The 55,125-nt window shown below is 63.6% G+C and carries 59 protein-coding genes (2 of these 59 cut by a window edge); 20 read left to right on the top strand and 39 right to left on the bottom strand.

The window, feature by feature from the left end; translation table 11 throughout:
* From AC1DYJ_RS18825 to AC1DYJ_RS18815, 3 genes are all read right to left on the bottom strand, one after another.
* Positions 1-1,178 carry the 5' portion of an ABCB family ABC transporter ATP-binding protein/permease gene (locus AC1DYJ_RS18825; RefSeq protein WP_477288182.1) on the bottom strand. Its footprint begins 703 nt before the window's first position, so the window shows 1,178 of its 1,881 coding nt (coding positions 1-1,178); it begins with the start codon at positions 1,176-1,178; its stop codon lies off the left edge, out of view.
* 27 nt (positions 1,179-1,205) lie between these two features.
* Positions 1,206-1,541 (bottom strand): ArsR/SmtB family transcription factor, encoded by a 336-nt coding sequence (locus tag AC1DYJ_RS18820; RefSeq protein ID WP_477288184.1) that lies wholly within the window; start codon positions 1,539-1,541, stop codon positions 1,206-1,208.
* 337 nt (positions 1,542-1,878) lie between these two features.
* Positions 1,879-3,495 carry a LysM peptidoglycan-binding domain-containing protein gene (locus AC1DYJ_RS18815; RefSeq protein WP_477426187.1) on the bottom strand — a complete coding sequence of 539 codons (1,617 nt, stop codon included), beginning with the start codon at positions 3,493-3,495 and terminating at the stop codon, positions 1,879-1,881.
* A 125-nt stretch (positions 3,496-3,620) separates the two neighbouring features.
* Between AC1DYJ_RS18815 and AC1DYJ_RS18810 the strand changes: the two genes are divergently transcribed.
* On the top strand, positions 3,621-4,232 hold the full coding sequence (locus AC1DYJ_RS18810) for an LOG family protein (protein ID WP_477264678.1): 612 nt from the start codon (positions 3,621-3,623) through the stop codon (positions 4,230-4,232).
* A 111-nt stretch (positions 4,233-4,343) separates the two neighbouring features.
* On the opposite strand, the gene AC1DYJ_RS18805 is transcribed toward AC1DYJ_RS18810, so the two are convergent.
* Positions 4,344-5,228: a LysR substrate-binding domain-containing protein gene (locus AC1DYJ_RS18805; RefSeq protein ID WP_477285911.1), complete on the bottom strand. Its 885-nt coding sequence runs from the start codon at positions 5,226-5,228 to the stop codon at positions 4,344-4,346.
* Between the two features lie 110 nt (positions 5,229-5,338).
* Here AC1DYJ_RS18805 and AC1DYJ_RS18800 point away from each other — a divergent pair, with 110 nt between their 5' ends.
* The 5 genes from AC1DYJ_RS18800 to AC1DYJ_RS18780 all read left to right on the top strand — a co-directional run bounded on the left by AC1DYJ_RS18800 (position 5,339) and on the right by AC1DYJ_RS18780 (position 11,306).
* Positions 5,339-5,629 carry a muconolactone Delta-isomerase family protein gene (locus AC1DYJ_RS18800; RefSeq protein WP_477285909.1) on the top strand — a complete coding sequence of 97 codons (291 nt, stop codon included), beginning with the start codon at positions 5,339-5,341 and terminating at the stop codon, positions 5,627-5,629.
* 241 nt (positions 5,630-5,870) lie between these two features.
* Positions 5,871-7,547: a c-type cytochrome gene (locus tag AC1DYJ_RS18795; RefSeq protein WP_477285907.1), complete on the top strand. Its 1,677-nt coding sequence runs from the start codon at positions 5,871-5,873 to the stop codon at positions 7,545-7,547.
* 40 nt (positions 7,548-7,587) lie between these two features.
* Entirely contained in the window at positions 7,588-8,694 is a 1,107-nt protein-coding gene (locus AC1DYJ_RS18790) for a GNAT family N-acetyltransferase (RefSeq protein WP_477426185.1), read from the top strand.
* Between the two features lie 86 nt (positions 8,695-8,780).
* Positions 8,781-10,148, top strand: coding sequence for a sulfotransferase family protein (locus tag AC1DYJ_RS18785; protein ID WP_477285903.1), 1,368 nt, complete (start codon positions 8,781-8,783; stop codon positions 10,146-10,148).
* 159 nt (positions 10,149-10,307) lie between these two features.
* A complete protein-coding gene (locus AC1DYJ_RS18780; RefSeq protein ID WP_477285901.1) occupies positions 10,308-11,306 on the top strand; it encodes a transporter in 999 nt (332 codons plus the stop codon).
* A 9-nt stretch (positions 11,307-11,315) separates the two neighbouring features.
* Here AC1DYJ_RS18780 and AC1DYJ_RS18775 read toward each other — a convergent pair whose 3' ends face one another.
* The 10 genes from AC1DYJ_RS18775 to cysS form a co-directional block, all read right to left on the bottom strand.
* Positions 11,316-12,011: a glutathione S-transferase family protein gene (locus tag AC1DYJ_RS18775; protein WP_477285899.1), complete on the bottom strand. Its 696-nt coding sequence runs from the start codon at positions 12,009-12,011 to the stop codon at positions 11,316-11,318.
* A 10-nt stretch (positions 12,012-12,021) separates the two neighbouring features.
* Positions 12,022-12,951 carry an EamA family transporter RarD gene (rarD, locus tag AC1DYJ_RS18770; RefSeq protein ID WP_477285897.1) on the bottom strand — a complete coding sequence of 310 codons (930 nt, stop codon included), beginning with the start codon at positions 12,949-12,951 and terminating at the stop codon, positions 12,022-12,024.
* Between the two features lie 106 nt (positions 12,952-13,057).
* Positions 13,058-13,582, bottom strand: a complete 525-nt coding sequence (locus AC1DYJ_RS18765) for a hypothetical protein (protein ID WP_477285895.1) — start codon at positions 13,580-13,582, stop codon at positions 13,058-13,060.
* A 5-nt stretch (positions 13,583-13,587) separates the two neighbouring features.
* Complete coding sequence (gene cimA / locus AC1DYJ_RS18760; protein ID WP_477426183.1) at positions 13,588-15,204, bottom strand: citramalate synthase; 1,617 nt, start codon at positions 15,202-15,204, stop codon at positions 13,588-13,590.
* 187 nt (positions 15,205-15,391) lie between these two features.
* Positions 15,392-16,351, bottom strand: coding sequence for a prolyl aminopeptidase (gene pip / locus AC1DYJ_RS18755; RefSeq protein ID WP_477285891.1), 960 nt, complete (start codon positions 16,349-16,351; stop codon positions 15,392-15,394).
* Between the two features lie 8 nt (positions 16,352-16,359).
* Complete coding sequence (locus AC1DYJ_RS18750; protein ID WP_477285889.1) at positions 16,360-16,836, bottom strand: GFA family protein; 477 nt, start codon at positions 16,834-16,836, stop codon at positions 16,360-16,362.
* A complete protein-coding gene (locus AC1DYJ_RS18745) occupies positions 16,833-17,324 on the bottom strand; it encodes a GFA family protein (RefSeq protein WP_477285887.1) in 492 nt (163 codons plus the stop codon). Before AC1DYJ_RS18745 ends, AC1DYJ_RS18750 begins: the two co-directional genes overlap by 4 nt.
* Before the next feature lie 22 nt (positions 17,325-17,346).
* Positions 17,347-17,733, bottom strand: coding sequence for a VOC family protein (locus AC1DYJ_RS18740; RefSeq protein WP_477285885.1), 387 nt, complete (start codon positions 17,731-17,733; stop codon positions 17,347-17,349).
* The gene (locus AC1DYJ_RS18735; RefSeq protein ID WP_477285883.1) at positions 17,730-18,134 is read right to left on the bottom strand and encodes an endonuclease domain-containing protein; all 405 of its coding nucleotides are present in this window, start codon (positions 18,132-18,134) and stop codon (positions 17,730-17,732) included. The genes AC1DYJ_RS18740 and AC1DYJ_RS18735 overlap by 4 nt, the downstream gene beginning before the upstream one ends.
* Before the next feature lie 178 nt (positions 18,135-18,312).
* Entirely contained in the window at positions 18,313-19,746 is a 1,434-nt protein-coding gene (gene cysS / locus AC1DYJ_RS18730) for a cysteine--tRNA ligase (protein WP_477285881.1), read from the bottom strand.
* Positions 19,747-20,137: 391 nt separating this feature from the next.
* On the opposite strand from cysS, the gene AC1DYJ_RS18725 reads away from it, so the two are divergent.
* Complete coding sequence (locus AC1DYJ_RS18725) at positions 20,138-20,293, top strand: hypothetical protein (RefSeq protein WP_112560752.1); 156 nt, start codon at positions 20,138-20,140, stop codon at positions 20,291-20,293.
* Between the two features lie 139 nt (positions 20,294-20,432).
* Here the strand turns inward: AC1DYJ_RS18725 and AC1DYJ_RS18720 are convergent, their stop codons facing one another.
* Entirely contained in the window at positions 20,433-21,197 is a 765-nt protein-coding gene (locus AC1DYJ_RS18720) for an SOS response-associated peptidase (RefSeq protein ID WP_477285879.1), read from the bottom strand.
* Between the two features lie 127 nt (positions 21,198-21,324).
* Between AC1DYJ_RS18720 and AC1DYJ_RS18715 the strand changes: the two genes are divergently transcribed.
* From AC1DYJ_RS18715 to AC1DYJ_RS18700, 4 genes are all read left to right on the top strand, one after another.
* Positions 21,325-21,750, top strand: a complete 426-nt coding sequence (locus AC1DYJ_RS18715) for an NUDIX hydrolase (protein WP_477285877.1) — start codon at positions 21,325-21,327, stop codon at positions 21,748-21,750.
* Positions 21,751-21,799: 49 nt separating this feature from the next.
* A complete protein-coding gene (locus tag AC1DYJ_RS18710; protein ID WP_477285875.1) occupies positions 21,800-22,171 on the top strand; it encodes a TIGR02301 family protein in 372 nt (123 codons plus the stop codon).
* A 332-nt stretch (positions 22,172-22,503) separates the two neighbouring features.
* Positions 22,504-22,761, top strand: coding sequence for a hypothetical protein (locus AC1DYJ_RS18705; RefSeq protein WP_023673564.1), 258 nt, complete (start codon positions 22,504-22,506; stop codon positions 22,759-22,761).
* A gap of 179 nt (positions 22,762-22,940) precedes the next feature.
* Positions 22,941-23,744: a hypothetical protein gene (locus AC1DYJ_RS18700; protein WP_477285873.1), complete on the top strand. Its 804-nt coding sequence runs from the start codon at positions 22,941-22,943 to the stop codon at positions 23,742-23,744.
* 23 nt (positions 23,745-23,767) lie between these two features.
* On the opposite strand, the gene AC1DYJ_RS18695 is transcribed toward AC1DYJ_RS18700, so the two are convergent.
* The 3 genes from AC1DYJ_RS18695 to AC1DYJ_RS18685 form a co-directional block, all read right to left on the bottom strand.
* Complete coding sequence (locus tag AC1DYJ_RS18695; RefSeq protein WP_477285871.1) at positions 23,768-24,472, bottom strand: nucleotidyl transferase AbiEii/AbiGii toxin family protein; 705 nt, start codon at positions 24,470-24,472, stop codon at positions 23,768-23,770.
* Positions 24,473-24,543: 71 nt separating this feature from the next.
* Positions 24,544-24,771, bottom strand: coding sequence for a hypothetical protein (locus AC1DYJ_RS18690; protein ID WP_477285869.1), 228 nt, complete (start codon positions 24,769-24,771; stop codon positions 24,544-24,546).
* Positions 24,772-24,824: 53 nt separating this feature from the next.
* Entirely contained in the window at positions 24,825-26,156 is a 1,332-nt protein-coding gene (locus tag AC1DYJ_RS18685) for a dihydroorotase (protein ID WP_477285867.1), read from the bottom strand.
* A gap of 83 nt (positions 26,157-26,239) precedes the next feature.
* Here AC1DYJ_RS18685 and ygfZ point away from each other — a divergent pair, with 83 nt between their 5' ends.
* From ygfZ to AC1DYJ_RS18670, 3 genes are all read left to right on the top strand, one after another.
* Positions 26,240-27,103, top strand: coding sequence for a CAF17-like 4Fe-4S cluster assembly/insertion protein YgfZ (gene ygfZ, locus AC1DYJ_RS18680; protein ID WP_477285865.1), 864 nt, complete (start codon positions 26,240-26,242; stop codon positions 27,101-27,103).
* A complete protein-coding gene (locus tag AC1DYJ_RS18675) occupies positions 27,103-27,741 on the top strand; it encodes an HD domain-containing protein (protein WP_477285863.1) in 639 nt (212 codons plus the stop codon). The genes ygfZ and AC1DYJ_RS18675 overlap by 1 nt, the downstream gene beginning before the upstream one ends.
* A 66-nt stretch (positions 27,742-27,807) precedes the next feature.
* Positions 27,808-29,946 carry a putative bifunctional diguanylate cyclase/phosphodiesterase gene (locus AC1DYJ_RS18670; protein WP_477285861.1) on the top strand — a complete coding sequence of 713 codons (2,139 nt, stop codon included), beginning with the start codon at positions 27,808-27,810 and terminating at the stop codon, positions 29,944-29,946.
* On the opposite strand, the gene AC1DYJ_RS18665 is transcribed toward AC1DYJ_RS18670, so the two are convergent.
* Positions 29,915-30,763: an AraC family transcriptional regulator gene (locus AC1DYJ_RS18665; protein WP_477285859.1), complete on the bottom strand. Its 849-nt coding sequence runs from the start codon at positions 30,761-30,763 to the stop codon at positions 29,915-29,917. The genes AC1DYJ_RS18670 and AC1DYJ_RS18665 overlap by 32 nt on opposite strands.
* Before the next feature lie 91 nt (positions 30,764-30,854).
* Between AC1DYJ_RS18665 and AC1DYJ_RS18660 the strand changes: the two genes are divergently transcribed.
* Entirely contained in the window at positions 30,855-32,045 is a 1,191-nt protein-coding gene (locus tag AC1DYJ_RS18660) for an amidohydrolase (protein WP_477285857.1), read from the top strand.
* Positions 32,046-32,054: 9 nt separating this feature from the next.
* Here AC1DYJ_RS18660 and AC1DYJ_RS18655 read toward each other — a convergent pair whose 3' ends face one another.
* Positions 32,055-32,975 (bottom strand): fatty acid desaturase family protein, encoded by a 921-nt coding sequence (locus tag AC1DYJ_RS18655; protein ID WP_477285855.1) that lies wholly within the window; start codon positions 32,973-32,975, stop codon positions 32,055-32,057.
* A gap of 85 nt (positions 32,976-33,060) precedes the next feature.
* Between AC1DYJ_RS18655 and AC1DYJ_RS18650 the strand changes: the two genes are divergently transcribed.
* Complete coding sequence (locus AC1DYJ_RS18650; RefSeq protein WP_477285853.1) at positions 33,061-33,960, top strand: LysR substrate-binding domain-containing protein; 900 nt, start codon at positions 33,061-33,063, stop codon at positions 33,958-33,960.
* Between the two features lie 9 nt (positions 33,961-33,969).
* On the opposite strand, the gene AC1DYJ_RS18645 is transcribed toward AC1DYJ_RS18650, so the two are convergent.
* The 6 genes from AC1DYJ_RS18645 to AC1DYJ_RS18620 form a co-directional block, all read right to left on the bottom strand.
* Complete coding sequence (locus AC1DYJ_RS18645; protein WP_477285851.1) at positions 33,970-34,242, bottom strand: DUF3303 domain-containing protein; 273 nt, start codon at positions 34,240-34,242, stop codon at positions 33,970-33,972.
* A gap of 19 nt (positions 34,243-34,261) precedes the next feature.
* Positions 34,262-35,725 carry a RimK family protein gene (locus AC1DYJ_RS18640; RefSeq protein ID WP_477285849.1) on the bottom strand — a complete coding sequence of 488 codons (1,464 nt, stop codon included), beginning with the start codon at positions 35,723-35,725 and terminating at the stop codon, positions 34,262-34,264.
* A gap of 5 nt (positions 35,726-35,730) precedes the next feature.
* Entirely contained in the window at positions 35,731-36,828 is a 1,098-nt protein-coding gene (locus tag AC1DYJ_RS18635; protein ID WP_477285847.1) for a peptidase C39 family protein, read from the bottom strand.
* 207 nt (positions 36,829-37,035) lie between these two features.
* On the bottom strand, positions 37,036-37,827 hold the full coding sequence (locus tag AC1DYJ_RS18630) for an anti-sigma factor family protein (protein ID WP_477285845.1): 792 nt from the start codon (positions 37,825-37,827) through the stop codon (positions 37,036-37,038).
* Positions 37,824-38,342 carry an RNA polymerase sigma factor gene (locus AC1DYJ_RS18625; RefSeq protein WP_112560736.1) on the bottom strand — a complete coding sequence of 173 codons (519 nt, stop codon included), beginning with the start codon at positions 38,340-38,342 and terminating at the stop codon, positions 37,824-37,826. The genes AC1DYJ_RS18630 and AC1DYJ_RS18625 overlap by 4 nt, the downstream gene beginning before the upstream one ends.
* Before the next feature lie 155 nt (positions 38,343-38,497).
* Positions 38,498-41,269: a DUF2339 domain-containing protein gene (locus AC1DYJ_RS18620; RefSeq protein ID WP_477285843.1), complete on the bottom strand. Its 2,772-nt coding sequence runs from the start codon at positions 41,267-41,269 to the stop codon at positions 38,498-38,500.
* Positions 41,270-41,514: 245 nt separating this feature from the next.
* Here AC1DYJ_RS18620 and AC1DYJ_RS18615 point away from each other — a divergent pair, with 245 nt between their 5' ends.
* Positions 41,515-41,979 (top strand): NUDIX hydrolase, encoded by a 465-nt coding sequence (locus tag AC1DYJ_RS18615; protein ID WP_477285841.1) that lies wholly within the window; start codon positions 41,515-41,517, stop codon positions 41,977-41,979.
* A gap of 32 nt (positions 41,980-42,011) precedes the next feature.
* Here the strand turns inward: AC1DYJ_RS18615 and AC1DYJ_RS18610 are convergent, their stop codons facing one another.
* Together AC1DYJ_RS18610 and recO are read right to left on the bottom strand one after the other, a co-directional pair.
* Positions 42,012-42,530, bottom strand: coding sequence for a PaaI family thioesterase (locus tag AC1DYJ_RS18610; protein WP_025583659.1), 519 nt, complete (start codon positions 42,528-42,530; stop codon positions 42,012-42,014).
* Between the two features lie 7 nt (positions 42,531-42,537).
* Entirely contained in the window at positions 42,538-43,311 is a 774-nt protein-coding gene (gene recO, locus AC1DYJ_RS18605; RefSeq protein WP_025583658.1) for a DNA repair protein RecO, read from the bottom strand.
* Positions 43,312-43,576: 265 nt separating this feature from the next.
* Between recO and AC1DYJ_RS18600 the strand changes: the two genes are divergently transcribed.
* Positions 43,577-44,380, top strand: coding sequence for a CPBP family glutamic-type intramembrane protease (locus AC1DYJ_RS18600; RefSeq protein ID WP_025583657.1), 804 nt, complete (start codon positions 43,577-43,579; stop codon positions 44,378-44,380).
* 3 nt (positions 44,381-44,383) lie between these two features.
* Here AC1DYJ_RS18600 and AC1DYJ_RS18595 read toward each other — a convergent pair whose 3' ends face one another.
* From AC1DYJ_RS18595 to rpoZ, 10 genes are all read right to left on the bottom strand, one after another.
* Entirely contained in the window at positions 44,384-45,277 is an 894-nt protein-coding gene (locus AC1DYJ_RS18595) for a phosphotransferase (protein WP_025583656.1), read from the bottom strand.
* A 45-nt stretch (positions 45,278-45,322) separates the two neighbouring features.
* A complete protein-coding gene (era, locus tag AC1DYJ_RS18590) occupies positions 45,323-46,255 on the bottom strand; it encodes a GTPase Era (RefSeq protein WP_025583655.1) in 933 nt (310 codons plus the stop codon).
* Positions 46,252-46,968 (bottom strand): ribonuclease III, encoded by a 717-nt coding sequence (gene rnc, locus AC1DYJ_RS18585; RefSeq protein WP_025583654.1) that lies wholly within the window; start codon positions 46,966-46,968, stop codon positions 46,252-46,254. The genes era and rnc overlap by 4 nt, the downstream gene beginning before the upstream one ends.
* The gene (lepB, locus tag AC1DYJ_RS18580; protein ID WP_025583653.1) at positions 46,968-47,717 is read right to left on the bottom strand and encodes a signal peptidase I; all 750 of its coding nucleotides are present in this window, start codon (positions 47,715-47,717) and stop codon (positions 46,968-46,970) included. The genes rnc and lepB overlap by 1 nt, the downstream gene beginning before the upstream one ends.
* 96 nt (positions 47,718-47,813) lie before the next feature.
* Complete coding sequence (acpS, locus tag AC1DYJ_RS18575) at positions 47,814-48,227, bottom strand: holo-ACP synthase (RefSeq protein WP_025583651.1); 414 nt, start codon at positions 48,225-48,227, stop codon at positions 47,814-47,816.
* The gene (locus AC1DYJ_RS18570; RefSeq protein WP_025583649.1) at positions 48,224-48,808 is read right to left on the bottom strand and encodes a DUF2062 domain-containing protein; all 585 of its coding nucleotides are present in this window, start codon (positions 48,806-48,808) and stop codon (positions 48,224-48,226) included. The genes acpS and AC1DYJ_RS18570 overlap by 4 nt, the downstream gene beginning before the upstream one ends.
* A 252-nt stretch (positions 48,809-49,060) precedes the next feature.
* Entirely contained in the window at positions 49,061-49,441 is a 381-nt protein-coding gene (locus AC1DYJ_RS18565; RefSeq protein WP_025583648.1) for a VOC family protein, read from the bottom strand.
* Between the two features lie 13 nt (positions 49,442-49,454).
* Positions 49,455-50,033, bottom strand: coding sequence for an orotate phosphoribosyltransferase (pyrE, locus tag AC1DYJ_RS18560; protein WP_025583646.1), 579 nt, complete (start codon positions 50,031-50,033; stop codon positions 49,455-49,457).
* A gap of 24 nt (positions 50,034-50,057) precedes the next feature.
* Positions 50,058-52,289, bottom strand: coding sequence for a RelA/SpoT family protein (locus AC1DYJ_RS18555; protein ID WP_454577028.1), 2,232 nt, complete (start codon positions 52,287-52,289; stop codon positions 50,058-50,060).
* A gap of 128 nt (positions 52,290-52,417) precedes the next feature.
* Positions 52,418-52,819, bottom strand: a complete 402-nt coding sequence (gene rpoZ, locus AC1DYJ_RS18550) for a DNA-directed RNA polymerase subunit omega (RefSeq protein WP_025583642.1) — start codon at positions 52,817-52,819, stop codon at positions 52,418-52,420.
* A 330-nt stretch (positions 52,820-53,149) separates the two neighbouring features.
* Between rpoZ and AC1DYJ_RS18545 the strand changes: the two genes are divergently transcribed.
* Both AC1DYJ_RS18545 and AC1DYJ_RS18540 read left to right on the top strand, forming a co-directional pair.
* Positions 53,150-53,731 (top strand): LabA-like NYN domain-containing protein, encoded by a 582-nt coding sequence (locus tag AC1DYJ_RS18545; RefSeq protein WP_454577027.1) that lies wholly within the window; start codon positions 53,150-53,152, stop codon positions 53,729-53,731.
* A gap of 12 nt (positions 53,732-53,743) precedes the next feature.
* Positions 53,744-54,394, top strand: a complete 651-nt coding sequence (locus AC1DYJ_RS18540) for a uracil-DNA glycosylase family protein (protein ID WP_025583639.1) — start codon at positions 53,744-53,746, stop codon at positions 54,392-54,394.
* A gap of 70 nt (positions 54,395-54,464) precedes the next feature.
* On the opposite strand, the gene AC1DYJ_RS18535 is transcribed toward AC1DYJ_RS18540, so the two are convergent.
* Positions 54,465-55,125, bottom strand: partial view of a zinc-binding alcohol dehydrogenase family protein gene (locus AC1DYJ_RS18535; RefSeq protein ID WP_477285833.1) — the 3' portion only. It continues 353 nt past the right edge of the window; the window shows 661 of its 1,014 coding nt (coding positions 354-1,014); the start codon falls outside the window, past its right edge — the gene reads right to left on this strand; its stop codon occupies positions 54,465-54,467.

The raw sequence follows: 55,125 nt of genomic DNA, 5'->3' as shown, positions 1-55,125 counted from the left end.
CCGACAATGGCCACCGTCTTGCCGGCTGGCACCTCGAAGGACACGCCCTTCAGGATCTTGCGGTTGGGGTCATAGGCAAAATGCACATCGCGGAACTCGACCTTGCCGGCCGAGACCGCAAGCGGCCTGGCATCGGGCTTATCGGTGATTTCCTGCGGCACATCGAGCAGGTCGAACATCTGCTCGATATCGGTCAGGCCCTGGCGGATTTCGCGGTAGATGAAACCGATGAAATTGAGCGGCACCGACAGCTGCACCAGCATGGCGTTGATGAAGACGAAATCGCCGACGCTCTGGGTGCCGGCCTGCACCTCCAGCGCCGACATGCACATGACGATGACGGTGCCGAGGCCGAAGATGATGCCCTGACCGAAGTTCAGCCAGCCGAGCGAAGTCCAGATCCGGGTCGCGGCCATCTCATAGCGCGCCATCGAACGGTCGAAGCGCTCGGCCTCCATACCCTCGTTGTTGAAGTATTTGACGGTCTCGAAATTGAGCAGCGAATCGATCGCCTTGGTGTTGGCGTCGGTGTCGCTGTCGTTCATGTCGCGGCGGATCGAGATGCGCCAGTCGCTGGCGCGGACCGTGAACCAGACGTAGAGCCAGACCGTGGCCGCCACCACGACCACATATTTCCAGCCATAGGTGTAGGCGAAGATGCCGGTGGTCAGCGCGAATTCGAGGATGGTCGGCGCCGTGTTGAGCATAATGAAGCGCACGATCGTCTCGATCCCCTTGGTGCCGCGCTCGATGATGCGCGACAGGCCGCCGGTGCGGCGCTCGAGATGAAAGCGCAGCGACAGCTGGTGCATGTGGACAAAGGTGCGGAACGCGAGCTGGCGCACCGCATACTGGCCGACGCGGGCAAACAGCGCGTCACGCAGCTGGTTGAAGCCTAGCTGCACCAGCCGCACGACATTGTAGGCGACGACCAGCATGACCGGCGCCAGCAGGAAGGACGGCAATGGCGGCGGCGATTTGGCGTCGCCGGCCAACGCGTCGGTCGCCCATTTGAAGAAATACGGACCGGCGACCAGCGTCAGCTTGGCGACGACCAGGAGCAGCGTCGCCCAGGTGACACGGGCTCTGAGATCAGCGCGATCGGCCGGCCACATATACGGCCACAGATTGCGCAGAGTGCTGAAGGTCGAGATGTCGGAAACGGTTTTTTCTGCCACTTTTCTTGCCTTTTGGGTGAGAGCGGATCAGCGGCCGGAGCAGCAGGAATTGACGAGCGCGGTCAGCGATGCGGAAACGTCTGCGAGCGCTGTGCGGTCGACCTCATAGCGCGAGCGCTGGCGGTCGGGCTGGAAGCGGACCAGGCCGGCCTCGACCAGGATCTTCAGATGCTGGGAAACGGTCGACTGCGCCAGATCGAGATGGTCGACGACCTCGCGGCAGCAGCAGGACTTGCTGGCCGACAAATGTTTCAGGATCTCGATGCGCGCCGGGTGTGAGAGCGCCGCAAAGCGAGCGGCCACCGCGCGGCTGGCGGGCGGTGCGCAGTTTGCGTGGTCTGGTTCGGTGAGGGAGTCGGTCATCGTTCATCGGCGATAGACGATGAACGAGCGTGGGGCAAGCTAACCCGATGGGTAGAAGGGTAATCTCCCCCCTCGTGGGGGAGATGGCCGGCAGGCCAGAGGGGGGCGCGAAGGATCGCGGCCTTTCTGATCGGCAATGCCTTAGCAACCGACAAGCGGCGTGTATCTGAGAAATTACTGACAGGTCGGCGAGACAGCGCCCCCCTCTGCCCTGCCGGGCTGGCCCTCCGCTATCGCTTCGGGCGTTCATCGTTCGGAAAGCCAAGCAATTGGCTTTCCGTTCGCTGCGCGAACCACTCTTCAACCCCCACAAGGGGGAGATCAGCTCGTCCCGAACTTACTGCGCCTTCACCGGCGCCGTTGTCGCTTGCTCGCCCATGGCCTTGAGGTCGGCGGCTTCGCCTTCCTTGGACTTTTCCGGGACCTTGAACACCTGTCCCGGCCAGATGCGGTCGGGATCGCTGATCTGGTCCTGGTTGGCGAGATAAATGGTCGAGTAGCGCACGCCATGACCATAGACCCGCCGTGAAATCCGCCACAGCGTGTCGTTGCGGCGGATGATGACGGCGCCGTCGGCATGTTCGAGTTTCGGCGCCACTGTCTCGGGCACGTCGGGTGTTGCCGCCACGACGACTGCCGGAGCCTCGGTAGCGGGCGCTGCCGGGGTCGCCGGTGCGGGCGCAGCCGGTGCCTCGGCTACAGCGGGTGCGCTGGTAGCCGGAGCCGCAGGAGCCGGTGCAGGCTCGGCCGGGGCAGCCGCGACCGTGGCCGGCGCTGCGGGAGCGGCGGGTGTTTCGGCAGCAGCCGGCTCAGCCGGCTTTGCTTCGGCCGGCTTGGTCTCTGCGGGCGCCACGGCTGCGACCGCTTCGCCCGGCTCGCGCTCGAACGGCACGGCGGCACGCGCCACCACCTTCACGCCGTCGGCATCGAGACCGTCGACATGGATGGTGTAGCTGCCGACCGGGATGTCGCGCGTCGCCTCGACCAGGAAATGGCCGTCCGGCGATGTCACTGCGTCGCCGAGCAGGATATCGTTGGCGTAGGCGCGCACCTTGCGGCCGGCGTCGGCGAGACCGGCAACGAAGATCTTGTTGCCGTCGATTTCGACCGCCTCGACGACGATCTTGGGTTCGGCCACTGCCGCAGCCGGCGGCGTTGCTGCCGCGGCCGGTGCCGCCGGAGCTGCTGCGGCATCCACGGCGGCCGGCGCAGGTTCGGCCGGGGCGGCAGGTGCGGTCGCGGCAGGCGCCTCGGCGGCCGGAGCCGCGGCCTGATCACCGGTGGCCGGCGCTGCAGGCTTAGTCTCGGGCGCCGGAACGGTCAGCAGCTCAGCCGGCTTGCCCGGCTCCTCGACCATCGCCAGCACCTGGCCGGCGGCGTCCTTGGGAACCGAAACGACGGCGGTCTGCACCGAAGGCGTAACGACATCGCCAGTCGTCGAGCGCAGCGCAATCGTATAGTCGCCGGGCTTCAGCGGATCGTCGAGAACGATGACAAAGGCGCCATCCGGGCCGGCGACCGTCGAGCCGAGCACTGTCGAGCCGTTGAGGATTTCGACCTTAGAATTGGGCGCGGCATTGCCGGCAACGACGATCGAGCCGTTGCTTTCGACGCGCACGATATCGAAGCTCGGCGCAACCGGGCCGGCCGCAGCCGGCGCTGGAGTTGCCGGGGCGGGCGCGGCAGGTGCTGCCGGAGCGGCTGCTTCTGTGGCTGGAGCCGTGGCGTCGGCAGGCGCCGGTGCCGGCACAGCCTTGGCATCGGTGGGGGCGGCAGGCGCCGGCGGCAGCCTTCCCTCGGTCCCTGAATCGGCTGGCGGTGTCAGCGACGCAATCTCCGCCGGCGGCGTGGGATTGAGATACGGGTCGAGTGCGCCCGATACATAAGCGGTTCCGATGACCGCGACGGTCCCACCCGCCGCGAACAGAAACGCCTTCAATGGATTAACAGCCATATTTCCCCTGCCCCTTAGCCACCTAACGCCGGTCTAGCGTGTTTTGCCGGAACCGACAAGAAAAAGCCCGGGCTGGTCAGCCTCTGGGGCTTGACCCCGCATTCAGACCCAATCACCAATCACGCATGAACACGATTCGATCCGTCTGCGTCTACTGCGGCTCGTCTCCGGGCCGCGATGAAATCTACGCCAAGGCCGGACACCTGCTTGGCCGCTCGCTCGCCAAATCCGGCCTGCGGCTGGTCTATGGCGGCGGCACCAAAGGCATTATGGGCGCCGTCGCCGAAGGCGCGCTCAAGGCCGGCGGCAAGGTAACGGGCATCATTCCGCGCTTCCTCATCAACAAGGAGGCAACCGAAACCGCGCTTGACCGGCTCGACGAGTTGCTGATCACCGACAACATGCACGAGCGCAAGCACAAGATGTTCGAAAAATCCGACGCCTTTGTGGCGCTGCCGGGCGGCATCGGCACGGTCGAAGAGATCGTCGAGGTCATGACCTGGGGCCAGCTCGGCCATCACCGCAAGCCGATCGTCTTCGCCAACGTCAAAGGGTTCTGGAATCCGATGCTGGCGCTGATCGACCATATGTCGAGCGAAGGCTTCATTCACACCGCGCAGCGGGTCAAACCACTGGTGGTCGAAGACCCCGAAGCCATCGTCGCCGCCATCATGGTGGCGGGCTCGTCGGTCGATGCGCCGACGGAAGGCGTGCAGTCGGTGATTGATAAGATGTGAGGGCAGTAAGGGAGTAGAGCAGTATGGCAGTAGGGGAAAGACGGTACCTACTGCCCTACTGCCCTACTGCCCTACTGCCCTACTGCCCTACTGCCCTACTGCCCTACTGCCCTACTGCCCTACTGCCTCCCGCAACTCCGCAATCACCGCCCGCTTGTCCTGCCGCCGCCAGGCGAGATGAATCGAGACCGTGCGCTCGAACCAGGGCAGATCGCGGAACACGATCCCTGATGGTGCTGCGCTTTGCAGACTTGCCTGCACCGTTGCCAGGCCGAGCCCGGCGCTGACCAAGCCGAGCGAGGTCAGGGGATCGGCCGTCTCGTAGGCGATGTCGGGCATGAAACCGGCCTCGATGCAGGCGGCGAGGAACTGGCCGCGGTTGGAGTCGGCGGGCTGGCGCACCACGGTGATCCAGGTGCGGCCGTCGAGATGATGCGGGCGGATGTCGGCAACGGCGGTAAGCGCATCGCCCTCGGGTATCGCCAAAACCAGCGGCTCGCGCCGGACCAGCGTCGAGGCAATTTCAGGATAGTTGGCCGGCGGCGGCGAATAGACCAAGCCGAGATCGAGCGTACGTTGGCGCAGCCCCTCGAGCTGGGCGGCCGAGCGGAGGCTCATCAGGCTAAGATGCAGCCGCGGCCGGTCGCTGCGGAATTGCCGCAGCATCCGGCCGACCAGCCCGGCATGCACCGCGCCCTCGACGTAGCCTATGGCAAGGCGGCCGGCGGTGCCGGCTGCAAGGTCACGGCCGAGCGCCTCCAGCCGACTGGCGCCCGCGAGAAGCGCCTGCGCCTCGGCAAGGAAGGCCAGCCCCTCGGCATTGAGATGGACTCGCTGCTTTGCCCGTTCGAACAGGGTGACGCCAAGCTGCGCCTCGAGTTGCATGATCTGCCGGCTCAGCGGCGACTGCGAGATATGCAGGAGTTCGGCGGCACGGCCGACAGTGCCGGCTTCGGCCACGGCAACGAAATAGCGGAGCTGGCGCAGGTCGAACATTTCGCCTCCGGGCTTACAGTCCTGTCAGGTCTCAACTTTAGCCTAATCAGTCTTGGACTGTCTGACCAGCGGCAGCGATAGTTCTGATATCGCAACCACAGGAGACAGAAATGCAGTTCTTTGCCCTTCTCACCCGCAATACCGAGAAGTTCAGCGATGCCGATTTCGCGCCGCTTTTGCCCGGCGAGGCCGAACAGCGCCGCACGCTCTATGCCGAGGGCGCCGTACGCCAGGTGTGGAACCGCAGCGATATTCCGGGGAGCGGCATGATGTTCGAAGCCGGCAGCGACGCCGACGTGCGCGGCCACCTCGCCACTTTGCCGCTGGTCAAGGCCGGCATGATGGATATCACCGCGGTCGTGCCGCTCGCGCCCTATCCCGGCTTTGGGCCGAAGCGCTGATCCAACGGCGCAGCTGGCGGCGATCCGTGCCGCCGGCTGGGCCGTGATGGCCCGACGCCAAATGGATCGCAAGAATCAGACATCGGTATCCATCCTCCGACCTGATCGACGCTGCATTGTTGTGCGTTCTTCGGCGGCTATTAACCGAGCTGCTCCAGCGCCTGTTAAGGAATGACGGGCAATAATGCTTCCGGGATATTGTACGCGTCTGGCGTGCGATGCGACTTTGAGCGGTTGGTCTTTGCGACGCACTCGTTTCCTGCTGATTGCTGCAGTACTGCTTGCCGTTGCGGCTGGAGCCGTCGTGGTGGCGCTGCCTGCGCTCACCTCGTTTGCCGCGACATCCGACCGCTATGAAGCGCTTATCCCGTCGCTGAAGAGCGAGACGGACCGCGGCGTTGCGTATTTCGCTTTTGGGGATTTCTCGGCGCTGACGTCGGACACGCTGAAAGTGTCGGCGTCGCCCTGGAAACTGGCGACAGCGGCGCTGGCGCTCAGCTCCGTCGACGGCAAGCTCGATCGCCTCGCCGAGGTCGACCTCGCGGCGCTCTATCGTCAGTTCGGCTTCCACACCCCCAAGACCATCGGCAACTGGGCGGCGCTTTTGCCGCCGCCGAGCTTCGAGACACCGCTTGGGCAGAATGTCGGGTTCGGTGGGCGGTCGCTGCCTCCAATCGGCGCGACGATCGGCAATGTCGGCTGCGCGGCCTGCCACTCCAGCGTGATGTACGATGCATCAGGCAATCCCGACACTGGCCGGGTCTGGCTTGGCGCCCCCAACAGCTCGATCAATCTGGAAGCCTATACGCAGGCGCTCTTTACGGCGTTCAGCGCCTTCGGAAACCAGCCGGACCTGCTGATGGAGGCTGTGCAACGTCTCTATCCCGAGACGCAATGGCGCGAGCGGGTGACGCTGCGCTATTTCATCATCCCGCAGCTCGCCAAAACCCTTGCCGAACGCCAGGCTTCGATCGGCCGGCTGCTGCCGTTTCGCGCTTCGGTGGCCGGCGCCACCAACGGGCTGGATTCGCTCAGAAGCCGGCTCGGCCTGATTCCCGAAGGCAAGCTCGTGCCGGAGAGCGTGTTCAATTCGGTGCCCGATCTCGGCTCGCGGCTATGGCGCAGCAAATTCCTCAATTGCGGCAACTACGCCATCCCCGGCGTCGACCACACAAGGACAATCCACGCCGAGGACATCACGCCCGAACATCGTCGGGAACTGGCAGCAATCATTTCCTATTTCACCGTGCCCAGCATGGGCGTCACCCCCGAAGTTGCGGAGACCTCGATCGGCCACGCTTTCGACATTACCGGCTGGATGAGCCAGTACACACCGCAGCCATTTCCCGGCCGCATCGACAGATCGCTGCTGCCGCGCGGCCAGGCGATCTATGCGCAGCATTGCGCCTCCTGCCACGGCGCCTACGGCCAGGACATTGAGCGCCCACATCTGATCAGCTTTCCGAACTGGGAAGGCGAGATCGGCACCGATCCGCAACGGCACAAACTCTTGGGCAAGGAGGTCGCCGATGCGGTGAACGGGTCGCTCTATGGCCGCTACATCGACGCGCGCACCGTTGACACCTACACCGCGCCGCCGCTGACCGGGCTGTGGTCCAGCGCGCCCTATTTCCACAATGGCAGCGTGCCGACGCTCTGGCACCTGATGCACCCGGGCCAGCGGCCCAAGCGCTTCAGCGTCGGCGGCCACCGGCTCGATCTCGACAAGGTCGGCATCGCCGGCGTCGACGACGGCACAGGCGGCTGGTCTCAGCCTGCAGGATACACGCCCTGGTCCATTCCGGCCGAGATCGACACGACTGCCTTTGGCCTCGGCAATGGCGGCCATGAGGCGGAATTCGCGCCGCTTGGAGAAGACGACAAGTCAGCGCTGCTCGAATATTTGAAGCTGCTGTGAGGCGCGCGATGCGAGCACACCGGCCAGGGAGAGAGATGCCATGCCGGTGACACTCAAGGAGCGTGATTTCGAATCCTTCTTCGCAGCTCCGTTCGAGGCCTATGGCGAGACCTCGCTCTATGTCTCGCCGATGAAGGGCGACCTGAAGCGTTTCCTGTCGGCGACGGAAAATCCGCTGTTCAGCTCGGACGAMGAAATCACCTATTTCACCGCGTTTCGCGACGGACGCCCGATCGGCCGGATCACCGCGCATGTGCATGGCGCCTCCAACACCCAGTATGGCTGGAACCGAGCCTATTTCGGCTATTTCGACTGCGCCGACGACGCGGAGGCAGCATCGCTTCTGCTCAAGGCGGCCGAGGATTGGGGGCGGCGGCGTGGCCACGCCGAGATCACGGGCAATTTCAACCTGACGGCCATGCAGCAGATCGGCGTCCAGACCAGCGCGTTCGACAAGGCGCCCTACACCGACCTGATCTACAGCCCGCCGCACATCGCGCGGCTGCTGGAGGAAAACGGCTATCGCCCGGACTTTCCGATGACGACATTCGAGCTCGATCTCAAGACGGCCGCACCGCCCGAGATCGGCCCCAAACAGCAGGCGATCCTCGACAACCCCGACTTTGCCTTTGCGCCGTTGACGCGGGCCTTGGTGCCGCAGCGCATGGAGGACGCACGCCTTATCCTGAATGCCTCCTTCGCCCAGAACCCGATGTTCGTGCCGGTAAGCCACGAGGAGTTCCATTTCCAGGCGCGGGACATGAAGTGGGTGATGGACCCGCGCATTTCGGCTGTGCTCAACCATCGCGGCGAGCCGGCCGCCTGCATCATCTGCATCCCGGACCTCAACCCGTTCCTGCGCAAGACGCGGTCGAGGATCGGGCTGACGACGCCCTGGCATTTCCTGATGCATAAATTCACCTGCAAACGCGCCGTGCTGATCTTTTCCGGCGTCAGGCCCGATCTGCAGGGCCAGGGCGTCAACCCGGTGGTGCTGCGCCGCGTCGTGCTGGCGCTCAAGGCCGCCGGCTATGAGACGCTGGGCAACACCTGGATAGGCGACAGCAACAAGGCCAGCCTCGCCCAGAAGCAGAAGTCCAATGCCAGGCCACTGCATCGCCTGCATCTGTTCCGCAAGGACCTATAAAGCCGGAGCGGCAGACTTTCGATCTGTCCAACTTTTCTTGAACTCCTGCTTGCGCGCAATGTAAGCCCGCGAGCGACGATTTCCATTTGCAGCCCGCTTCGCAGTTGGCTATCGGAGACTATTGGCAGGGGACGGATTTTTTGGAGAGCGGGACGAAGGACGAGAGCGCGTCGCAGCCGAGGAAGGCGATCCTGGTCCTCGGAATGCACCGCAGCGGAACCTCGGCGCTCAGCGGCCTCATCGCCGCGCACGGAGCAGCGCCCCCGAAACATCTGCTGCCCGGGAGCCTCCACAATCCCAAGGGACATTGGGAAAGCACCCCACTCACCCTCGCCGACGATGACCTGCTTACGGCCGCCGCCTCCTCCTGGCACGACTGGCTGCCGCTCGATCGGCAGTGGCTGCAATCGCCGGCAGCCGAGCGATTTCGCCACACCATCAATGCAGTCATCCTCAGCGAGTTCGGCGACGCGCCGCTGTTCTTCATCAAGGACCCGCGTATCTGCCGGTTTGTCCCATTCATGGCCTCGATCCTGGCCGATCTCAGTGTCGAGCCGGTCGCATTCCTGCCGGTCCGCAACCCGCTCGAAGTCGCCTACTCGCTGCAGCACCGCGATCAAATCGCGCTGCCGACAACGCTGATGCTGTGGCTCAGGCACGTGCTCGAAGCGGAGTATCATTCTCGAAACATGCCGCGCTGTATCCTGCGCCACGAAGACCTGTTGAGCGACTGGCGACATCACATGGACCGCGCAGCCAGGGAGACGGGAATCGTCTGGCCTGTCACGTCGGATCAGGCCGGCACCGCAATCGCCGAGTTCCTGAACGAGGATCTGCATCATCAGCGGGCCTCGGTCGCTGATCTGCAAAGCCATCCCGACGCCACGCCGTTGGTTCGCAGTGCCTTTGCCATTCTAGGAAGCATGGCATCTGAAGGCGACAGCCAGGAGTTGCGCGACCAGCTCGACCAGGTGCGGGCGACGTTCGATGAAAGCTGCAATGTGGTCGGCAAGGCCGTAGCCGCTGGGAACCTTGCCGCCCAACGGCTACAGGGCGAACTGGGAAAAAGCATCGTCGAGCGCGACGCGCTAGCCTGCGCGCAGCCGGAGTTCATCCAGGCCCAAGACAACCTCATCGCGGAGCGGGATGCACTCAGCCGATCCCTGCAGGAGCTCATCCAGGCTCGGGATAGCGCTCTTGCTGAGCGTGACGCGCTCAGCAAATCCCGGGAGGACCTCGTCCGGTCTCGGGACAGCGCGCTGGCGGAGCGTGATGCGCTCAGCCAATCCCGGCAGGACCTCGTCCGGTCCCGGGACAGCGTTGTGGCAGAGCGTGAAGCTCTCGCACGGAGTTGCGACAGCCTCGCGGCAGAGCGCGATGCGGTGTTTGCGTCGCGCAGCTGGCTATTGACCGCACCGTTGCGATGGGTCGTCACCTTCATTCGTCGAAGGTAGTCGTTCAAAAACGCATGGCATCCACACAATGTCGGCTGATCGACAGACTGTGATCGGCTGTCAAGAAACTGTCACACGAAACCCGGCACGCCCGTGTTAGGGATAGTTGCCGGCATCCGCGCGCGGCGTGGTCGAAATCTGTATCTGGCGAGGCGAGCCGTGAACATCGCTCTCAACGCGGAAGGCACTCCCCTGTCGCCTTACCTGCCCGACGAGCACGGGCTGTTCTTCATCTACCATTTCACCGCTGACGGCCTGCGCACCAAGGACGCGGCTGAGGCGCAATGGACGTGGCGCAGCTATCAGCTGTCCGACCTGCGCGCCCGCCGCGAGATCGCCGCCGAGCAGGCTTTGCCTGCGCCGGTTCGCGAAGCTTTTCTTGGCGCCAGCCAGGGCTGCCATATCGATCTCGAGGACGACTGGCTCTATGGCGACCTGCCGGACCTGCGCCACGATTATTCGGCGGAGGCACGCGGGCTCGGCCATTTCCGCTTCGCCCTCAACGACAAGACGCTGATCGGCGCGCGCAAGCAGCCGCTGGAATCGGTCGATCTCGTGCGCAAGGCGGTGGAAAGCGGCTCGCGCAAATTCCGCTCACCGGCCGACCTGATCGAGGCGGTCATGGGCCAGTCGCTCGACGGCATGGCGGCCGAGCTCCATGGCCTTGGCGATACGCTGGACGGCATCGAGGACCGTATCGTGCGCGATGCCTGGCACAGCGAGCGGCAGTCCCTGGTCGAGGCGCGCCGTCAACTCGTGGTGATCCATCGGCAGATGGCAACGCTGACCAACCTGTTCCGCCATCTCGACCATTCGCACCGCAACGAACTGCCTGACCCGATCAACGACATGGCGACGAGGCTGTCGCACCGGGCGCACACGCTCTATCACGACGGCGAGCAGTTGCAGGCACGCACCAGGCTGCTGCAGGACGAATTGATGGCCAAGCTGACGATGCAGTCCAACCAGCTGCTCTATGTGCTGTCGGTAATGACGGCGGTGCTGTTGCCGATGACCATCATTTCGGGCCTGTTCGGCATGAATGTCGGCGGCCTGCCGCTGGTCAACACGCCGATGGGGTTCTGGGTGGTCACGGCGGTTGCGGTCGTTATCGCGGCGGCCACCTATCTGTTCGTCAGGCGGCTCGGACGAATGTAGCCGCCAGGCCTAGGGATTTGACGCCGTGGCGCGAAGATCCTCGATGACAGTGCCGGCGGCAGCGACTTCCGCCTCATGGTCCGGTTCCCGCCAGGTCTCGGCAAGGCCAGCCGCATACCATTCCTGCATCGCCGGCAGGCTAAGCAATTGCGCGGGATAGGCGGCGGCCGCACCCTCGAAAGTGAGCCCATAGGACTGGACGCGGAATGCCACCGGGGCAAAGAAGGCGTCGACAGCGGTGAAATGGCCGCCGGCCAGAAACGGTCCGCCGAAGCGGGCAAGGCCATCGTTCCAGAGATCGCCCAAACGGAACAGATCCTGCTTCAGCGCAGCCGACATCGGCAACGGTTCTACGCGCAGGCCGCAATTCATCGGGCACGCGCCGCGCAAGGCGGTGAAGCCCGAATGCATCTCGGCGGCGGCGGAACGCGCCCAAGACCGTGCCCTGGCTTCGGCCGGCCACACACCATGATGGCGCTCCGCCAGATATTCGGCGATGGCAAGCGAATCCCAGACAGCCCAGCCGTCATCGACCAAGCAAGGCACGCGGCCGCTCGGCGAAAACGACCGGAAGAGATCGAAGCTCGGCCCGGTCGGGAACGGCGTCAATTTCTCCTCGAACGGAATGTCGAGAGCGCGCATCAGCACCCATGGCCGCAGCGACCATGACGAATAGTTCTTGTTGGCAATGTGCAGCACGTACATGGACGTCTTCCTATTTCGCGGCCGAGGCCACCGGGCGGATTTCACGGCCACGGAACATCGACCAGGAATACATCGCCAGCGCCGTCCAGATCAGCGCGAAGGCAATCGCCTGCGTGGTGCCGAAGGGCTCGTCGAAAGCAAGCACGGCGATCAGGAAAACCATGGTCGGCGCGATATATTGCATGATGCCGATGGTGGAGAGGCGCAGAAGCTTGGCACCGAAGGCGAACAGAAGCAGCGGCACGGACGTGACCGGGCCACAGCCGATGAGCAGTGCCGTGTCGGTGCCGTTGCTGGAGATGAAATGGTCCTGGCCGTTGGCGATCAGGAAGATGATGTAGCCAAGTGCGGGCACCGACAGCAGAAGCACTTCGAGCAGAAACCCCTGGCTTGGCCCGATCGGCAGCGTCTTGCGGAAGAAGCCGTAGGCGGCGAAGGAAAAGGCCAGCGCCAGCGACACCCAGGGCAGTTTGCCGGCATCGACCGTAAGCACGGCAACGGCGATCGCCGCCAGCACCACCGCCGCGATCTGCAGCCGGTCGAGCTTGTCGCCAAGCACCAGCGCGCCGACAACGATGACGACCAGCGGATTGATGTAGTAGCCGAGCGCGGTCTCGACGGTGCGGTCGACCGAGATCGCCCAGACATAGATGGCCCAGTTGATCGAAATCAGCGTCGCCGTCAGCGCCGCCATGCCGATGCTGCGCGGCGAGCGGATCGCTGCCTTGAAATCGGCGGTACGGCCGGCCCAGACCAGCACGCAAGCGGCGATCGGCACCGACCAGACGATGCGGTGGGCGATCACCTCGATCAGCGGCAGATGCGCGACCGCCTTCATGTAAAAGGGCAGCAGCCCCCATAGAAGATAGGCGCCGAGCGCCAGGAGGAAGCCGCTGCGGGCTTTGGCGTCTGCGTCGATCTGAGCGGTTTCAGTGGCCATGGGCCAACGCTATGGCCCAGCGGGATGCGCAAAACCATACCAAATTGCTGATGGATCAATGGATTTTTTCTTATGGGTGGGGAGGCGCCTCGACGTCTGTTCGCTGCTAGGTGGTTTTTTCGACAAGCTCGAAGAACAGCCGGTCCGGCACCCATTCATCATGCCTGAAGCTTGTCAGTTCTGCCGCAAGGTCGAGAGGAATGTCAAAAACATAGTCGTCGTCAACTTCCTCTTCCTCACCCTGCTTTGAAAAGACTTGTTGTCTCAGGGTTTCCAAAGAGGCCGGAACATCGCCTGTTGCGTGGAAGTCCCAGACATCCTGGTCACCGCTATGTCCGACCTTCCAGACAATGCTTCCATCTCGCCATAGTTCGGCGTGCGAGAACATGACATGCTCTTCTACGTGCACGACGATTAATTCTCGTCCTTTGGAAATTGCTGCGAGAAATTGATCGGGAGGACCCGGAAAGCGGCACTCGTCAAGAATGGCGATCGCCCAGTTCTCATTGGCGTAAATGCTCATCGGAGCGTCAAAAGCGTCGATTTGATCGCCGACCTCGAGTTGAAGCAGCGCCGCAGCCTCTTTTATGTTGAGACCGCGAAGGCCTAGCCAGCTGATAGAAAAGCCCATTCCTCCTACTCCGCCGCCACCAGCCCCGCCATCTCGCGGTTCTTCATCAGCTTGTAGACGATCGAATCCATCAGCGCCTGGAAGGAGGCGTCGATGATGTTTTCCGACACGCCGACCGTCCACCAGCGGGCGCCGGTGCCGTCATGCGATTCGATCAGGACACGGGTGATCGCCTCGGTGCCGCCATTGAGGATACGCACCTTGAAGTCGGCCAGCTCCATGTCGGCGATCTCGCCCTGGAACTTGCCGAGATCCTTGCGCAGCGCGATGTCGAGCGCGTTGACCGGGCCGTGGCCTTCGGCCACCGACATCTTCTCCTCGCCGTCGACCTCGACCTTCACGATCGCCTCCGAGACAGTCTTCAACTGGCCGTTGGCGTCGAAGCGGCGCTCGACCATGCAGCGGAACGAGGTGACGTTGAAGAACTCCGGCAGGCCGTGCAGCATCTTGCGCGCCAAGAGCTCGAAAGAGGCATCGGCGCCTTCATAGGCGTATCCCTCGGCCTCGCGTTCCTTGACCACGGAGATCAGCGCGTCGAGCCGATGATCGTCCTTGGGCACATCGATGCCGCGCCGCTTCAGTTCGGCGAGGAAATTGGCCTTGCCGCCCTGGTCGGAGACCATGACACGGCGGCGGTTACCGACGCTGTCTGGCGGCACATGTTCGTAGGTCGCCGGCTCCTTGGCCAGTGCCGAGGCATGGATGCCGGCCTTGGTGGCGAAGGCGGAAGCGCCGACATAGGGCGCCTGGGCCTCCGGCGCGCGGTTGAGCAATTCGTCGAAGGCGCGGGAAAGCCTGGAAATGCCGGTCAGCGCCTCGGCCGAGATGCCCGTTTCAAAACGATCGGCGAAGGCCGGCTTCAGCGCCAGCGTCGGCACGATCGAGACCAGATTGGCGTTGCCGCAACGCTCGCCGATGCCATTCAGCGTGCCCTGGATCTGGCGCACACCAGCCTCGACGGCGGCAAGGGAATTCGCCACCGCCTGGCCGGTATCGTCATGGGCATGGATGCCGAGATGATCGCCCGGAATGCCTGAAGCGATGACCTTGTCGACGATGGCGCGCACTTCCGAGGGCTGCGTGCCGCCATTGGTGTCGCACAGCACCACCCAGCGCGCGCCGGCATCGTAAGCGGTTTTGGCGCAGGCCAGCGCGTAGTCAGGATTGGCCTTGAAGCCGTCGAAGAAATGCTCGCAATCGACCATGGCCTCCTTGGCCGACGCGACCGCCGCTTCCACCGAAGCCTTGATGGCCTCGAGGTTCTCCTCATTGGTGCAGCCGAGGGCGACACGGACGTGATAATCCCAGCTCTTGGCGACAAAGCAGATGGCGTCGGACTTCGACTGCACCAGCGACGCCAGGCCTGGGTCGTTGGACGCCGACACCCCTGCCCGCTTGGTCATGCCGAAGGCAACGAACTTTGCCTTCGCCGTGCGCTTCTGCTGGAAGAAGGCGGTGTCGGTCGGATTGGCGCCGGGATAGCCGCCTTCGACATAGTCCATGCCGAACTCGTCGAGCAGCTTGGCAATCGCGATCTTGTCCTCGACGGAAAAGTCGATGCCCGGCGTCTGCTGGCCGTCTCGCAATGTGGTGTCGAAGAGATAGAGGCGTTGCTTTGTCATCGTTTTGTGGGCGCGCGTGCACCCCCCTCTGGCCTGCCGGCCATCTCCCCCTCAAGGGGGGAGATCAGCAGCATCAATGCCGAATCTTTTCCTGCAGCGCGGGAGATTTGCGAAAACCCCAATGACAGCCAATCTCCCCCCTTGAGGGGGAGATGTCCGGCAGGACAGAGGGGGGTGCCGCGCGCTGTCATTTCTTCCCCGCAAACCCATCCGTCGCGCGGATCAGCTGATCCAGAATCCCCGGCTCCGAATAGGAATGGCCGGCGCCTTCGATGAGATGGAAATCCGCTTTCGGCCAAGCCTTGTGCAACGCCCAGGCGTAGCGCGCCGGACACGGCATGTCATAGCGGCCGTGGACGATGGTGCCAGGAATATCCGCGAGCTTGTGCGCATCGCGCAGTAATTGCCCTTCCTCCAGCCAGCCGGCATGGACGAAATAGTGGTTCTCGATGCGGGCAAAGGCGATGGCGAAGTCATCCTCGCCGAACTTGTTGCTGGTTTCCGGTTCCGGCAGCAGCGTGATCGTCTCGCCTTCCCAAAGGCTCCAGGCAAGGGCGGCTTCCATCTGCGCCTTGCGGTCGGAGCCGACCAGCCGCTTGCGGTAGGCGGCCATCATGTCGCCGCGCTCAGCCTCGGGGATCGGTGCTTGGAAACGCTCCCACTTCTCGGGAAACATTTCGGAGACGCCGAACTGATAGTACCATTCGAGTTCGGCACGGGTCAGCGTGTAGATGCCGCGCACGACAAGCTCGCTGGCGCGGTTCGGATGCGTCTCGGCGTAGGCGAGCGCCAAGGTCGAGCCCCAGGAGCCGCCGAACACCAGCCATTTGTCGAAGCCGCACATCTCACGCAAGCGCTCGATGTCGGCGACAAGATGCCAGGTGGTGTTGGCCTCGAGCGAAGCGTTGGGCGTCGATTTCCCGCAGCCGCGCTGGTCGAACAGGATGACGTCGTAAAGTTTTGGGTCGAACAGCCGCCGATGTTTTGGCGAGAAGCCGCCGCCGGGACCGCCATGCAGGAAGACGGCCGGCTTGGCGCCCTTGGTGCCGGAGCGCTCCCAATAGATCTGGTGGCCGTCGCCGACATCGAGCATGCCGGACGCGAAGGGTTCGATTTCGGGATAGAGGGTGCGAAGTTCACTGCTCATGTCATTGCTCATATCTGCAGGCCGTGTGCCGGCCAGTCCGTGGTTTCGTGGTCAGGATGCTGGAAGGAGATGATCTGCTCCTGGCGGGTGTAGAAATCCGGATCCTGGTGGATCGGCTGGTCGAAGATGGTCTCCACCCACGGCAGCCGTACCGCGTAGTTGACCTGGATCTGCGGTGCGAGATCGGAGCGGTCGTCGAAGGCGCCGATGGCGATCTCCAGCGCGCCCGGCTGGCGATAGGTCAGCGGCGTGCCGCAGCGGGCGCAAAAGCCGCGATCGATGTTGACCGACGACTGGAAGTAGGTCGGCTCCTCACGCACCCATTCGACGCCATCCCTGGGGACCGTCACCAGCGCGCCGAAGAACGAGCCGAACTGCTTCTGGCACATGCGGCAATGGCAGATGGAGGGACGGCCGAGCTTGCCCTTGATGCGGAAGCGTACGGCGCCGCACTGGCAGCCGCCGGTTCTGATATCGTCGGTCATGGTCTTTCCTTTGGCGGCCATTGTTCGGTGTCGTGGTCGGGATGCTGGTAGGAGACGAGTTCGGCGAGATAAGGCGCCGAAGACATGTCGGCCATCGTGTCCTCGCCGGGCAGTTGCGGGATGGTGTCGACATAGGGCAGCTTTGCCTCTGTGCCCCACTGGATCAGCGGCACGATCTCGGCCGGATTGTCGAACGCCCCGATGGCGAGGCCGACGCCATCAGGCGCGGTAAAGGTCAGCGGCGTCCCGCAATTGGCGCAGAAGCCGCGATCGACATGGCTGGACGAGGCGAAATATTTCGGCTCGCCGCGCGTCCAGTCGAGCTTGGCGCCACGCACCGAAACCAGCGGCGCGTAGAAGGAACCGAACGCCTTCTGGCACATGCGGCAATGGCAGATCGAAGCGTCGCCCAATGTACCTTCGACGCGGAAGCGCACGGCGCCACATTGGCAGCCGCCGGTGTAGATCGGCCGGTTGTCGAGGCTCATCGCGTCTCACTCCGTTTCATATTCATTCCGGGGCATGGCAGACGGCCTCGACATTGTTGCCGTCGGGATCGAAGACGAAGGCGCCGTAATAGTTCGGGTGATAGTGCGGCCGCAGGCCCGGCCCGCCATTGTCCTTGCCGCCGGCGGCAAGGGCGGCGGCATGAAAGGCATCGACCTCGGCGCGGCTGCGCGCGGTAAAGGCGACATGCTGATGGGTCCTCGGCTCATCGGTACCGGCCTGCAGCCAGAACACCGGCCGGTCGCGGCCATAGCCACCGACCTTGGCTCCGCAGGTATATTCCAGCGGCACCATGTAGATCAGCGAAGCGCCAAGCGGCGCCATCGCCTGATCGTAAAAAGCCTTCGAAGCGTCGAAATCTGCAACGTTGATGCCAAGATGGTCGATCATGAAACAAGCTCCTCTCTTGCTGGTACCGGCATTTCGGCGGCGGCCAAGCCAGCCTCGATCACGATGTGCTGGCAGACATTGTCGATATCGCGGATGACGTCGTCGTTCCAGAAGCGCAGGATGGTCCAGCCCAGCGCTTCAAGCTTTCCGGCTCTTGCGGCGTCCGATGCCGAAGTTTCGGCCCGGCCGTGTTGAGAGCCGTCCAACTCGACGATCAGCTTTTTGGTGGGACAAGCGAAATCGACGATGTAACCTGCGATCGGCATCTGACGCCGGAAGGCCAGTCCCATGAGCCGGTGCGCCCTGATTTCATTCCAGAGTTTTAGTTCGGCATCGGTCATAGTTTTGCGCATCTTGCGCGCATGTCCGCGATTGATGGGAGATACGCGATAATGGGTCATCGCGAAGCGCCCCCCTCTGTCCTGCCGGACATCTCCCCCTCAAGGGGGGAGATCAGCAGTTTCGCCGACGGCGTCCAATCTTCAACGTCGGAGATTGGCGAAAGCCGAAGTGACATCCAATCTCCCCCCGTGAGGGGGAGATGTCCGGCAGGACAGAGGGGGGTGCCTGGCGCCAACTTCACCTTTTGATCTCCCAGGTCGTCACGCGGTCACCCGTCACCGGATCCTTGCCATCCTTCAACTGCACGCCTTGCGCCAGAAGCTCATCACGCACACGGTCGGCCTCGGGCCAGTTCTTCGCGGCGATCAGTTCCAGGCGTCGGGCGATGGCTTTGGCGACGCTGTCTTCATCCACCTCTGCGGAAGCGACGTCGAAGCCGAGGAACAGCAGCGATGCCTTCAGAGATGCGGCGGCTTCGTTGCCGTCCGCTGCCTCGCCGGCAAGCTGTGTGAGCTGCTGGAAGGCGGCATAGGTGGCGAGGTCGTCCGACAGCGCCGCAACGATCTCCGCCGGCACTTGCCCTGCGGCCGACGCGAGATCGGCTGCGCGCTTCCATTTGCGCAGCGTGTTCTCAGCCTCTTCCAGCTTGCGCACGGAAAAGTCGATCGGCTCGCGGTAATGCGTCATCAGCATCGCCAGCCGCAGCACCTCGCCAGGCCATTTGCGGCCGCCGAAAGTGTCGGTCTCCAGCAACTCGGCGATGGCGTAGAAATTGCCGAGGCTCTTCGACATTTTCTGGCCTTCGACCTGCAGGAAGCCGTTGTGCATCCAGACATTGGCCATGACGTCGGTGCCGTGCGCGCAGCGCGACTGGGCGATCTCGTTCTCATGATGCGGGAAGATCAAATCGAGGCCGCCGCCGTGGATGTCGAAGACATCGCCGAGATAGGCGGCCGACATTGCCGAGCATTCGATGTGCCAGCCCGGACGGCCCCTGCCCCATGGGCTTTCCCAGCCGGGCTCTTCCGGCGACGACAGTTTCCACAAAACGAAGTCGCCGGGGTTCTTCTTGTGCGCGTCGACGGCGATGCGGGCGCCCGCCTGCTGTTCGTCGAGATTGCGCTTCGACAGCTCGCCGTAATCCGGCATCGAGGCGGTGTCGAACAAGACCTCGCCGGCCGCGACATAGGCATGGCCGCGCTCGATCAGCCGCTCGATGAGTGTGATCATATCGGCCTTGCCGTCGGCGCGACGCGCGACGAACTCGGTGGCGCGCGGCTCAACCGTCGGCGGCAAGCAGCCGAGTGCCGCCACATCCCTATGGTACTGGTCGGCGGTCTTTTCGGTGACCCGGCGAATCGCCTCGTTGAGCGTCAGTTTTCCCGACGCAATCTCGGTGCCGAAATCACGCAGCGCGCGGGCATTAATCTTGTCGTCGACGTCTGTGATGTTGCGCACATACGTAACATGCGCCTCGCCGTAGAGGTGACGCAGCAAACGGAACAGCACGTCGAAGACGATCGCCGGCCGCGCATTGCCGATATGGGCAAAGTCGTAGACGGTCGGGCCGCAGACATACATACGCACATTCAGCGGGTCTATCGGAACAAACACGTCCTTCGCCCGCGTTAGCGTGTTGTAGAGGCTGAGACCCTTCGATGCGTCAGACATGCGTGCCCTTCCGGTCCGTTAAGTTCTGGGCCGAGCCTTACCAGTGCCAAGGCACAAATCGGGCTCCAGCCTGCTGGCCGGGGCGTTTGTCCACTCTGGGGAAAGATGAGGCGAAAACGTCCGGACCAGCGCGAGGCTAGCCAATAATGCAAATGCCACAAATGGCGAAAAACGTTTTCATGGGCGGCTTTATCGCCTTGGCCGGTGTTGCCGTCAAGTCGCAACTTCCGGCAAAAGCGTCGCTGGATCACAGGTCATGAGCCAGTGAAACATTTTATTAAACATGTCGGCACAGTCATGAAACATTCGCCGGCTAGTCCACCATAGGTCACGATTCGGTCAGATTCGACCGGCAAACGCAGACACGGAAATGTTACCAGGGAAGAGATTGATGTCACGAACCAAGCAGGAATCGAGCCGCGCCAAGCAACCGGCGCTCGCCAACCACTACCGAGCGATCGGCCCGGCCGCGATCGTCGCCGCCCTTCTGCACACTGCGAAGAAGAAGAAGCCGGCGCCGAAAATCACCTCGCCCCGCGCTGCCTGATAAGGCATCGGGCCGCCGACCGCCAACAAGGCGCGCGCCGGCATGGAAGGCTGAGGCGCCCTAGCGCGCTTGGGACCACAGCGCTTCCTAATTGAGCAAGGTCTTCCCGAAGACCCAAACTGGCTTCTTCGGTCGTGCTCTAAAACAGCGTCATCTGAGTGTCGTCCGCGCCGGGCTTCTGGCGCCTGACCTTCTCGGGCTCTGGCCCGACGACGCCCCTGTCCTGTATCTCTGGCCCGGTGTTGGCGACCTTGTTGACGAGGTCGGAGACCGGAATTGCCTCGAAGAAATCGGGCTGTGCGGGTCTGAGCAGGTCGACCACGTCGCGCGGCTCCAACGTGCGGCAGTCCAGCCAGCGATTGAAATCCTCAGGCGCGATCACCACCGGCATGCGGTCATGGATATGGGCGATGCCGGCATTGGCGTTGACGGTAAGGATAGCGCCGGTGTCCATCTCCGAACCACCTGGCTCGGCATAGGTTTCGATCAGCCCGGCAAAGGCGACAAGCCCGCCATGCCTCGGCCGTATCCAGTAGGGCTGACCCTTCTTGCCGCTACCGGATTGCTGCCATTCATAGAAGCCGGAGGCCGGCACCAATGCACGGCGATGGCGCATGGCGGCTTTGAACGAGGCCTTCTCCGCCGCACCTTCCGAACGCGCATTGAACAGCAGCGGAAATTCCCTGGTGTCCTTGACCCAGGTGGGGATCAGACCCCAGCGCACGAGCATCGCCTGGCGATCCGGAAAATTCGAGCCCGGCATGCGCGGCGGCCCTGACAGCGCCATCAGCACCGGTTGCGTCGGCGCGATGTTGTAGCGGGCCGGAAAATCCTCCAGCTCCGCCAGGCCGAGCAAGGCAGCGGTCTCGTCCGGCGTGGCCGTCAGGGCAAAGCGTCCGCACATACAACAAGCTCGATGAAATGATCCGACCCGCGAAAGTGGCGATGGAACCGGCGTTGCGCAACCGCTAAAGCTCAATGCCGCCAGCCGGTCCACAAGGGTCTGGCCTCGCACAGGCGAATCGAGACCAATGAACGAGCAGCGCAAGACAATCCCCGCGGTCTCCGTCGCCGTCGTGCGCGACACCACCGTGCTGCTGGTCAAGCGGGCGCGGCCCCCGTCGCAAGGGGTCTATGCCTTTCCCGGTGGCAAGGTCGAGCCCGGCGAAACCCTTGTGCAAGCAGCAGCGCGCGAATTGTTGGAGGAGACTGGGTTGCGGGCGATAGACTATCGTCCGCTTCGCGACATCCACATCGACGGCAGCGGCGAGAATCACCCGGTCGACTATCTGCTGACGGTGTTCGGCGCGGCCTATGCCGGTGGCGAGGCGACAGCCAGCGACGACGCCGAGACCGCCGCCTTCTATACGCTGGAGGAAATGACCGACATGCCGCTCGCGGGCGATGTGTTTGAGGTCGCTGAGGAGCTTCTGAGCTCAAGCGGTCCCGGTATCTGAACCCAGAGAATCGCCTTGCAGGCGACAAATTGTTTCGCCAGATAGACTTATGACCCGCGCCGCGCTGTTCCTCGCCGCATGCCTCGCCGCCAGCACCGCCGTGCAGCCGGCGCTGGCCGCCGAGTCGCCGTTCGAGCCCGGGCTGATGCGGCTGGCCGAAGTGCTGGGATCGCTGCATTTCCTGCGCAATCTGTGCGGCGAAAAGGGCGACCAGTGGCGCATCGAGATGGAAAAGCTGATCGATTCGGAAAATCCCGATCCCGAGCGGCGCGCCCGCTTCATCGCCAGCTTCAATCGCGGCTACCGTTCCTTCGGCGGCACATACACGCAGTGCACACCGTCGGCGACCGAAGCCATCAGCCGCTACATGAAGGAAGGCGAGACGCTGACGCGCGACATCGCTTCGCGCTACGGCAACTGACGCGCGCCAGACCGCGTTATAGCCAACACCTTTTCGAGCACCCCGCCTTGTATCCACGGCACGTTGGTGCAATCTTGGTGTTGCACTTTCGCAACAGTATTAACGAAACGTTAGCGTGCGGATGTGGAATTAACTCAAACTGAAGGTTTTCATCCCGCTCACCGGTCTAATCGGCTAAGTTTGAACCGGACCGAACGCAGGCGACGCAGTTTGTCAAAGACGATCAAAAAAATGTCGTATTTACAAATACTTACTTAGCCTGCGTGGAGATAGGGACAGCCCAAGCCGGATCCGACCCGTCGGATCGCCGCTTGAAAAGGGTGGACATCGCAATGGAACATGGCGTCAACGACATCGACGCGCTGGTCAGGGAAGAAAAGCGCCTGACCGCGGTGGAAAGCCATAGCGAGGCCTGGGCGGAAGGTCTGTCGGCCGGCATCGAGCCGGAAATCATCGCCGAGGCGGCACTTGAAACGGCATTCGGCGAGATGCTGCGCGCCAATGGCGAGACCTCGGCCCTTGCCCTGCTCGACCGCATGCGTGAGAAGGTGATCGCCGGCGCTTTCGAGCCGGAGCGGTTCCGGCACTAGAGCAATTCCAGGAAAGTGTGAGACCGCTATCCTTCCGGAATTGCGTCGACGCAAGGAGTTGGAGCGGCGCGTCCCTTGGACGCATAGCGGCGCCTGGCGCCATTGTTCTTTGACGAGGACGCGCCGTTTGGGCATCATGCCTGCGACCTGAGGGGCGCAGGCGCAAGGAGAGGCAAGCGGTGAATTTTTCGATGTCAGGCCAGCCTCGCGGACTGGTCCTCAGCATCTGGCTTGCCGCTTCCTACGCCGCGGTTCCACTGGCCCTTGTCCTGACAAGCAGCCCTGCCCACGCGCTGAGCGAGATCAAGCGCGAGGAGCTTCCGGCCCCCGCTGCGCCGCCAGCCAATGGTGAGGCAGCACCTTCCGAAAATTCCGTGCCCATGCCCGATCTGCCCGGCACGACGCCGCCAGCGGCCAGCCAGCCGGAATCGCCCGCAGAGCCCGAACAGAGCGAGCCAAAAGGGCCGACCGAGGATGGCGGCGTGGCCAACCCGCGTGCCGATCCCGAAGCGCCGGTACCCGAAGTCGTCTACGACCTTGCCAAATTGCCGGAGCCGGTCAGGCGCATGCACGCCCTGATGGTCGAAGCCTGCGTCAGCGGCGACATTGAGAAGCTGCGGCCACTGATCGGCACGGGCGACACCATGACCCAATTGTCGCTGGGCGAGATCGAGGGCGACCCGATCGCCTTCCTGAAGGGGCTTTCAGGCGACAAGGAAGGTCAGGAAATCCTCGCCATCATGGAAGAGGTGCTCAATGCCGGCTATGTCCATGTCGACGTAGGCACGCCGCAGGAACTCTATGTCTGGCCGTATTTCTTCGCTCTGCCGCTGGACAAGCTCGATGCCAAACAGCGGGTAGAGCTGTTCAAGATCGTCACCGCCGGCGACTATGACGACATGAAGCAGTTCGGCGCCTACATCTTCTACCGCGTCGGCATCACGCCCGCCGGGCAATGGACGTTCTTCGTCGCCGGGGATTGACCGGCCTTTCACCCTGGGATGGCCTACACGCCCGGCCAGATGCGCATTCCTTCACTTCGAAGGGCTGAAATCGCTTCGACTGCCGCGTTGGGATCCATTTGCAACACCTCGGCTGCATGCCGCAGTTCATTCTTGTCCTGCAGCCTGTTCACCACCCAAGCCACCTTGCGCTCGATATCCACACCGTACGCCGCCTTGGCCTTGCGAAGAGCATCGCTGGGGATTTCCTTGTAGACGCCGACCAGCACTCCAAGATCGATGGCATCGCGATACGCGATCGCGCGGTCCTGACATCGATCGGCATTGGCCAGCAACTTCTCGGCAAACATGTCCGAGGGAACCAGTGCAGACACATTCAGATCATCGTCGAAATGGCCTTTCAATTTGATGCGGCCTTCGCGGATGACTTCGAATTTGATCGTTTGCCCCTTCAACCGAACAACCGTCCTCAAGCCATATTGATCGATCTGGAAGTCTCGAACGGCCTCAACGGGCTCAGGAAAGAATGCTCTGATGCCGCGTTCGGCTGCAGAGGTCCGCAATTCGCGGTAGCCATCGCTATCGGCACACAGGAAGTCTACATCCAGTGAGCGGCGGTATTCCCCGAACTTCATGACAATGGCCGTCCCACCGCCGAACCAGCATTGGTTGGCGGTCAGGAAATCGCGATCCATCGATCCGAGAGCTTCGGCAATGATGCGATGTTCGGGCCTCTTGAATTCCTTCATGACGTCCGCCCGCGGTCTGCCCTGTCGATACCAAATCCGAGGAGAGAAAATCAGGAGATCGAAAACGACCTTCAGCCAGCGGTCAAAAGGACGCCATGACCGAATTTGTTGGCCAGATTCTGGATAAGCAGCTTTTCGCGCGCCGTAAGGCGCTTCTGATCGACAAACCGCCAATTGCGCTCATATAGAGCAAACGCCTCTTCAGCCGGAATTGGGCGCGCAGCGTCACGGTTCCAGGCGAGCGCCTGGAGTTCCGGAAATTCGGCAGGGACAATCATTGGCGCGATGTCAGCGTTCATAACCCACTTAACGTAGTGGATAGTGCTTAAAAAATCCAATCCGGTCGAAATAGCTACCTCGCCAGCGCCTCGGAAAACTCCACTGCCCTGCCCTGCCCTGGCGTGACGATCTCGCCGTCCCACATGATGCGGCGGCCGCGCACGATGGTGCCGACCGGCCAGCCGGTGACTTGCTTGCCGTCATAGGGCGTCCAGCCGGCCTTAGAGCCGGCCTGCGCGTTGGTGATGGTCTCGCGGCGCTTCATGTCGACGATGGTGAAATCGGCGTCGTAGCCGGCGGCGATGCGGCCTTTTCTCGCCATGCCGAAAATGCGCTGCGGGCCGTGGCTGGAGAGGTCGACGAAACGCTGCAAGGTCAGCCGGCCTGAATTGACGTGGTCGAGCATGATCGGCACCAGTGTCTGCACCCCGGTCATCCCCGACGGCGAGGCCGGATAGGGCTTTGCCTTCTCAGCCAGCGTGTGCGGAGCGTGGTCGGAGCCCAGCACGTCGACAATGCCTTGCGCAATGCCATGCCAGACGCCGTCGCGATGACGCGCCGCCCGCACCGGCGGGTTCATCTGGATCAGCGTGCCGAGCCGCGCATAGTCGTCCGCGGTGAGCGTCAAATGGTGCGGTGTCGCCTCGCAGGTGGCGACATCCTTGTGCTGCTCGAGGAATACGATCTCTTCCGCGGTGGAGATGTGCAGGACATGGATGCGCGCGCGGGTGTTTCGCGCGATGCGCACCAGCCGCTCGGTGCAGCGCAAGGCAGCGATCTCGTCGCGCCAGACGGGGTGCGAGGACGGATCGCCCTCGACGCGCAGGCCAAGGCGCTCGCGCAGGCGGAACTCATCCTCGGAGTGGAAGGCGGCGCGGCGGCGGGTGTTGCGCAGGATCGATGCCACACCCTCGTCGTCCTCGACCAGCAAGTCGCCGGTGGACGAGCCCATGAACACTTTTATCCCGGCAGCACCCGGCAGCCGCTCGAGTTCGCCGACATCATTGGCGTTTTCGCGCGTGCCACCGACCCAGAAGGCGAAGTCGCAGTGCATGCGGCTGGTAGCGCGCCGCACCTTGTCGGCAAGCGCTGCTTCGCTGGTGGTGAGCGGGTTGGTGTTGGGCATTTCGAACACTGCGGTGACGCCACCCAGAACGGCGGCACGTGACCCTGTCTCCAGATCTTCCTTGTGCTCCAGCCCCGGCTCGCGGAAATGCACCTGGCTGTCGACGACGCCCGGCAGGATGTGCAGGCCGTGGCAGTCGATCGTTTCGCCGGCCGAAGCCTGGCGGAGATCACCTATCGCGGCGATGCGACCATCCTTGACGCCGACATCGCGCGCGCCCTCGCCGTCATGGTTGACCACCGTGCCGCCTGTCAGGATGAGATCGTAGGTGGTTGCCATGGGCGTTCGGTCTCTTGCGGGGGGAGTGCCGTCGGCTTACGTAAAGGCCGACCCTTTTGCAAGATCAGGCTTCATTTCAACCCATGCCCTTTGCCCTACTCAAAGACCGCGCCCTCATTTCCGTGTCAGGCCAGGATGCCGAGCATTTCTTGCAGAACATCCTCACCACCGACCTCGATACGCTGGCCGCGGGCGAAGCCAAACCTGGCGCATTGCTGTCGCCGCAAGGCAAGATCCTGTTCGATTTCCTCATCTCGCGCAGCGGCGAGAATGGCTTCCGGCTGGAATGCCGCGTCGATGTCGCCGACGATTTCCTGCGCCGGCTTATGCTGTACCGGCTAAGGGCGAAAGCCGATATTGCCAAACAGGATCAGACGCTTGTCACCGTATCGTGGGATGATGATTCAACCGCTTCACATTCTGATTCAACGGCGCTCGCCGACACGCGCTTCCGCAATATCGCGATCAGGCGCTCCTATGGTGGCGCGGCAAAGGACGGCAGTGATCCGGGTACTTGGTTGGAGATACGCATCGCCAATGGCATTGCCGAAAGCGGTTCCGACTACCAGCTCGGCGACGCCTTCCCGCATGACGTGCTGCTCGACGAAACCGGCGGCGTCGGCTTCAAGAAAGGCTGTTATGTCGGCCAGGAAGTGGTCTCGCGCATGCAACATCGCGGCACCGCCAGGCGGCGCGTGCTGATCGTTTCGGCCGACCATGCCTTGCCGGCGCCGGGCACGGAGCTGACGGTTGCCGGGCGGCCGGTCGGCACGCTCGGCGCGAGCGAAGGCACGAGCGGCCTCGCCATTGTCCGCATCGACCGGATCAAGGCGGCGCTCGATGCCGGCCAGGCGATCCTGGCGGGGGACGTCGCCGTTTCGCTCGCTATTCCCTCCTGGGCAAAGTTCAGCTTTCCCAGGGAAGCGGTCGGCGCGGAGGACGCCTGATGGCCGCCGATCGTGTCGGGGCGCCGCCGCGCGCCTGGCAGCGCATGCTGTCGGGGCGGCGGCTCGATCTGCTCGACCCCTCGCCGCTCGACATCGAGATTTCCGATATCGCCCATGGACTTGCCCGCGTCGCCCGCTGGAACGGCCAGACGCGCGGCGATCATGCCTTTTCGGTTGCCCAGCATTCGCTGCTGGTCGAGGCGCTTTTTGGCGAATTGCAGCCGGACGCCACGGCCAATGCGCGGCTGGCAGCACTGCTGCACGACGCGCCGGAATATGTCATCGGCGACATGATCTCGCCGTTCAAGTCGGTGATGGGCGGCTCCTACAAGGACTGCGAAACGCGCCTGCAGCGGGCCATCCACCAGCGCTTTTCGCTGCCGCCGGAGCTCGGCGTCGGCCTGCGCAAGGAAATCAAGCGCGCCGACCAGGTCGCTGCCTACTATGAAGCGACGCTGCTTGCCGGCTTTTCGACCGCGGAGGCAACCGAGTTCTTCGGCCGGCCGCGCGGCTTCAATGCGGACCATTTCGATTTCACGCCGCGCTCGGTGACCTCGGCGCAGGCTGCCTTCCTCAAGCGTTACGCGACGCTCGAAAAGCAGCGCCAGGCAATTGTTGCTGTGCATTCGGCGCAGTGAGCATACGCTAAATTAACCAGCGGTAACCACAGTACCGGGTTCGATCACGGTCAGCAGGTACGCCTCATGTCCGTTGCGCACGTCAAGGGTGGTTCGCCCGTCCGCAGACGGGGAGCCGGAGGCGTCGCCGCGCCACGGCAGATCGCGGACGAATTGCGCCACCAGAACGAGCGCTTTTCGGCGGCCGTCGAGAACATGTCGCATGGCCTGTGCATGTTCGATGCCGACGAGCGGATGATCATCTGCAACGGCAACTATCTCAGCATCTTCTCCCTCGATGCGAAGATCGTGCGGCCCGGCATCCCGTTCCTGGACATTCTCCAGCACAGCGTCGACATCGGTGTCGCCTCGCAGAGCGCCGCAGACCTCTATGCCATCCGCAAGCCCTATATCGAGCGCGCGCAGGCCTCGACCTACGAGGAAATCCTGTCCGACGGCCGCATCATCTCCATCACACATCGGCCACTGGCTTCGGGCGGCTGGGTGTCGATCTATGAGGACATCACCGAGCAAAGATGGGCCGAGCAGGAACTGAAGGAGCAGCACCGCCGCTTCGATGCGGCGCTCGCCAACATGTCGCAAGGCCTGTTGATGTATGACGCCGACGGTACGCTGATCGTGCGCAACCAGCGCTTCTTCGACCTCTACAACGTGACACCCAGCGACTTCCCGCTCGGCATGAGCCATCGAGCCCTGCTCGAACAGTTGGTGCGTCTGCGCATCTATCCGTCGATCGACATCGACGGCGAGATCTCCAAGACCAGAGCCAGCCTGCAGGCCGGCGAAACGCGTTCGACAAACCGCAGCCTTGCCGATGGCCGAACATTGCTGATTGCGCGCCGGCCGCTTGCCGGCGGCGGCTGGGTGGCGACCTTCGAAGACATCACCGAGCGCCGGCGCGCCGAAGAGCGCATGAGCCACCTTGCTCACTACGACACGCTGACCGACCTGCCCAACCGCTCGGTGTTTCGCGAGCGACTAGACCAGGCGCTTGGCGAAATCCCTGCTACCCCGCTGGCGATCTTCTCGCTCGACCTCGATCGCTTCAAGGCCGTCAACGACACCTGGGGACACCCGGCCGGCGACTGGCTGCTGAAATGCGTGGCCGAGCGGCTGCGGCACAGCCTGCGCAGCGACACAGATGTGGTCGCACGTCTCGGCGGCGACGAGTTCGCCATCTTGCAGTTCAATCCCAAAGGTGCCAGCGATGCAGAACAACTGGCAAAGCGCATTGTCGCTGTTGTCAGCCAGCCGTTTCGCGACAAGAGCCGCGACATGCATGTCGGCATCAGCCTTGGCATTGCGCTGTATCCCGGTGACGGCAAGGACGCCGACACCCTTTTGAAGAACGCCGACATGGCGCTCTACAGGGGCAAGAGCGAAGGCCGCAACGTCTACCGCTTTTTCGAACCCGGCATGGATGCCTTGGTGCGGGAGCGCCGGGCGCTCGAAACCGATCTCGAGACGGCACTGAAGCGGCAGGAATTCGTCCTGGACTTCCAGCCGATCACCAACATTGCGTCGGGCGAAATCGTCGGCGCCGAAGCATTGATGCGCTGGAATTCCCCGACGCGCGGCCTGGTGGCGCCCGACGATTTCATCGCCGCCGCCGAAGACAGCGGGCTGATCGTTCCGCTGGGCGAATGGGCGCTGAAGCAGGCCTGCAGCGTGGCCGCCGGCTGGCCGCCCGAAATGCGCATCGCCGTCAACGTCTCGGCCGTGCAGATCAGAAGCGCCGACTTTGCCCGCAGCGTGATTTCGGCGCTGTCCGTTTCCGGCGTGCCGGCCAGGCGGCTTGAGCTGGAGATCACCGAAACCGTGTTGATGGATGAGAGCAAGACGGTGCTGAAGACGCTGAGGCAGCTGCGCGAACTCGGCGTCCGCATTGCCCTCGACGATTTCGGCACCGGCTATTCGTCGCTTGGCTATCTCAGGCGTTTCCCCGTCGACAAGATCAAGATCGACCGCTCCTTCATCCATGACATCGACAACCGGGATACGGCGGCGATCGTGCGGACGATCATCGGGCTTGGCGCCGAACTTGGCATCACCGTCACAGCCGAAGGCGTCGAGACCGAAGCGCAGCTCGACATATTGCGCAAGGCTGGCTGCGTCGAGGCGCAGGGTTTTCTCATCGGCGTGCCGTCAAAGGCGGCCGACATGGCCCGACTGCTCAAGTCGAGGGCAGCGTCCCGGCCCGCCTGAACATCCCCGGCGACATCCCATGCGCCGCGCGGAAGGTGCGTGACAGATGGCTCTGGTCGGAGAAGCCGGCCGCAAAGGCGGCATCGGCGAGATCCGAACCGTTCTGGATCAAGACATTGGCGCGGCGAAGCCTGCGGTCGCGGATGAAGGCCGCGGGCGTAAGACCCAGCACCTTCCTGAAATCCCGGATGACCTGAAAGCGCGTCACGCCTGCGGCTTCGGCGAGTCGTTGCAAATCGAGGTCCGCGCTCAGATGGTCCTCGATGACCTGTTCATAGACCTGGAGCCGGCTTTTCGATCCGAAGCTTTGGACCGCCTCGCGCCGCCGGCCGCCCCAATCGCCATGGCGCAGGATAAGCTTGCGCAAGGCGATCAGCATGGATGTCTCGGCACTCGTCACATCGCCTGATGTCGAGCTTTGGTGTGCGGCGGCCACCGCCTGGACGAGATCGGGATCATCGACGATCGATTGCGAAAACAGTGGCGCGCGATCCTGTCCGAGTTCTGCAGCGATCGCGCCCATGAGTGAGGTCGAGGGATAGAAGGTGCGATAGGCCCAGCCCTGCTCGGCGCCCGCCTCGCCGTCATGCCAAACCTCCGGATTGACGAGGAGGAACGTGCCCGAGGGCGCGGAGACGGTCTCGTTGCCGATGCGGACACGCTCGCACCCTTGCGTGATCAAAGCGACGACATAGGTCGGGTGCGTGTGCAGCTGGTAGCGATGCCGCGTAAAACGCGCCTTGAGCATGCCAAGATCGCGAAAGCGCGGATGACGCCAGAACTGCGTTGTCTCCTGCGGCTCCTGAATTCCCGACACGGTCAATCCTGTTCAAGACGCTGCCGGCGCAAACCCTTTAGGTGCTGGCATCGACAAGGCCGAATTTACGACGGCCGGCAAGGAGAGCGCAATGCTGCACAACGACCCCGTCGCCGCCCTCACCCCGCAAGTGGTGGAATGGCGGCACCACATCCATGCCAATCCCGAGCTCGGCTTCGGCGAACACGAGACCGCGCGCTTTGTTGCCGAAAGACTGCGCGCCTTCGGGCTCGACGAAATCCATGAAGGCATAGGCGGCACCGGCGTGGTCGGCGTCCTCAGGGGTCGGCCGGGGACACGCGCGATCGGGCTCAGAGCCGAGCTTGATGCCTTGCCTGTGCTGGAGAAGACGGGATTGCCCTATGCTTCGAAAAACGACGGCGTGATGCATGCCTGCGGCCATGACGGCCACACCGCGATGCTGCTCGGCGCCGCCAGGCTGCTCGCCGACAGCAGAGCCTTCGACGGCACCGTCTATTTCATCTTCCAGCCGGCGGAGGAGAATGAAGGCGGCAGCATGCGGATGATCGAGGACGGGCTTTTCGAGCGCTTCCCGGTGGAAGCCGTCTACGCCGTCCACAACTGGCCGGGACTGCCGCTCGGAACGATCGCCGCCCGTGCCGGGGCGATGATGGCGGCCGTCGACACTTTCGAACTGAGTTTCGAGGGCACCGGCGCGCATGCTGCCATGCCGCAGCTCGGCGACGATCCAATCCTTGCAGCCGGCGCCTTCGTCCAGGCCGTGCAGCGCATCGTCAGCCGCTCGGTCGATCCGCAGACCGCGCTGGTCGTCTCGATCACGCAGATCCATGGCGGCAATGTCGGCAACATCGTGCCGGGCAAGGTCTGGCTGCAGGGAACCTGCCGCTTCTTCGAGCCCGCTTTGTCGGATCATTGTGAAAGGCTGATCGGGGAGATCGCGGACGGTATCGCCTCGGCGCACGGCCTGACCGCCAGGCTCGTCTACAAAAAGGGCTACCTGCCGCTGGTCAACACATCGGCCGCGACAGAACGGGCCGTCGAAGCGGCCACCGCCGTCGTCGGCCGCGAGCAGGTCGAGACCGCGTTCAACCCGAGCCTCGGTTGCGAGGATTTCGCCTACATGGTCCGCGAAGCCGGCGGCTGCTATGCGTGGATCGGCGCCGGGGCGGTCGGACCCGGCGAAGGGCTGCACGGCGATCGCTATGTCTTCAACGACGCCATCGTTCCCACCGTGCTCCGCTATTTCGTCACCCTCGTCGAGCAGACGCTGGTGGCCGAGCCGGCCAAGACTGCGGATTGAGCATTGCCTTCAGCGCAGGGTCTCGATGTATTTCTCGTGGAAGCTGACATAGCCGGGTTCGACCACTTTGAGATGCCGCTCGATCAGTTGGTGGAATGCCGGCAATTGATGGAACGGCACGCCGGGATAGGCGTGATGCTCGGCATGGTAGGGCATGTTCCAGGCAACCTTGCGCACCAGCCAGTTGGTCAGCGTGGTGCGCGTGTTTTCCAGCATGTTGGCAACCAGCGGGCAGCGGCCATGTTCGGCCAGCAGATAAAGCCTGAGAAAAGGCTGGCCGAGCAGTGCCGGCACGATCCAGACATGGAGCAGCGCCGTCGCCTTGAACCAGAGGCCGAGCGCGGCGATCACGACATAGAAGGCGATCATGGCGCGGGCCTCGGTCTTCACCTTGGGCAGGCCCTTTGGCGGCACGTAGCTGTCGCGGCAGCGGCCCGTCGCGTTGGTGTAGAGCGTCTGCAAATGCCCCCACCAGGTCGGTAGGCCCGAGACGTGGACGATGTATTGCCGCATCGTCTCCGGTTTCGGAAAGGCGAGTTCGGGATCGTTCTCGGGATCCTGGGTGAAACGGTGATGGGCGAAGTGGAAGTAGCGGAACCAGTCGGCCGGCAGCGCGATCGCCAGGCTGCAGAAGCGGGCGACAGCATCGTTGAGCCATTGCGTCTCGAAGGCCGTCCTGTGCACCGTCTCATGCAGCAGCGTGAACAGGAAGACGATGAGGATGCCTTGCGGCAGCATCAGCGCCGGCCAGTACGGCACCTTGACCGCGATCAGCGCGCCGAGAACGACGATTCCGCCGAGATGGAAGGCGAGCTGGGCCAGTCCCGGACCGTTCGATTTGCCGGTCAGGCGGCTGCGCTGCTCATTGGTCAGCGAGGCGATGACATCGCGATGGTCTCTGGGTTCGGTCTGGGCAGCTGATATGTTCATGGCGCCACGCTACCTCAACAAGAAACCTTTCTAAAAACGAGGATTTCTGCAAAATAGGTAAGGTCAACTTATCTATTGGATTACCATGGCATCGCTTCCATCCCTGAGAGGACTTCAAGCCTTCGAGGCGGCGGCGCGCACGGGGAGCTTTGCCGCGGCGGCGGAAGAGCTGTCGATCTCGGCAGCGGCCGTCAGCCAGCTCATCCGCACCGTCGAGGAGCAGATGGGCCGAAAACTGTTCCATCGCGTCAACCGCCGTGTCGTGCTGACCGAGGCCGGCGTCGACATGCTGCCGAGGCTGACCCTGGCCTTCCAGGAGATCGGCAGCATTGCGCGCGGCGGCGATGCCTTCCGCCCGCGGCTTGTCATCTCGGTGCCGCCGTCCATGGCTATGGGCTGGCTTTCGCAGCGCCTCGCCGGCTTCGTCGCCAGCCACGGCGCTGTCGACATCTCGCTGCGCGGCGATGACGACCCGGTGCCGTTCGACCGTGAATTGATCGACATCAGGTTGTCCTTCGGTCCGCACTACCGCGAACACCCGACCGAGGACATTGCCAGGGACGCCGTCTACCCCGTCTGCGCGCCTGGATTGGCCGCCAGATCGGAAAACCTGGCCGGCTTGCCGCTGATCCACACCGACTGGGGACCGACCGGCGCGTCATTTCCATCGTGGCGCACATGGTTCGAGGCGGCCGGCATCGAGCCCGGCCGGGCAGTCCAGCGCGGCCTGTCGGCGAACTCGTCGCGGGCAGCGCTCGACCTGGCCATTTCAGGGTTGGGCGTGACGCTGGCACAAGGCATCTATTGCGCCCTGGCGCTGGAAGACGGCCGGCTGGTCCGGCCGAATACCCTATCGATTGCGCTGCGCCAGCCCTATTGCCTGACGATCCCGGAGCGTAGCGCAAGGCGCGACGTGGTGGCGGTGTTTCGCGCCTGGCTGATCGGGGAATGCCGGCGGGCGGTAGGTTCGCCGGCGCTCCGATGATGTGCCCATTCAGAGATGGCTGGCCAATGCCGCGACCATGTCCTTGTTCGTCGCCACGGGAATGATCTCGAACTCCACCAGGTCGGACCATTCGATGACCCAGCGCTGCAGCAGCGTGACGTCATCGGCCTCGACGAGCAGAAAGCAGCGGCTCATATCCGCCGCGATCCAGGAGTGGTGCACGACAAGCTCATCCGGCTTCAGGCGGCCGCGCTCGCCGAAGCGGCGATAGATCTCCTTGCGATCGCAGCCGGTGAAATCCTCGATGACGATGAACTGCATACGTCCCCCTCGCCTTGAACTACCGCCCGGGACGGTCGAGCCGCTCCAGGAACCATTGCGTCAGCCGCACCCAGACCTCGTCCTTCTCGCCGGAATCCTCCCAGCCATGGTCGAGATTGGGGTTGTCGTTGACCTCGATGACGAAGACGCCATCCTTGGTTTCCTTCAAGTCGACGCCGTAAAGTCCGTCACCGATGCAGCGCGCCGCCTTCACCGCCGTCTCGACGACATGCGGCGGCGTCTCCTTCAGCGTGAAGGTCTTGATGCCGCCCTGGTCGGGCTTGCCGCTGGCCTTGTGATTGACGATCTGCCAGTGCTTCTTGGCCATCAGATAATGCACGGCAAACAGCGGCTGGCCGCCAAGCACGCCGACGCGCCAGTCATACTCGGTCGGAATGAATTTCTGCGCGATCAGGAGATCGGAATCCTCCAGCCACTCGGTGGCGAGTGTCTTCAGCTCCTCGAAGTTGCCACATTTCTTGACGCCGCGCGAGAACGACGAATCCGGGATCTTCAGCACCAGCGGAAAGCCCAGCGTCTGCGCCGCCAGTTCAAGGTCCGAGGTGCCGGCAATCATCACCGTCGGCGGCACCGGCACCTTGTTGTAGGCCATCAGCTCGTTGAGATAGACCTTGTTGGTGCAGCGGATCATCGACAGCGGATCGTCGATCACCGGCATGCCTTCCTGCTGGGCACGGCGGGCGAAGCGGTAGGTATGGTTGGAGATCGAGGTGGTCTCGCGGATGAACAGCGCGTCGTAATTGGCAAGCTTGGCGAGGTCCTTCCTGGTGATCGGCTCGATTTCGACGCCCATCTTTTCGGCGATCTTGGCCCAGTAGCGCAGCGAGGAAATCTCCGACGGCGGCAGTTCCTCATGCGGATCGACCAGTGTGGCGAAGGTGTAGCGCGCCGGCGTGCGGCCCTTGGTGTCACGCCATTCGCGGTTGGTGTAGGTCTCCAGCGCCTGCACGAAGAAGGCTTCTTCCTCCTCGGTCATCCTGGCCAGCGGCAGGAAGCCGATCTTGCGGATCGAGGCCCATTCGGCACTGTCCTTGATGTGGACCTCAAGCGCCGGGGCGCGGAACCAGTCGAACAGCAGCTTGGCGAAACGGTCCCAGATCTTCGACGGGCCGATGCCGAAGAAGATGCAGACTTTTTGTGGAAAGACGCCGCCGAGATCCTTGCGGCATTTGTTGAGCGCCAGTTCCAGTTCCGGCAGCGCGTGCTCGTAAAGCTTGCGCTCCGACAGGTCGATCATCGTCTCGACCGTCGGGATGACCTTGTGGCCGCGCGAACCGGCGAGCAGCGAGGCATAGTAGCCGCGACTCTGGTAGGCGTAGTTGTTCGACAGGTTGATGACCTTCGGCTGCTGGCCGCGAAACAGCGCCGGATGCGCAAGATAATCACGGTTGGTGATGATCTTGTGCGGCGTCGCGGCCTGGTCGAGATCGTTCTGCCGGCCGGTGAGGATGACCCAGGTCATTGTTATCAGCGTTTCCCAAGAGTGATGGCGGCACGCAGTCCGTCGCGGCCGAATTGCGCCATGTTCATGAAGATGCCGTGGGGGACGGGAATGTTGGCGGCATCGAGGATGGTCTCCTGTCTTTCGTCCTCGACCCAGGGATCGTGGATGAGGATGTGGTCGCCGTCGTCGCCGATGGCCAGCACCCAATGCGGCACCTTCTTGCCAAACATCAGGAAGCCGCTGATCAGCACCAGCACCAGTTTTCCCTGAGCCAGGGCGCCACGGATGTCGTCGATGCCGAACGAACGGTAATTCACCGGGATGCCGTATTGTTCCGCGCGGCGGCGAAAGTCGACCTGGGCAAGTTCCATCACCCGGCGCTTGTCCTCGCTGCGCACCGACTGCAGGAACAGCGCGCCGTAGAAGGACACGAAGATTTCAGCCGCCAGCCCGTTTTCGTGGCCGGCCACCGCAAGGCCGAACGGCTCGCAGCCGCCAGGCCCGGACATCATGAACACCGTCGTCGCCTCGCGCCAGAGGCGGATTTCCATGACCGGATCGGGCACGAAGCCGGAATCGTAATTGGCCATCGCCATCATCAGGCAGCAGGGGCCGCAGGTGAACTCACAGGTCTGCTGGTAGAACGGCACTTTGGTGGCGACCGGAATGTCGCCGCGCAAGGTCTTTTCGTAGCGCAGCGCGGTGGCGCCATCCTCGTAATAGCCAGGCTCGCGACCGATCTTGCGGTAGCCGCTCTGCTCATAGATGCCGATGGCGCGCAGATTGTCCTCGCGCACTTCGAGGCGCAGCATCATGCGGTCGTGCTCGAAGGCGGCCTCTTCGGCCGCGGCAAGCAGCATGCGGCCAACGCCACGGCCGCCGAAAAACGGGCCGGTGGCAAGCGAGTAGAGCCGGGCGACGCCGCTGCCCTTGCGAAACAGCACCACGGCGTAGCCGGCGACGCGGCCGTCGCTTTCGGCGACCAGCATCTCGGCGGTCTCGCGTTCGATCAACAGGCGAAAGGAGCGCCGGGAAATGCGGTCGCTGGAAAAAACCGCCTTCTCGATGGCAGCGAGGTCATCGACGTCGGACGCGCGGGCCTTGCGAATCTCGGCAGGCATGCGGGTTCAGAAAACCTCGATTGGGTGGAGGAAAAGGCCCCGGTCAAAAACGTCGCAAACATCAGCCGAAACGCCGATATCAGCCAAGCGCTATCGCACCTTGAATAGGGCCGAATTGTGACAGGTTGCGCCACGAATGGCGGGCGGTGGCGGCGGCACAGCGACGTGTGGCGCCGCCCCGGTGCATGACCCGAAAACGGAATGCGCTCAACTGGCGAGACCCGCCAGAAGTTGGCCGTAGGCGCGCTTGGCGACCGCAGCCAGCTGCTCACGCGGCAGCGAGCCGACGACGGCGCAGGCATAGCCCTTGTCCAGCCAGTAGACCGCCTCGGGACCGTCGGCGTCGGCCATATAGGTGCCCTTGGACTTGGCAGCCGAATCGGCGGTAACGAACAGGGAGATGCGCTGGCCCTTGGCGTCCTCGTAAAGCAGCATGGCGGCCTTGCCCTGGCCGGCGGGCAGCAGCCGGCCGCCAACCAGCTGGAAGCCTTCCGCCACCAGATCCGGCGCCACCAGTTTCAGGCCGACGCGGTTGGACAGCCAGGTCTGCAGGTGATCCTTGTCGCTGGCCGGCACTTCCACCGCATGGCGTTGTTCGGCGGCATAGATGACATGGGCGGCGATCGCCTCTTCGGCCAGTTGGTCTTCGGCGCCGTCTTGCCTGCCAAGACCGTCGATGCCGGCAAAATAGCCGCCAAGACCGCCAACGACGAGCACCGCGGCGGCCGCGGCCGCAAGCCACCAGCGCGAGTGCCGTGCCGCCACTTTGGTCGCGCCTTCGCCAAGCACGATCTGCTTGAACAGCGCCGGCACCGGCTCGTCGAGCACGCCGGCAAAGGCGGCGCGCAGCGCGGCGCGGTCGGCCGTGTAGCGGGCGCTTTTCGCCTTCATTTCGGGATTGGCGTCGATCCAGGCCTCATAGGCGGCGCGCTCGTCGCCGGGCAGCTCGCCATCGAGGGCCATGTGAATGTCGCGTTCGGAAAAATCGCGGCGGGTCATTTCTCGACGATCCTTATCGAGCGGCGGCGCGCCGTGTCGTCGAGCAGGCTGCGCAGCTCTTCACGCCCGCGCGCTATGCGCGACATCAGCGTGCCGGCGGGCACGCCGAGAATGTTGGCAGCCTCGGCGTAGGAAAAGCCTTCGATGGCGACCATGACGAGGGCGGCGCGGCGGTCGGGGCTGATCGCCTGCAACGCGTCGATGATCTCGCGCGAGGCGGCATTCTCCGCCTGCTCGGCGGGGACTGCCTGCGCCTCGTTTGCGTCGAGCGGCAGGATCGCCGCCTCACCGCGCCGGTTCACCTTGCGCATCTGATCGATGAACAAATGATGCATGATCGTAAACAGCCACCTCCGGGGGCTTTCTCCTGTCTGCCAGCTCTCGAGCCGCAAGAGCGCCCGTTCGAGGCAATCCTGGACGAGATCGTCGGCGGAATCGCGGTCGCGCAGAAGCGAGCGTGCGTAGCGGCGCAGGCGCGGTATTTCACCAAGGATTGCTGCCTTCTTTTCGTCCATGACCGCTGGTTCTGAGGTCGCCCTTGTTTAACCCGATTGAACGCGCCTTCCCGGCGCGGCGCAAGCGGCCAGCGCGAAGCGGTCCGCCGCCCCGGTCACCCAAGCAATGAGATAACGATACCGCTGGCCAAATTATTCCTGGCTAAGTGGAAATCTTATTGTTCTTGCTTGTCTTTATCCACTTCCCTCGCCGCTCGCGTCAGCAGCCGCTGGTAGAACAGGCCGATGCCGATCAGCACCGCACCCAGGCCGATGAAGGACAGCGCCCTGAGCACGCCTTCCAGCTCCGACATGTCGAACAGGAAGACTTTCACCACGGCAATCGCGATCAGCGCCGCCGAAGCGATACGCAGCACTTGCGATTTCAGCCAGACGCCGGCGGTGAGCAGCACGACGCCGATGACCAGCCAGAGCGCCGAATAGGTGTAGGTTTCGAGCTGGCCGAGACCGCTCCACAGGCCGATGAACTCGCCCTTGAACGCACGCCTGACCGACAGTGTGGCGTAGGCAAAGACAAGCAGTGCCGCGACCACCGCCAGCATCTGCGCATACCATGGCGGCCGCTTATACCTGGCATAGAGCGCCAGCCCGCCGGCGGCGATTGCCGGCAGCAGGTAGGCCAGGAACAACAGATTGAACACCGGGATCTGGCCGGTCGATTCGTCGGTGAACAGCGGGTTCAGCACCAGGAAATGCTGGAAGACGATGAAGGCGACCGAGACCACTCCGGCGGCCATCGAGCCGTAGCGCAGCACCGAGCTTGGCGAGCGCATGTCGATGGCGACAAGCATGGCGCCGGCGCCGATGGCGATCAGCGTGTAGATCGCCTGCTCGGCGAGCGTTACGGGGCCGGTGTCGATGACGCCGCCATGCATGGCGTGGCGCACCAGCATGGCGATGGTGAGCAGCACGAAAAGCGCAGCACCTGCCTCCATGGCAAGGCGCGGCCGGCCATTGGTGGTGCGGGCGAGCTGCCAGGCGGCGAAGCCGAAGGCCAGCGCCGGCACGCCGTATCCCGGCAGCAGCCAGTTGAACACCGGCGTCGTCGTCAGCGATGCGGCGCCGACGATGGTCGGATCGAAGGCAACACGGCCGAGCACCGCGACAACCGCGCCGACCGAAATCCAGCCGAGCACCGGGTAGGAGCGCCAGCGCGTCGCCAGCGCCGGCACGATGGCGGCAACGCCGACAAGAATGGTCGTCCAGCCGGAGCCGAAGGCCATATGCAGCATCAGGAGGCCGGCCAGAGCCGAGCCGCACAGCGCGAAGGAGACGGCGATGTCGCCCTTGAGCGGCGGCTGTTCGGCGCGCGCGATCCACTCGCCGCCGGCGGCGAAGACGACAACCAGCAAGGCAGCGACCGCGGCATAGGCTAGGTCGCGGTCGAGATTGCCATAGGCGAGCCACAGCGTCAGCAGGACGACCAGCGGTGCGGCGACGGCCCATGCCGCCCAGCATGCCGCACGAACCTGCGCGGTGGCGGCGAAGCGGCGGGCGGCCCAGAAACCGGCGCCGATAAAGACCAAGCCGAGACCGATGCCGATGTGCAGCGTCCAGGGGTTTCCGGCCGCCACCGGCATGCCGTCAAAGCCTATGTTTCCCTGGGACAGTTCGGAGCCGATGGTGGCGGGCGGAATGATGCCTAGATAGATCATCACGCTCACCACACCGGCGGCGTGAAGCAGCGGCAAAGCGCGCGGCCGGTAGAGTGCGGTGGCGACAAGGGCAACGAGAACGGCTGCGCCCGGCAAGGCGCCGCCGGCGGCGACCAGTGTCGTGTCGACGGACAGACCAAGTGCTGAAAACGCCACGAAGACGCCAGGCACGATCGAGGGCCAGTCGAAGCCGTTCTTTGCGGTTTCCGCTTCGCCGCCACGACTGCCCAGCCAGACAAAGGCAAGCACGGCCAGCGTCACCGCGTCGATGAACAGGATGACGGGAAGGTCGGTGCCTGGCGCAGCCATCATGTAGGCGATGGTCCAGGCGCCGGTGCCGAAGAAGGCGGCCGCGATCAGGAATTTCCAGTCGCGCATGCGGGCGATCGCCGCGGTGGCGGCAAGCACGATGGCGAGATAGACGAACAGCGCCCATGGATTTGGCGCCTGCGAGGACACAAGTGCGGGCGTTGCCATGGAGCCGACGAGGCCGATGCCGGCCAGGGCCTGGCCATGGACGAGAGCGGCGGCGATGGTCGCCACGCCGATGGCGCCGAGCACGGTGAAGGCAAAGGCCGGGCCGACGAAACCGTAAACGGCATGGGCGGCATAGACCGTACCGAACAGGATGAACGCGCCTGCGGCTGTCAGGATCGCCGGGATGTAGGCGCCGGCCACTCCTTCCACCGGGACCTTGAAGCCGGTGCGGCGGATGAACTCGCCGCCGCCGACGAGCACCAGACCGAGCAATGCCGCCAGGGCAAGCCGCACTTCCGGGCCGAAAATGCCGGCCTCGATGGTGTAGCGGATCAGGAACAGGCCGCCCAAGGCCAGCGCGATGCCGCCGACCCAGACCGCCCAGCGGGTGCCGAGCGCGGTTTCGACTTCGGACTGGCGGGCGGCTTTTGCTGCGGCGGCCGGTGCTGTGGTCGCGGATCCGGTGAACGCCGCCTTGGCCGCTGCCGACAGTTCCGGCACAGCCTCGCTGGTGGCCGCTTCGGCCTCCGCGGCCGGTGCCTGCGCCGCTTCGGCTACCTTTGGCGGAGCTATGTCGGCAATCGCTGCGGTGGCCTGAGCGGCATCCGCCGGCACGCTGTCATTTGCGGCCGCCTCAACCGCCTTGGCAGCGGGCGCGGCGACATTTACGCCGGACAGAACCAGGCTGCGCAGCGCGCCGAGTTCGCGCTCGATCAGGCCGATGCGGCCCTGCTGGCGCAAGACAATGACGAAAAGCACGACAACGACGACAGCGCCAATCAGGCTCTCAAACATGGCGGTTCCCCCAAACCAGGCCAGTTTTCACTGACAATTGCGGCGGCCACACGGCCAGCCCGGACAGCCAATCAAGTCACGCCACCGCAATGGTGACCGGAGATAAATCATCGAGCATGTTTCGCCGGCAAATTCCAGCGGTCTACAGTCGTTATCCTCACCCATCATCCCGGATGGTCAGGAATGGCGCCACCGCTACATGCCAGGGAGACATGCTATCCTCAGATGAGCTACGAGGAAATCCAATGCCGAAGAGAAGCGCGGGACTGCTGATCCACCGGACAAAGGCCGGCATCCTCGAGTTTCTGCTCGTCCATCCCGGCGGTCCCTTCTGGGCAAGGAAGGATGAAGGCGCGTGGTCGATCCCCAAGGGTCTCGTCGAAGAGAATGAGGATGAGCTGGCGGCCGCCCGGCGCGAGGCCGGGGAGGAACTCGGCATTGCCATCGAAGGCGATTTCGAGCCTGTCGGCAGCTATCGGCAACCGGGCGGCAAGGTCGTCATCGCCTGGAGCGTCGAAGCCGATGTCGATGCCGATGCCGTCAAAAGCAACATGTTCAGCATGGAGTGGCCGCCGAGGTCGGGCGCTATGAAGGAATTTCCCGAGGTCGACAAAGCCGGCTGGTTTTCATTGCCGGAAGCCAGCCTCAAGATCCTCAGCGGTCAGCGTGCCATCCTCGATGATTTCGTGGAGCGGCGTGAAGTCGATTAAGCGCTACGTCGCCCTCCCCTCGGATGACGAACCTAGCGCGCCGCCAGATTGGCGGCTGGAAAGATCGAGCATGTCTCGGTGCCGAAGGCGAGCAACTTGCCTTGCGCATCCTTCAGCGTCGCTTCCGACACCGCCAGCGTGCGGCCCTTGTGGACGATCTTGCCCTCGCAGACCACTTCGCCGGTCTTCGGCGTGATCGGCCGCGTAAAATTCACCTTGAACTCGGCCGTCGTGTAGGCCTCGCCCTTCTCAAGCAGCGTCTGCACCGCGCAGGCAAGTGCCGAGTCCAGCAGTGTTGCCGCCCAACCGCCATGCACGCCACCCAACGGATTGAGATGGCGCTCGCTCGGCACGCCGCGAAACACCGCGCGCCCCTCCGACACTTCGGTCAGGGTAAAGTTCAGCTGGAAGGAGATCGGTGGGGCCGGATACTTGCCATCGATGATACGCTGCAAAAGGTCGATGCCGCTGTATTCGAGGAGATCGCCAAGCGGAATGGTGCCAAGGCCAAGCGGCGACACCCGGCCGGGATAAAGTTCGACTTCGCTCATATGATTCTCACGTCGTGATTTCTGGGAGGGCGCCTGCCGTTGCGGCGGCCTTGCCGCCCGAATGATGCTTGCGCAAGGCGGCGAGGAAGCCGGCGCGCGCGTCAGGCTGTTCGATGCCGCGCGGTTCGTAGACATGGCGGGTGAAGAAGAAGCCGGTCAGCCGGAAGGCGTCCTCCAGCGCCGCCTGGTCAGCTCGGGGGCCCGAGCGCTGCAGGAAGGCCGGCAGCGCCAGCATCTTGTCGCGCCACGGCGCACCGGCCTGGCGCGACACGGCGCGGCCGGATTTCGGCGAAACGTACGCCAGATCCTGCCGAGTGCCGGTCGCAGCGCATTGGCTGAGATCGAGGCCGAAGCCGAGTTCGTCGAGGATGAGAAGTTCGAAGCGCGCCACCAGTTCGCCGGCGGCGTCGGGATCATCGAGATGGGCGATCATCACGGCCAGCGTCTCGTAAAGGCCGCCATGGGCGTCGCGCTCCGGCAGGAGCCTCAGATGCGCGGCCATGGTCTGCAAGCCGTAGACGGCGACCGCGCTGTCCATCAGCCGGGCAGCATTCATCTCGATCGCTTCGGCCTGGAAGGTGCCGAGATGTTCGTCGAGGCGGGCCCGCCACAACAGGTCGACGCGGTTGCCGGGCTGCAGCACCGGCTGCTGCTTGCGCGAGCGGCCGCCGCGCACCAGGCCGAGATGGCGGCCATGCGCGCGCGTCATCACCTCGAGGATGGCGCTGGTTTCGCCATGCTTGCGGGTGCCGAGAATGATTCCCTCGTCGCGCCATTCCATGGCTGGAGCTTGTCACCGGTTGCGTGGCGAAATCAAGGATCGGGCGGAGCGCGTAGAAGCACTGCTGACATGGGCGTGCGCCGAAATATCGGAAAACCATCGGAAAGCCGTCGGGATTTTCGGCCGCGCAGGCGGCAATAAAGGCGAGTTGGCCGAAGCGGGCAGCGCACAGCCTGCCGGGATGGTTCGGATGGGTCGTGTCCAGAATGTCGACCGATCGGGCAGCCCGGCGACCTCTCATTCCCCATGCCCGAGAGGACCCGACATGACTTCCTTCCTGAGCCTGGTGCGAAGGCACCAGCTGATATTTTTCTTTTCAATGGCGCTCGGCCTGACCTGGCTGTTGTTCATCCCGTTCTGGCTGTCGAAGGGCGACAGCATTCCCTGGTTCACCTTCGGGCCAGTGGTTGCCGCCTTCACCGTCGCAGCACTTTCGGGAGGCTGGGCCTCGGTCAAGGCCATCCTGGCCTCGATGGTCAAATGGCGGGTGCATCCCTTCTGGTACCTGGTGGCATTCGGCCTGCCCTTCGGAACGCAGCTGGCCTCAATCCTGATCAATCCGCTGTTTGGAGCGACAGCACCTGCGTGGAGCAACATCCCGGCGATGAGCGAAATGCTGCCGATCATCGCGCTCTATGCCGTCTTCAGCGGCCCGCTCGGTGAAGAACCAGGATGGCGCGGCTTTGCGACGCCGCGGCTGCTGGCCGGCCATTCGGCGCTGACCGGCAGCCTGATCCTCGGCGTGGTCTGGGCGATCTGGCATTTCCCGCTCGGCCTGGTCGGCGACCTCAGCGTCTACGGCACGATCAATGTGGTGCTGGCCGGCATCGTCTTCACCTGGCTCTACCAGAACACCGGCAGCGTGCTGCTCGCCTTCATCATGCATGTCACGCACCAGAACAGCGTGCGCTTCCTGGGCAAGGTGTTCACCGGCAGCGACTATGTGCAGCAGCAATGGATCGGTGTCGCGATCTGGGCGATCATCGCGGTGGCAATCGTGGCCTGCTATGGCACGGAAAGCTTTGTCCGCCGGCCGAGGCCGCAGCTTGCCGTCGCGAGTGCGGCCTGACCGTCACGTCATTAGCGCATGGTCGGCCAAAACGTCATCGATGACGCGGCGGGATCTTTCGGCTTCGGCCTGGTTGGCGTCGTGTCCGGCAACGGTGATCAGCGCCTTCCATAGCGTCCAGCCGCGACCGCGCGCCCAGGTCGCCTTATCGACGGCGATGCGATCGCGAAAACCCTCCCGGCTTTCGCCGTCGAAGAACGTCCAGGTGATCGCCAGGTCGCAGGAAGGATCGCCGATGCCGGAGGTGCCGAAATCGATGACGGCGCTCAGGCGACCGTTTTCGACCAGAAGGTTGCCCCAGGCGACGTCGCCGTGGAACCAGACAGGCGAGCCATGCCAGACGGCGGCGAGGGCCGCGTCCCAGACGGCGGTGGCCGCCTGTGTGTCGATGTGGCCCTGCAGCGCCTGCAGTGCTTCCCTTGTCTGGTTGTCATACACGCTCAGCGGTCCACCGCGGAAGAAATTGTGCTGGCCCGCAGCCGGCCCGCCCGCCGAATCGATCTGCCTAAGCGCAATGAGGAAATCGGCCAGATCGACCGCGAACTGCCTGATATCGGCGATTTCGGCGGTCTTGGCGGTTTCGCCTTCGATCCAGCGGTAGATTGACCAATGCCAAGGGTACCCCTCCCCCGGCTCGCCAATCGCCAGCGGCACCGGGATCGGCAGTGGCAGAAGCGGCGCGAGCCTCGGCAGCCAGCGGTGCTCCTTTTCGACCTGCAGTGCATAGGGTGCCGCACTTGGCAGGCGCACGGTCATCTCATCGCCGAGATGGAAGGTGCGGTTGTCCCAGCCGCCTGATGCCACCGGGCTCACCGGCAGATGCCGCCATTGCGGGAACTGGGCGTCGACCAGCCGACGCACGAGATCGGTATCGATGGTCGGGTTTGCGTCACTCATGTCGTCATCTCAAACTGCCGGGGCGGCAGTTCTAGACGACGAAAATCAATGGGGGAACTCCAGCCCCATCTCGCGGTAGCGCTCGGGGTCGTCGCCCCAGTTTTCACGCACCTTGACGAACAGGAACAGGTGCACCTTCTGCTCGAGTATGCCCGCTATCTCCATGCGTGCCGACTGACCAATGGCGCGGATCGTCTCGCCCTTGTGGCCGAGCACGATCTTCTTCTGGCTGTCGCGCTCGACGTAAATGACCTGTTCGATGCGCACGGAGCCGTCCGGCTTCTCTTCCCATTTCTCGGTCTCGATATGGGAGGAGTAAGGCAGTTCCTGATGCAGCCTGAGATACAGTTTTTCCCGAGTGATCTCAGCCGCCAGCTGGCGCATCGGCAGGTCGGAGATCTGATCTTCCGGATAATACCACGGGCCGGCCGGCAGGGCTTGCGCGAGGTAGTCGAGCAGATCCTTGCAGCCGGAGCCGGTCAGCGCCGAGACCATGAAGGTGCGCTTGAACGGCACTTTTTCGTTCGCTGCCGCAGCCAGGGCCAGCAGCGCCTCGTGCTTGACCCGATCAACCTTGTTGAGGATCAGCACCATCGGCTGGCGGACATCCTTCAGCCGCTCGAGGATGGCGTCGGCGTCACCCCTGATGCCGCGCTCGGCATCGATCAGGAGCATAACGATATCGGCATCCTTAGCGCCGCCCCAGGCGGTGGTCACCATCGCCGTGTCGAGGCGGCGCTTCGGCTTGAAGATGCCGGGCGTGTCGACGAAGACGATCTGCGCATTGTCGTGCGTGGCGATGCCGCGCACGATGGCGCGGGTGGTCTGCACCTTGTGGGTCACGATCGACACTTTGGCGCCGACGAGCTGGTTGACCAGCGTCGATTTGCCGGCATTGGGCGCGCCGATCAAGGCGACGAAGCCGGAATGGGTGACGGGAGCTTCCGCTGCCGAGGGCAAGTCTTCGCTGGCGGTCATGCCGCACTCCCTTGATTGGCCCAGATGCCTTCGCGCACCAGAAATGCCGATGCCGCCGCTTCTTCGGCGGCGCGGCGAGAGCCGCCCATGCCGCTTGCCGGGGCAAAACCACTGACCTTCACGGACACCGTGAAGACCGGTTGGTGCTCGGGTCCTTCGCGTTTTTCGATCGCGTATTCGGGCCTGACATCGCTCGACTTGGCGATCCATTCCTGCAGGTCGGATTTCGGATTGGGCGGCTTTGCCACCACCTTTTGCGAGCGCGGCTCCCAGTAGCGTAGGACGAATTGCCTGGCCGCATCGAGGCCGCCATCGACATAGACCGCCGCGATCAGCGCTTCGACGGCATCGGCCAGATAGTTTCCGCCAGAGCCGCGCGAGCGCGCCTTCAAGGCGGCGTCGGCCCGGACCAGATCTTCCAGCTGCATTTCAATGCCGATTTCGGAGCAGGTCCGCGCATCGACCAGGGCATTGAAGCGAGGGGCGATCTCCCCTTCAGGCGCTTCCGGAAATTTTTCGAAAAGCAGATCGGCGACGATCAGGCCGAGCACGCGGTCGCCGAGGAATTCGAGGCGCTGGTTGTTGCTGCTTGCCTTGACCGCACTGGAATGGGTCAGCGCGGTCTCGAGCAAACGGACATCCCGGAAGGAATGGCCGGTCTTGGCTTTCACCAGATCGGCCAGAGTTTCACCAGTCGGGCGCTTCAAAGCCATCAATTTACGAAATGGAACATGCGCGACAGGCGCACCAGCGACGGCCATTTCCAGATCTCGAGCGGGCTCGCCTTGCCGCCGATCGAGAAGAAGACGACGCTGGCGCGGCCAACCAGGTTCTCGGCCGGCACATAGCCGACGTCAAAGCGGCTGTCGGAAGAATTGTCCCTGTTATCGCCCATCATGAAATAGTCGCCGGGCGGCACGACGAACTCACGGGTATTGTCGCCGACCGAATTCGGATTGATGTCGAGCGTGTCGTAGCTGACACCGTTGGGCAGTGTCTCACGATAGACATCGATCGGCCGCGGCTGCTCGGTAATGTCCGGATTGTCGATCTGGCCGGTTTTCACGCGCGGTACAGGGGCGTCGTTGATGAACAATACGCCGTCCTTCATCTGGATCTTGTCGCCGGGCAGGCCGACGACGCGCTTGATGTAGTCGAGCGACGGATTCGGCGGGAACTTGAACACCACGACGTCGCCGCGCTTCGGTTCAGAACCCCAGATGCGGCCCGAAAAGATGTCGGGGCTGAACGGCAGCGAATAGTGCGAGAAGCCATAGGACCATTTGGTGACGAACAGATAGTCGCCTTCGAGCAAGGTCGGCCGCATCGATCCCGACGGGATCGAGAAAGGCTGGAACAGCAGCGTGCGGATGACCATGGCCAGCAGCAAAGCCTGGATGATGACGCTGACGATTTCGCCAAGCCCGCCGGATTTCTTCTCGGATTTTTCAGCCACGCTCATGTCGTCCTCGATTATGCGTTGGATGGTATAGAGTCTCGGCGTGCGCTGGGCAACGTCATGCCAGCGCTAGATATAATCGCCGGTCGTCAGATGCAATCAATGTGGCGCTTGTTCGGCGGGCAACGCCTCGATGATCACAAAGGCTTGAGCAAGCGGGAAATCGTCGGTGATTGTGAGGTGGATCGCTGCTTTGTGTCCTTGCGGCAGGATTTTGGCCAGTCGCGCAGCCGCCCCGCCGGTCAGCGCCATGGTCGGCTTGCCGCTGGGCAGGTTGACGACCCCCATGTCGCGCCAGAACACGCCTTGCGCCAGGCCGGTGCCGAGCGCCTTGGCGCAGGCCTCCTTGGCGGCGAAGCGCTTGGCATAGGAGGCAACGCGCCCGGCCCGGCCCTCGGAGCGGGCTTGTTCGACCTCGGTGTAGATGCGCTGGATGAAGCGCTGGCCATGCCGCTCCAGCGACTTTTCGATGCGTCTGATGTCGATCAGGTCGCTGCCGATGCCGATGATCATTCCGCGGGGACTTCCCGTCCGCCGTGCCCGAGCTTGTGCGCCCGCTCGGCCATGCGTTTGCGGCGCTGCTCGCGAAAGGCGGTCATGCCCCAGCGGGTGATGCCGTAGAAGATCAGCCCGAACACCAGTCCGAGCGGCACCGCGCCGATCAGCATCGGTTCCAGGATCGGGTGCCACAGCTTGGCAAACGACAGCGTGTGCATCATTTCGCCGAGATGCGCGGGTGGTCCGTTCTTGGGCAGGTGCTCATGCAGGATGAGCTTGCCGGTCTCCCAGGACGCACCCCAAAGCAGCGGGAAGGTCAGCGGATTGCCGAAGAACACGGCGCCCAGTGCCGCCGCCACCAGATTGCCGGCGATCACCCAGCAGAGCACGGCGGCGATGACGAAATGGAAGCCGAGAGGAAAGAAGGAGGCGAACACGCCGGCCGCGACGCCGGCGGCCACCGCATGCGGCGTCGCCTTCAGCCTGAGAATGCGCTTGGAGAAATACTGCAGCGAACGAGAAAACGAGCGGCGCGGCCACAGATAGGTACGCACTCGCTCCAACAGGCCATCCGGCTTGCGGCGTCGAAAAAGCACTCTGTTTCAATTCCCGTTCAGCAACGCCCCAACCATCCCGGGCCGGACGCAATAGGTCTATCTTGCGCTTCGAGGGCGCAGAAAGGCAACAACGACTTTGATATAGCGACTGCCCTGCCGCGGAACAACGAAACGCCGCCGCGATGGTCTGCCGCAGTCCTGTAACAAGAGCGCTATTGGGGCGAAACTGAGGTGAGCGTTTCGATGACGACCATAAGGCCCGCCCGTGAAGACGACGCCGAGGCAGATAAACTACTCCCGATATTCGCTGACTTCGACCAGATTGCTGTCCGGGTCGCGGAAATAAACCGACATCATTGGGCCGCGGGCGCCGGTGCGCTCGACCGGGCCGACTTCTATTGCCACGCCATTGGCCGCCAGGCTGGCACAAATCTCGGCAAGAGGCCTTGCGGCGACCAGACAGAAATCGCCGGACCCGGGCGTCGGCGTCCTGGCTTTCGGCTCAAAAGTGCGGCCGACTTCATGCAGGTTGATCTTCTGCGATCCGAACAGCAGCGCTGTCGGCCGCTCCGGCTCGTCGAGACGTTTGAGGCCAAGCACGCGCTGGTAGAAGGCGCAGCTATCCTCCACCGAACGGACCGTCAGCACGAAATGATCGATGCCGGCGATCATGAGCGACCTCCCGTCAAATGTTGCGGCTGCCGGGCTTGATCGCCGGTATGGCGGCGAGTTCCGGCGGTATGCGGTCGGCGGGATAGGCCGGCACCTCATATTCGGCGAGCGCGATCAGCGGCACGCCGACATTGGTCTTGCCGGCCGAGCGGTCGATGATGCAAGCGGCGGCCACCACTTCGGCGCCGAGTTCGCGCAGGCAATCGATGGTCTCGCGGATCGAGAGACCCGTGGTGACGATGTCCTCGACGATGACGACGCGCGAGCCCGGCGCGATCTCGAAGCGGCGCAGCCTGAACTCGCCGCCTTCGCGCTCGACCCAGATTGCGGGCACGCCGAGATGGCGCGAGGTCTCATAGGCCGGGATCAGCCCGCCGATCGCCGGGCCGACGACATAGTCGATCTTGCCCGGTACCGCCTTGCGGATCTTTTCGGCCAGCGCCTTGCACAGGCGCTCGGTCTTGTCGGCATGCATGAACACGCGCGCCTTCTGCAGGAAGACCGGACTGCGCAGGCCCGACGTCAGGATGAAATGCCCCTCGAGGACGGCTCCCGCCTCGCGAAAAATGCCCAGCACTTCGTCGGTGTTCATCCTGCCCTGCCCCAAAACCAGTGGTTAGCCGTTGACGCGCCGCGCATCGCTGACGCTCGAATTGTCCTTGAGCTGCGACAGCAGCCGGTTGAGGTGCTTCAGATCCCAGACTTCGAGATCGATCAGCATTTCGGTGAAGTCGGGCGCGGTGCGCACCATCGACAGCGTGTGGATGTTGGCGTCGTTCGAGGCAACCACCTGGGCGATATCGGCGAGCGAACCCGGCGCATTGATGGCGGTGACCGAAACGCGCGCCGGGAAACGCTCCTTGGTCTGCTCGTCAATGTCCCAGCGCACATCGATCCAGCGCTCCGGCTGGTCGTCGAAGGCCTGCAGCGCCGGCGACTGGATGGGATAGATGGTGATGCCGGTGCCCGGTTGGACGATGCCGACGATGCGGTCGCCGGGCACAGCCCCTTCCGGCGCGAAGCGCACCGGCAGGTCGCCGCGCACGCCGCGGATCGGCACGGCGCCATCGCGCGGCTGGTCCTTGTCCTTGCGCGCGGCGCGCGTACCGGGCATCTGGAACAGCATGCCGGCGGCGTTGCGGATCTTCGACCAGCCCTCCTCGCGCTGCTTGGGCGCGCTGACGGTGACGCGCTCGTCCTTGTAGTCGGGGAAGACCGCCTTCATCACGTCGGTCGAGGCGAGTTCGCCCCGCCCGACCGAGGCCAGCACGTCCTCGATGTCCTTGCGCGCCAGCCGGTGCAGCACCGGCTTCAGGTTTTCCTTGGCGAAAGTCTTGCCGGCGCGCTCGAAGGCCCGCTCGAGGATGCGGGCGCCGAGACCCGAATATTGCTTGCGGATGGCGTTCTTGGTGGCGCGGCGGATGGCCGAGCGCGCCTTGCCGGTGACGACAACCGATTCCCAGGCAGCAGGCGGCACCTGAGCCTTGGAGCGGATAATCTCGACCTCGTCGCCGTTCTTGAGCTCGGTCATCAGCGGCATGATGCGGCCATTGACCTTGGCGCCAACGCAGGTATCGCCGACATCGGTGTGCACGGCATAGGCGAAGTCGATGGGGGTGGCGCCGCGCGGCAGGGCGATCAGCATGCCTTTGGGCGTGAAGCAGAACACCTGGTCCTGGAACAGCTCCAGCTTGGTGTTTTCGAGGAAATCTTCCGGGTTGTCGCCTTCGGCCAGCTGCTCGATGGTGCGCCGCAGCCAGGCATAGGCATTGGTTTCTTTCGAGATCGCATGGCCGGCGCCATTCGTCTTGCCGCCAGTGTCCTTGTAGATCGAATGGGCGGCAACGCCATATTCGGCGATCTTGTTCATCTCGCGGGTGCGGATCTGCAATTCGACGCGCTGGCGCGAGGGGCCGACGATGGTGGTGTGGATCGAGCGGTAGTCGTTCTGCTTGGGCGTCGAGATGTAATCCTTGAAGCGGCCGGGCACCATCGACCATGTCGTGTGGATGGCGCCGAGCGCGCGATAGCAATCCTCCACGCTGTCGACGACGACGCGGAAGCCGAAAATGTCGGAGAGCTGCTCGAAGGACAGCGCCTTGGCCTCCATCTTGCGGAACACCGACCACGGCTTCTTCTGCCGGCTCTTCACGCCAGCGTTGATGGCATGCTTCTCGAACAGCGCCGACAGCGCCTTCTCAATGTCGGTCAGCACGCCCTTGTTGCGCTCGAAGATCTCGGCAAGCCGCGCGGTGACGGCGCGGTAGGCTTCCGGATTGATGAAGCGGAAGGCGATCTCCTCCAGCTCCTCGCGCATGCCTTGCATGCCCATGCGCCCGGCCAAGGGCGCGTAGATGTCCATCGTCTCCTCGGCGATGCGCAGGCGCTTGGCCTCGGGCATGTGGTCGAGGGTGCGCATATTGTGCAAACGGTCGGCGAGCTTGACAAGGAGGACGCGGACATCCTCCGAGATGGCCAGCAAGAGCTTGCGCAGGTTCTCCGCCTGCTCGGCCTTCTTGGAGACGAGATCGAGCTTCTTCAGCTTGGTCAGGCCCTCGACCAGCTTGCCCATTTCGGGGCCGAACAGATCGTCGATCTCGGCCCGCGTCGCGGTCGTGTCCTCGATCGTGTCGTGCAGCAGAGCGACCGCGATCGTCGCCTCGTCCATGTGCATTTCGGTGAGGATGGCGGCGACTTCGAGCGGATGCGAGAAATAGGGATCGCCGGAAGCGCGCTTCTGGTGGCCATGCTTCTGCATGGCGTAGACATAGGCCTTGTTGAGCAACGCCTCGTTGACGTCAGGCTTGTAGCGCGCGACGCGCTCGACAAGCTCATACTGACGCATCATGGGCTAGATCTCTCGGTGCTGAAATGATTGATGCGCCGCACTAACGTACGGCGCATCTCATAGATAGCCACGAAACTGACGGGACGGAAGTGCCGGAACCATATTCCCGGCAGGTCCAGAGCGCCTGCTTAGTAGTCGTCGCTCTTTTCCGGGGGCACGAGGCCCTCGATGCCGGCCAGCAGGTCTTCCTCAGTCATGCGATCGAAGGTGACGTTGTCCTCGGCGTCGTCGGCATCGGTTGCCGCGACCGCATTGCCGGTCTGGTCGGCGATCGCCTCGCCGTCGGCTTCCGGCTCGTCGACCTCGACATGCTTCTGCAGCGAGTGGATCAGATCTTCCTTGAGGTCGTCGGGCGACAGCGTCTCGTCGGCGATCTCGCGCAGCGCCACGACCGGGTTCTTGTCATTGTCGCGCGGCACGGTGATCGGCGCGCCCTGGCTGATCTGGCGGGCGCGATGGCCGGCGAGCAGCACGAGCTCGAAGCGGTTGTCGACCTTGTCGATGCAGTCTTCAACGGTTACGCGGGCCATTGATTGCCCCTTTCATGCCTGGATTTGATGGAAAACAGGCGCGGTCCATAACCCGAACGCCGCCAAAATACAAGCATTATGGCAGCGCCGCCTCGTGAGCCGACGGACACCAGTTTCTGGCGCCGGTTATTACCTTGCCGGCGAAGCGGCTCACCCAGCGACGATACAGCCCGATCACAATTGCTTGCAGTTGGCCCTGGCACCCTTGGATTGCCGTAAAACTGGCGCTATCTCGGTTGACGAAAGGTCAGCCGGTTTATTTACGAGCCGACCGATATATCAGACCCATTTCGATTAGTCCGCCACCTATTTCGAAAAAGGAATATTGCCATGTTCGACCCCCGTGAAAAAATCGCCCTTTTCATCGACGGCGCCAATCTTTACGCCACCTCTCGCGCACTTGGCTTCGACATAGACTACCGCAAACTGCTATCAAGCTTCCAGAAGCGTGGCTATCTGCTGCGCGCTTACTACTACACCGCATTGGTCGAGGATCAGGAATACTCGTCGATACGTCCCTTGATCGACTGGCTCGACTATAATGGCTTCAAGGTGGTGACCAAGCCGGCCAAGGAATTCACCGACTCGACCGGCCGCCGCAAGATCAAGGGCAACATGGACATCGAGTTGACCGTCGATGCGCTCGAACTTGCCGATGTCGTCGACCATTATGTCATCTTCTCCGGCGATGGCGATTTTCGCACGCTGGTCGAAGCGCTGCAGCGGCGCGGCCGCAAGGTTTCGATCGTCTCCACAATGGCCTCGCAGCCGCCGATGATCTCGGACGATCTGCGCCGCCAGGCCGACCACTTCATCGACCTGACCTCGCTGAAGAACGAGGTCGGCCGCGATCCTTCCGAGCGGCCGGTGCGCCGGCCCGAGCCGGCCGAGGTCGAAGAGGACGACTATTGAGAAGCGGCCGCCTTGAACGCCGCTTCAGAACCTGACCGCGACTGCTCGCTCTGCCCACGGCTGCATGATTTCATCGCAGACTGGCGGCAGCGCGAACCGTCCTGGTTCAATGCGCCGGTGCCGACCTTCCTGCCGCCAGAGGGCGACGAGGCCGTCGAGTTGCTGATTGTCGGGCTGGCGCCTGGCCTGCGCGGCGCCAACCGCACCGGGCGGCCTTTCACCGGCGACTATGCCGGCGACCTGCTCTACTCCACGCTGATCGCCCACGGCTTCGCGCGCGGCGAGTTCAAGGCGCGGCCGGATGACGGGCTGCAGCTTGTGAGCACCGCGATCACCAACGCCGTGCGCTGCGTGCCGCCGGAAAACAAGCCGGTCGGCGCCGAGATTGCCACCTGTCGCAGCTTTCTGGTGCCGACGATTGCGCGCTTTCCCAAACTGCGCGCCGTGCTGGCGCTGGGCTCGATCGCGCATCAGTCGACGGTCAGGGCGCTGGGCGGACGTGTCGCCGCCTACCCGTTCAAGCATGGCGGCCGGCTCGAGGCCGGCACCGTTACGCTGTTTTCCAGCTACCACTGCTCGCGCTACAACACCAACACCGGTGTCTTGACCGAAGCCATGTTCGTCAGGGTCTTCAGCGACATCGCGGAATTCCTGCGAACATAGTCGCCGTCTACACCTTTATTTTCCGCAATTCCGGACGGAAAACCGCTTCACACTTTTCCTGGAATTGCTCTCAGAACCCCTCCAGCACGATCTTGCCCTTGGCCTTGCCGGTCTCGATCAGCGCGTGGGCACGCTTCAGGTTGGCGGCATTGATCGTGCCCAACGTCTCGCCCAGCGTGGTGCGGATGGTGCCCGCATCGACAAGGCGAGCCAGTTCGTTGAGGTGCGCGCCCTGCGCAGCCATGTCAGGCGTTTCGTAGAGCGAGCGGGTGAACATCAGCTCCCAGTGGACCGAAACGCTCTTGCGCTTGAACGGATTAATGTCGAGCGTCTGGGGATCGTCAATCAGGCCGAAACGGCCCTGCGGCGCGATCAGCTCGACGATCTCGGCCAAGTGCTTGTCGGTGTTGGTGGTCGAGAACACGAAGGCCGGGGCACCGATGCCGAGGACGGCAACCTGCGCAGCGAGCGGCCTGGAGTGGTCGATGACATGGTGGGCGCCAAGGCCGAGCACCCAGTCGCGTGTTTCGGGCCGAGATGCGGTGGCGATCACCGTCAGACCGGTCAGCTGGCGCGCAAGCTGGACCGCAATCGAGCCGACGCCGCCGGCGCCGCCGATGATCAGGATAGCGTTTGCGGCGCCGACGACAGGCTTCTTCACATCGAGGCGGTCGAACAGGGCCTCGAAGGCGGTGATCGCCGTCAGCGGCAGCGCCGCCGCCGGCGCGTAG

This window comes from Mesorhizobium sp. P2_B11, from assembly GCF_056404855.1.
The sequence above is the reverse complement of the archived record's forward strand: the minus strand, read 5'-3'. Positions and strand labels throughout refer to the sequence as shown.

Coding starts and splice junctions, on each gene's coding strand:
- AC1DYJ_RS18645 (WP_477285851.1), bottom strand. CDS start 34,242: ATGCAGTTCATCGTCATCGAGGATTTCACCGGCTGCGATCGCAAGGAG.
- AC1DYJ_RS18565 (WP_025583648.1), bottom strand. CDS start 49,441: ATGATCGCCGGCATCGATCATTTCGTGCTGACGGTCCGTTCGGTGGAG.
- AC1DYJ_RS18765 (WP_477285895.1), bottom strand. CDS start 13,582: ATGGGCTTTTCTATCAGCTGGCTAGGCCTTCGCGGTCTCAACATAAAA.
- AC1DYJ_RS18545 (WP_454577027.1), top strand. CDS start 53,150: ATGTTCGACCCCCGTGAAAAAATCGCCCTTTTCATCGACGGCGCCAAT.
- AC1DYJ_RS18745 (WP_477285887.1), bottom strand. CDS start 17,324: ATGAGCCTCGACAACCGGCCGATCTACACCGGCGGCTGCCAATGTGGC.
- AC1DYJ_RS18820 (WP_477288184.1), bottom strand. CDS start 1,541: ATGACCGACTCCCTCACCGAACCAGACCACGCAAACTGCGCACCGCCC.
- AC1DYJ_RS18595 (WP_025583656.1), bottom strand. CDS start 45,277: ATGAGTGACGCAAACCCGACCATCGATACCGATCTCGTGCGTCGGCTG.
- AC1DYJ_RS18715 (WP_477285877.1), top strand. CDS start 21,325: ATGAACGAGCAGCGCAAGACAATCCCCGCGGTCTCCGTCGCCGTCGTG.
- recO (WP_025583658.1), bottom strand. CDS start 43,311: ATGGAATGGCGCGACGAGGGAATCATTCTCGGCACCCGCAAGCATGGC.
- AC1DYJ_RS18630 (WP_477285845.1), bottom strand. CDS start 37,827: ATGACCCGCCGCGATTTTTCCGAACGCGACATTCACATGGCCCTCGAT.
- acpS (WP_025583651.1), bottom strand. CDS start 48,227: ATGATCATCGGCATCGGCAGCGACCTGATCGACATCAGACGCATCGAA.
- AC1DYJ_RS18555 (WP_454577028.1), bottom strand. CDS start 52,289: ATGATGCGTCAGTATGAGCTTGTCGAGCGCGTCGCGCGCTACAAGCCT.
- AC1DYJ_RS18690 (WP_477285869.1), bottom strand. CDS start 24,771: ATGAACGCTGACATCGCGCCAATGATTGTCCCTGCCGAATTTCCGGAA.
- AC1DYJ_RS18615 (WP_477285841.1), top strand. CDS start 41,515: ATGCCGAAGAGAAGCGCGGGACTGCTGATCCACCGGACAAAGGCCGGC.
- AC1DYJ_RS18625 (WP_112560736.1), bottom strand. CDS start 38,342: ATGGACGAAAAGAAGGCAGCAATCCTTGGTGAAATACCGCGCCTGCGC.
- AC1DYJ_RS18610 (WP_025583659.1), bottom strand. CDS start 42,530: ATGAGCGAAGTCGAACTTTATCCCGGCCGGGTGTCGCCGCTTGGCCTT.
- pip (WP_477285891.1), bottom strand. CDS start 16,351: ATGAGCAGTGAACTTCGCACCCTCTATCCCGAAATCGAACCCTTCGCG.
- AC1DYJ_RS18705 (WP_023673564.1), top strand. CDS start 22,504: ATGGAACATGGCGTCAACGACATCGACGCGCTGGTCAGGGAAGAAAAG.
- AC1DYJ_RS18685 (WP_477285867.1), bottom strand. CDS start 26,156: ATGGCAACCACCTACGATCTCATCCTGACAGGCGGCACGGTGGTCAAC.
- AC1DYJ_RS18710 (WP_477285875.1), top strand. CDS start 21,800: ATGACCCGCGCCGCGCTGTTCCTCGCCGCATGCCTCGCCGCCAGCACC.
- AC1DYJ_RS18640 (WP_477285849.1), bottom strand. CDS start 35,725: ATGACCTGGGTCATCCTCACCGGCCGGCAGAACGATCTCGACCAGGCC.
- AC1DYJ_RS18775 (WP_477285899.1), bottom strand. CDS start 12,011: ATGTACGTGCTGCACATTGCCAACAAGAACTATTCGTCATGGTCGCTG.
- ygfZ (WP_477285865.1), top strand. CDS start 26,240: ATGCCCTTTGCCCTACTCAAAGACCGCGCCCTCATTTCCGTGTCAGGC.
- AC1DYJ_RS18620 (WP_477285843.1), bottom strand. CDS start 41,269: ATGTTTGAGAGCCTGATTGGCGCTGTCGTCGTTGTCGTGCTTTTCGTC.
- AC1DYJ_RS18655 (WP_477285855.1), bottom strand. CDS start 32,975: ATGAACATATCAGCTGCCCAGACCGAACCCAGAGACCATCGCGATGTC.
- cimA (WP_477426183.1), bottom strand. CDS start 15,204: ATGACAAAGCAACGCCTCTATCTCTTCGACACCACATTGCGAGACGGC.
- rpoZ (WP_025583642.1), bottom strand. CDS start 52,819: ATGGCCCGCGTAACCGTTGAAGACTGCATCGACAAGGTCGACAACCGC.
- cysS (WP_477285881.1), bottom strand. CDS start 19,746: ATGTCTGACGCATCGAAGGGTCTCAGCCTCTACAACACGCTAACGCGG.
- AC1DYJ_RS18810 (WP_477264678.1), top strand. CDS start 3,621: ATGAACACGATTCGATCCGTCTGCGTCTACTGCGGCTCGTCTCCGGGC.
- rarD (WP_477285897.1), bottom strand. CDS start 12,951: ATGGCCACTGAAACCGCTCAGATCGACGCAGACGCCAAAGCCCGCAGC.
- AC1DYJ_RS18675 (WP_477285863.1), top strand. CDS start 27,103: ATGGCCGCCGATCGTGTCGGGGCGCCGCCGCGCGCCTGGCAGCGCATG.
- lepB (WP_025583653.1), bottom strand. CDS start 47,717: ATGAGCGTGGCTGAAAAATCCGAGAAGAAATCCGGCGGGCTTGGCGAA.
- AC1DYJ_RS18600 (WP_025583657.1), top strand. CDS start 43,577: ATGACTTCCTTCCTGAGCCTGGTGCGAAGGCACCAGCTGATATTTTTC.
- AC1DYJ_RS18725 (WP_112560752.1), top strand. CDS start 20,138: ATGTCACGAACCAAGCAGGAATCGAGCCGCGCCAAGCAACCGGCGCTC.
- AC1DYJ_RS18800 (WP_477285909.1), top strand. CDS start 5,339: ATGCAGTTCTTTGCCCTTCTCACCCGCAATACCGAGAAGTTCAGCGAT.
- AC1DYJ_RS18635 (WP_477285847.1), bottom strand. CDS start 36,828: ATGCCTGCCGAGATTCGCAAGGCCCGCGCGTCCGACGTCGATGACCTC.
- AC1DYJ_RS18720 (WP_477285879.1), bottom strand. CDS start 21,197: ATGTGCGGACGCTTTGCCCTGACGGCCACGCCGGACGAGACCGCTGCC.
- AC1DYJ_RS18650 (WP_477285853.1), top strand. CDS start 33,061: ATGGCATCGCTTCCATCCCTGAGAGGACTTCAAGCCTTCGAGGCGGCG.
- rnc (WP_025583654.1), bottom strand. CDS start 46,968: ATGGCTTTGAAGCGCCCGACTGGTGAAACTCTGGCCGATCTGGTGAAA.
- AC1DYJ_RS18695 (WP_477285871.1), bottom strand. CDS start 24,472: ATGAAGGAATTCAAGAGGCCCGAACATCGCATCATTGCCGAAGCTCTC.
- AC1DYJ_RS18750 (WP_477285889.1), bottom strand. CDS start 16,836: ATGACCGACGATATCAGAACCGGCGGCTGCCAGTGCGGCGCCGTACGC.
- AC1DYJ_RS18670 (WP_477285861.1), top strand. CDS start 27,808: ATGTCCGTTGCGCACGTCAAGGGTGGTTCGCCCGTCCGCAGACGGGGA.
- pyrE (WP_025583646.1), bottom strand. CDS start 50,033: ATGAACACCGACGAAGTGCTGGGCATTTTTCGCGAGGCGGGAGCCGTC.
- AC1DYJ_RS18660 (WP_477285857.1), top strand. CDS start 30,855: ATGCTGCACAACGACCCCGTCGCCGCCCTCACCCCGCAAGTGGTGGAA.
- AC1DYJ_RS18735 (WP_477285883.1), bottom strand. CDS start 18,134: ATGACCCATTATCGCGTATCTCCCATCAATCGCGGACATGCGCGCAAG.
- AC1DYJ_RS18740 (WP_477285885.1), bottom strand. CDS start 17,733: ATGATCGACCATCTTGGCATCAACGTTGCAGATTTCGACGCTTCGAAG.
- era (WP_025583655.1), bottom strand. CDS start 46,255: ATGACCGCCAGCGAAGACTTGCCCTCGGCAGCGGAAGCTCCCGTCACC.
- AC1DYJ_RS18805 (WP_477285911.1), bottom strand. CDS start 5,228: ATGTTCGACCTGCGCCAGCTCCGCTATTTCGTTGCCGTGGCCGAAGCC.
- AC1DYJ_RS18815 (WP_477426187.1), bottom strand. CDS start 3,495: ATGGCTGTTAATCCATTGAAGGCGTTTCTGTTCGCGGCGGGTGGGACC.